At 69.5% G+C, this 49,548-nt stretch carries 48 protein-coding genes and 1 other RNA gene (2 of these 49 running past the window's edge); 25 read left to right on the top strand and 24 right to left on the bottom strand.

Annotation, left to right across the window (positions count from 1 at the left end; translation table 11 throughout):
- The 4 genes from GRI72_RS00725 to GRI72_RS00710 all read left to right on the top strand — a co-directional run.
- Nucleotides 1-1,376, top strand: the 3' portion of a protein-coding gene (locus GRI72_RS00725) for a lipopolysaccharide biosynthesis protein (protein WP_160732029.1). Its footprint begins 136 nt before the window's first position; only the last 1,376 of its 1,512 coding nucleotides appear in the window; its start codon lies beyond the left edge, outside the window; its stop codon occupies nt 1,374-1,376.
- 111 nt (nt 1,377-1,487) lie between these two features.
- Nucleotides 1,488-2,465, top strand: a complete 978-nt coding sequence (locus tag GRI72_RS00720; protein WP_237486653.1) for a retroviral-like aspartic protease family protein — start codon at nt 1,488-1,490, stop codon at nt 2,463-2,465.
- A 56-nt stretch (nt 2,466-2,521) separates the two neighbouring features.
- Nucleotides 2,522-4,339, top strand: a complete 1,818-nt coding sequence (locus GRI72_RS00715; RefSeq protein WP_160732028.1) for an ABCB family ABC transporter ATP-binding protein/permease — start codon at nt 2,522-2,524, stop codon at nt 4,337-4,339.
- A gap of 115 nt (nt 4,340-4,454) precedes the next feature.
- Nucleotides 4,455-5,960: a SulP family inorganic anion transporter gene (locus tag GRI72_RS00710; protein WP_160732027.1), complete on the top strand. Its 1,506-nt coding sequence runs from the start codon at nt 4,455-4,457 to the stop codon at nt 5,958-5,960.
- 31 nt (nt 5,961-5,991) lie between these two features.
- Here GRI72_RS00710 and GRI72_RS00705 read toward each other — a convergent pair whose 3' ends face one another.
- Genes GRI72_RS00705 through GRI72_RS00690 form a run of 4 tightly spaced genes read right to left on the bottom strand, consistent with a single transcriptional unit; the run spans nt 5,992 to nt 8,801 of the window.
- A complete protein-coding gene (locus tag GRI72_RS00705; protein ID WP_237486651.1) occupies nt 5,992-6,366 on the bottom strand; it encodes an ACT domain-containing protein in 375 nt (124 codons plus the stop codon).
- Between the two features lie 29 nt (nt 6,367-6,395).
- Nucleotides 6,396-7,697 carry an ATP-dependent protease ATPase subunit HslU gene (hslU, locus tag GRI72_RS00700; protein WP_160732026.1) on the bottom strand — a complete coding sequence of 434 codons (1,302 nt, stop codon included), beginning with the start codon at nt 7,695-7,697 and terminating at the stop codon, nt 6,396-6,398.
- Between the two features lie 27 nt (nt 7,698-7,724).
- Nucleotides 7,725-8,285, bottom strand: coding sequence for an ATP-dependent protease subunit HslV (gene hslV / locus GRI72_RS00695; protein WP_160732025.1), 561 nt, complete (start codon nt 8,283-8,285; stop codon nt 7,725-7,727).
- A gap of 48 nt (nt 8,286-8,333) precedes the next feature.
- Nucleotides 8,334-8,801: an outer membrane protein assembly factor BamE gene (locus tag GRI72_RS00690; protein ID WP_237486649.1), complete on the bottom strand. Its 468-nt coding sequence runs from the start codon at nt 8,799-8,801 to the stop codon at nt 8,334-8,336.
- Between the two features lie 166 nt (nt 8,802-8,967).
- On the opposite strand from GRI72_RS00690, the gene GRI72_RS00685 reads away from it, so the two are divergent.
- Together GRI72_RS00685 and GRI72_RS00680 are read left to right on the top strand one after the other, a co-directional pair.
- Nucleotides 8,968-9,486 (top strand): ubiquinol-cytochrome C chaperone family protein, encoded by a 519-nt coding sequence (locus GRI72_RS00685; RefSeq protein ID WP_160732024.1) that lies wholly within the window; start codon nt 8,968-8,970, stop codon nt 9,484-9,486.
- Complete coding sequence (locus GRI72_RS00680) at nt 9,483-10,001, top strand: YceD family protein (RefSeq protein WP_160732023.1); 519 nt, start codon at nt 9,483-9,485, stop codon at nt 9,999-10,001. Before GRI72_RS00685 ends, GRI72_RS00680 begins: the two co-directional genes overlap by 4 nt.
- A gap of 27 nt (nt 10,002-10,028) precedes the next feature.
- Here GRI72_RS00680 and ssb read toward each other — a convergent pair whose 3' ends face one another.
- From ssb to GRI72_RS00650, 6 genes are all read right to left on the bottom strand, one after another.
- Complete coding sequence (ssb, locus tag GRI72_RS00675) at nt 10,029-10,592, bottom strand: single-stranded DNA-binding protein (protein WP_160732022.1); 564 nt, start codon at nt 10,590-10,592, stop codon at nt 10,029-10,031.
- A 121-nt stretch (nt 10,593-10,713) separates the two neighbouring features.
- Nucleotides 10,714-11,124: a nuclear transport factor 2 family protein gene (locus GRI72_RS00670; protein WP_160732021.1), complete on the bottom strand. Its 411-nt coding sequence runs from the start codon at nt 11,122-11,124 to the stop codon at nt 10,714-10,716.
- Between the two features lie 131 nt (nt 11,125-11,255).
- Complete coding sequence (gene ndk, locus GRI72_RS00665) at nt 11,256-11,678, bottom strand: nucleoside-diphosphate kinase (protein ID WP_160732020.1); 423 nt, start codon at nt 11,676-11,678, stop codon at nt 11,256-11,258.
- 93 nt (nt 11,679-11,771) lie between these two features.
- Nucleotides 11,772-12,269: a hypothetical protein gene (locus tag GRI72_RS00660; RefSeq protein WP_160732019.1), complete on the bottom strand. Its 498-nt coding sequence runs from the start codon at nt 12,267-12,269 to the stop codon at nt 11,772-11,774.
- A 41-nt stretch (nt 12,270-12,310) separates the two neighbouring features.
- Nucleotides 12,311-12,754, bottom strand: a complete 444-nt coding sequence (locus tag GRI72_RS00655; protein WP_160732018.1) for a DNA polymerase III subunit chi — start codon at nt 12,752-12,754, stop codon at nt 12,311-12,313.
- Nucleotides 12,755-12,764: 10 nt separating this feature from the next.
- Entirely contained in the window at nt 12,765-14,222 is a 1,458-nt protein-coding gene (locus tag GRI72_RS00650) for a leucyl aminopeptidase (protein ID WP_160732017.1), read from the bottom strand.
- A 114-nt stretch (nt 14,223-14,336) separates the two neighbouring features.
- Here GRI72_RS00650 and GRI72_RS00645 point away from each other — a divergent pair, with 114 nt between their 5' ends.
- The 4 genes from GRI72_RS00645 to rsmA all read left to right on the top strand — a co-directional run bounded on the left by GRI72_RS00645 (nt 14,337) and on the right by rsmA (nt 20,053).
- Nucleotides 14,337-16,727, top strand: a complete 2,391-nt coding sequence (locus GRI72_RS00645; protein WP_237486647.1) for an LPS-assembly protein LptD — start codon at nt 14,337-14,339, stop codon at nt 16,725-16,727.
- A gap of 130 nt (nt 16,728-16,857) precedes the next feature.
- A complete protein-coding gene (locus GRI72_RS00640; RefSeq protein ID WP_160732016.1) occupies nt 16,858-18,186 on the top strand; it encodes a peptidylprolyl isomerase in 1,329 nt (442 codons plus the stop codon).
- Nucleotides 18,183-19,208: a 4-hydroxythreonine-4-phosphate dehydrogenase PdxA gene (gene pdxA, locus GRI72_RS00635; protein WP_160732015.1), complete on the top strand. Its 1,026-nt coding sequence runs from the start codon at nt 18,183-18,185 to the stop codon at nt 19,206-19,208. Before GRI72_RS00640 ends, pdxA begins: the two co-directional genes overlap by 4 nt.
- Entirely contained in the window at nt 19,205-20,053 is an 849-nt protein-coding gene (rsmA, locus tag GRI72_RS00630) for a 16S rRNA (adenine(1518)-N(6)/adenine(1519)-N(6))-dimethyltransferase RsmA (RefSeq protein ID WP_160732014.1), read from the top strand. Before pdxA ends, rsmA begins: the two co-directional genes overlap by 4 nt.
- Nucleotides 20,054-20,101: 48 nt before the next feature.
- On the opposite strand, the gene GRI72_RS00625 is transcribed toward rsmA, so the two are convergent.
- Both GRI72_RS00625 and GRI72_RS00620 read right to left on the bottom strand, forming a co-directional pair.
- Nucleotides 20,102-20,983, bottom strand: a complete 882-nt coding sequence (locus GRI72_RS00625) for an OmpA family protein (RefSeq protein WP_160732013.1) — start codon at nt 20,981-20,983, stop codon at nt 20,102-20,104.
- Between the two features lie 246 nt (nt 20,984-21,229).
- The gene (locus GRI72_RS00620) at nt 21,230-23,329 is read right to left on the bottom strand and encodes a malate synthase G (protein WP_160732012.1); all 2,100 of its coding nucleotides are present in this window, start codon (nt 23,327-23,329) and stop codon (nt 21,230-21,232) included.
- A 226-nt stretch (nt 23,330-23,555) separates the two neighbouring features.
- Between GRI72_RS00620 and GRI72_RS00615 the strand changes: the two genes are divergently transcribed.
- The 4 genes from GRI72_RS00615 (at nt 23,556) to GRI72_RS00600 (ending at nt 27,445) form a co-directional block, all read left to right on the top strand.
- Nucleotides 23,556-24,764 (top strand): hydrolase, encoded by a 1,209-nt coding sequence (locus tag GRI72_RS00615; protein ID WP_160732011.1) that lies wholly within the window; start codon nt 23,556-23,558, stop codon nt 24,762-24,764.
- Nucleotides 24,761-25,777, top strand: a complete 1,017-nt coding sequence (locus tag GRI72_RS00610; RefSeq protein WP_160732010.1) for an arginine N-succinyltransferase — start codon at nt 24,761-24,763, stop codon at nt 25,775-25,777. The genes GRI72_RS00615 and GRI72_RS00610 overlap by 4 nt, the downstream gene beginning before the upstream one ends.
- Before the next feature lie 22 nt (nt 25,778-25,799).
- Entirely contained in the window at nt 25,800-27,050 is a 1,251-nt protein-coding gene (locus tag GRI72_RS00605) for an N-succinylarginine dihydrolase (RefSeq protein ID WP_160732009.1), read from the top strand.
- Nucleotides 27,051-27,202: 152 nt separating this feature from the next.
- On the top strand, nt 27,203-27,445 hold the full coding sequence (locus GRI72_RS00600) for a hypothetical protein (RefSeq protein WP_160732008.1): 243 nt from the start codon (nt 27,203-27,205) through the stop codon (nt 27,443-27,445).
- A 146-nt stretch (nt 27,446-27,591) separates the two neighbouring features.
- Here the strand turns inward: GRI72_RS00600 and ssrA are convergent.
- Together ssrA and mscL are read right to left on the bottom strand one after the other, a co-directional pair.
- Nucleotides 27,592-27,938, bottom strand: a transfer-messenger RNA (tmRNA) gene (gene ssrA, locus GRI72_RS00595).
- A gap of 75 nt (nt 27,939-28,013) precedes the next feature.
- Nucleotides 28,014-28,451 (bottom strand): large conductance mechanosensitive channel protein MscL, encoded by a 438-nt coding sequence (gene mscL, locus GRI72_RS00590; RefSeq protein ID WP_160732580.1) that lies wholly within the window; start codon nt 28,449-28,451, stop codon nt 28,014-28,016.
- 166 nt (nt 28,452-28,617) lie between these two features.
- Between mscL and GRI72_RS00585 the strand changes: the two genes are divergently transcribed.
- The 5 genes from GRI72_RS00585 to GRI72_RS00565 are packed head-to-tail and all read left to right on the top strand — an operon-like array spanning nt 28,618 to nt 32,177.
- On the top strand, nt 28,618-29,298 hold the full coding sequence (locus GRI72_RS00585; RefSeq protein WP_160732007.1) for a LemA family protein: 681 nt from the start codon (nt 28,618-28,620) through the stop codon (nt 29,296-29,298).
- Between the two features lie 11 nt (nt 29,299-29,309).
- Nucleotides 29,310-30,176, top strand: a complete 867-nt coding sequence (locus GRI72_RS00580; protein ID WP_337191100.1) for a TPM domain-containing protein — start codon at nt 29,310-29,312, stop codon at nt 30,174-30,176.
- A gap of 3 nt (nt 30,177-30,179) precedes the next feature.
- On the top strand, nt 30,180-30,854 hold the full coding sequence (locus GRI72_RS00575) for a TPM domain-containing protein (RefSeq protein WP_160732006.1): 675 nt from the start codon (nt 30,180-30,182) through the stop codon (nt 30,852-30,854).
- Nucleotides 30,854-31,393, top strand: coding sequence for an NUDIX hydrolase (locus GRI72_RS00570; RefSeq protein ID WP_160732005.1), 540 nt, complete (start codon nt 30,854-30,856; stop codon nt 31,391-31,393). Before GRI72_RS00575 ends, GRI72_RS00570 begins: the two co-directional genes overlap by 1 nt.
- Nucleotide 31,394: 1 nt before the next feature.
- A complete protein-coding gene (locus GRI72_RS00565) occupies nt 31,395-32,177 on the top strand; it encodes an SDR family oxidoreductase (RefSeq protein ID WP_160732004.1) in 783 nt (260 codons plus the stop codon).
- A 21-nt stretch (nt 32,178-32,198) separates the two neighbouring features.
- Here GRI72_RS00565 and GRI72_RS00560 read toward each other — a convergent pair whose 3' ends face one another.
- Entirely contained in the window at nt 32,199-32,420 is a 222-nt protein-coding gene (locus GRI72_RS00560) for a PspC domain-containing protein (RefSeq protein WP_251104211.1), read from the bottom strand.
- Entirely contained in the window at nt 32,417-32,536 is a 120-nt protein-coding gene (locus tag GRI72_RS14515) for a recombination protein F (RefSeq protein ID WP_202388870.1), read from the bottom strand. The genes GRI72_RS00560 and GRI72_RS14515 overlap by 4 nt, the downstream gene beginning before the upstream one ends.
- Nucleotides 32,537-32,764: 228 nt before the next feature.
- Between GRI72_RS14515 and recF the strand changes: the two genes are divergently transcribed.
- Complete coding sequence (gene recF / locus GRI72_RS00555; protein ID WP_160732003.1) at nt 32,765-33,847, top strand: DNA replication/repair protein RecF; 1,083 nt, start codon at nt 32,765-32,767, stop codon at nt 33,845-33,847.
- 25 nt (nt 33,848-33,872) lie between these two features.
- Here the strand turns inward: recF and GRI72_RS00550 are convergent, their stop codons facing one another.
- Nucleotides 33,873-34,574, bottom strand: a complete 702-nt coding sequence (locus GRI72_RS00550) for an arylesterase (protein WP_160732002.1) — start codon at nt 34,572-34,574, stop codon at nt 33,873-33,875.
- A gap of 47 nt (nt 34,575-34,621) precedes the next feature.
- Here GRI72_RS00550 and GRI72_RS00545 point away from each other — a divergent pair, with 47 nt between their 5' ends.
- Nucleotides 34,622-35,311, top strand: a complete 690-nt coding sequence (locus GRI72_RS00545; protein ID WP_160732001.1) for an ABC transporter ATP-binding protein — start codon at nt 34,622-34,624, stop codon at nt 35,309-35,311.
- The gene (locus GRI72_RS00540; protein WP_160732000.1) at nt 35,304-37,823 is read left to right on the top strand and encodes an FtsX-like permease family protein; all 2,520 of its coding nucleotides are present in this window, start codon (nt 35,304-35,306) and stop codon (nt 37,821-37,823) included. Before GRI72_RS00545 ends, GRI72_RS00540 begins: the two co-directional genes overlap by 8 nt.
- A 103-nt stretch (nt 37,824-37,926) precedes the next feature.
- Here the strand turns inward: GRI72_RS00540 and GRI72_RS00535 are convergent, their stop codons facing one another.
- Entirely contained in the window at nt 37,927-40,551 is a 2,625-nt protein-coding gene (locus tag GRI72_RS00535; RefSeq protein WP_160731999.1) for a TonB-dependent receptor, read from the bottom strand.
- Nucleotides 40,552-40,792: 241 nt separating this feature from the next.
- Nucleotides 40,793-41,248 (bottom strand): DUF805 domain-containing protein, encoded by a 456-nt coding sequence (locus GRI72_RS00530; RefSeq protein WP_160731998.1) that lies wholly within the window; start codon nt 41,246-41,248, stop codon nt 40,793-40,795.
- 204 nt (nt 41,249-41,452) lie between these two features.
- Between GRI72_RS00530 and typA the strand changes: the two genes are divergently transcribed.
- Nucleotides 41,453-43,288 carry a translational GTPase TypA gene (gene typA, locus GRI72_RS00525; RefSeq protein ID WP_160731997.1) on the top strand — a complete coding sequence of 612 codons (1,836 nt, stop codon included), beginning with the start codon at nt 41,453-41,455 and terminating at the stop codon, nt 43,286-43,288.
- A 24-nt stretch (nt 43,289-43,312) separates the two neighbouring features.
- Here typA and GRI72_RS00520 read toward each other — a convergent pair whose 3' ends face one another.
- On the bottom strand, nt 43,313-44,077 hold the full coding sequence (locus tag GRI72_RS00520) for a ZIP family metal transporter (RefSeq protein WP_160731996.1): 765 nt from the start codon (nt 44,075-44,077) through the stop codon (nt 43,313-43,315).
- Between the two features lie 218 nt (nt 44,078-44,295).
- Between GRI72_RS00520 and putP the strand changes: the two genes are divergently transcribed.
- Nucleotides 44,296-45,771, top strand: coding sequence for a sodium/proline symporter PutP (putP, locus tag GRI72_RS00515; RefSeq protein ID WP_160731995.1), 1,476 nt, complete (start codon nt 44,296-44,298; stop codon nt 45,769-45,771).
- Between the two features lie 63 nt (nt 45,772-45,834).
- Nucleotides 45,835-46,509 (top strand): extensin family protein, encoded by a 675-nt coding sequence (locus GRI72_RS00510; RefSeq protein ID WP_160731994.1) that lies wholly within the window; start codon nt 45,835-45,837, stop codon nt 46,507-46,509.
- 4 nt (nt 46,510-46,513) lie between these two features.
- Here the strand turns inward: GRI72_RS00510 and GRI72_RS00505 are convergent, their stop codons facing one another.
- From GRI72_RS00505 to GRI72_RS00490, 4 genes are all read right to left on the bottom strand, one after another.
- Nucleotides 46,514-47,113 (bottom strand): response regulator transcription factor, encoded by a 600-nt coding sequence (locus GRI72_RS00505; RefSeq protein WP_160731993.1) that lies wholly within the window; start codon nt 47,111-47,113, stop codon nt 46,514-46,516.
- A 155-nt stretch (nt 47,114-47,268) separates the two neighbouring features.
- Nucleotides 47,269-48,021 carry a proteasome-type protease gene (locus GRI72_RS00500; protein WP_160731992.1) on the bottom strand — a complete coding sequence of 251 codons (753 nt, stop codon included), beginning with the start codon at nt 48,019-48,021 and terminating at the stop codon, nt 47,269-47,271.
- Nucleotides 48,021-48,836 (bottom strand): transglutaminase family protein, encoded by an 816-nt coding sequence (locus GRI72_RS00495; protein ID WP_160731991.1) that lies wholly within the window; start codon nt 48,834-48,836, stop codon nt 48,021-48,023. The genes GRI72_RS00500 and GRI72_RS00495 overlap by 1 nt, the downstream gene beginning before the upstream one ends.
- A gap of 3 nt (nt 48,837-48,839) precedes the next feature.
- Nucleotides 48,840-49,548 carry the 3' portion of an alpha-E domain-containing protein gene (locus GRI72_RS00490; RefSeq protein ID WP_160731990.1) on the bottom strand. The gene runs 236 nt beyond the window's last position, so 709 of the gene's 945 nt are visible here — the last part of the coding sequence; its start codon lies off the right edge, out of view; the stop codon is at nt 48,840-48,842.

The following is a 49,548-nucleotide window of genomic DNA, read 5'->3' as shown; positions in this document are numbered from 1 at the left end:
ACGGCCTGTTCGCCATGGCGCAGACCGTCATCACCGCGCTCGCCTTCCTCAATGGGCAGAGCTTCGCCACTTCGCTGATCCAGGCGGACAAGGTGGACGAGCGCCGGATCGGCCAGGTCTTCGCCCTGCTGCTGATGCTGAACGGCGGGCTGGCCGCGGTCCAGTTCCTCATGGCCCCGCTCGCCGCCGACTATTACGACGAGCCGCTGATTGCCGACATGCTGCGCATACAGGCGCTCATCTTCCTGACGATTCCCTTCTCCGCCCTGCCGCAGGAACTGCTGGCGCGGCGAATCGAGTTTCGCAGCCAGGGCCTGGTCAACCTGGTCTGCGCCGTCGTCGGCGCGACCACCGCGCTTACCCTGGCCTGGTACGGTTTCGGCGTCTGGGCGCTGGTCTATGCCCCGATCGCCATGTTCACGACCCGCGCGATCGGCCTGACCCTGGCCGCGCGTATCCTCGTCAGGCCGGTCTTCGACCTGCGCGGCGCGGGCGACCTGATCTCTTTCGGCGGGGCGCTGACGCTGTGCCAGCTGTTCTGGATCGTGCAGAGCCAGAGCGACATCGTGATCGCCGGCCGCGCGCTGGAGACCCACGATCTCGGTCTTTATTCCGAGGCGCTGTTCCTGACCCTGATCGTCACCGGCCGGTTCCTGCCCCCGATCAACGAGGTCGCCTTCCCCGCCTATGCCGAACTGCACAAGGCCGGGCGCGCGCTCGCCCCCTATTTCCTGCGCAACGCGCGGATGGTCCTGCTGGTCGTCGCGCCCGTATATGTCGGCCTGTCGCTCACCGCGGAGTCGGCGATCCTCACCCTGTTCGGCAGCAAGTGGGCCGAAATGGCGCCATTCGTATCGGGCCTCGCGCTGGCCATGCCGTTCTTCGCGCTGCAGATCATCTGTTCGCCCACGACCAATGCCATCGGGCGCCCGCGCATATATCTGACTACCGCCTTCTGCGGCGCGCTGATCTTCCCCGCGCTGTTCCTGGCCGGGATCCGTTTCGGGCCGCTCGGCCTCGTCTATGCCTGGTGGATCGCGGCGCCGATGCTGCTCGCGGTCACCCTGGCGCTGACCCTGCCCGCGATCGGCGCGCGCCTGCGCGACCTCGTGGCGGCGATCGCCCCGGTCGCTGCGGCCTGCGGCGTGATGGCCGCGGTGGTGATCGCGGCATCGCCGCTCGCCGCCGATTGGTACCCGGTCGCGCAGCTGGCATTGCTCGGCTTCGTCGGCGCGGCTGCCTATGCGCTCGTGCTCTGGTTCGTCTGGCCCCATGTCGTGCGCGACGCTTGGGCCATGTTGCGCCAGCGCCCCGCGCCGGGGGAGGAGCAGCCCGCCGCGGCCGAGCCGGCCGTCGCCGGTTCGCCGAACGGCTGATCGCGCGCGCCCCGGCCCGCGCCCGCCATCGGCGGTGCCGTGAGCAGGCGGGCGCGATTAGGCCGCTCACCCCGTCTATGGTATATTGCCCCACTTCGTGGGGAGAATGCGATGCCGTTCCCGATGCTGCCCGCGGCCGCGCTGCTGCAGATCGCCGCGCCCGAGCCGATCCAGACCCCGCCGCCGATCGCGGAGCCCGACACGGCGGAGACTTCCGCCGCCCTGCTCGACCGGATCGCGGCCGCCGGGGGCGAGACGATCGAAAGCCGCACCGACTATTATCAGCGCATGACCGTGCCGGTCACGATCGAGGGCCAGGGGCCGTTCCGGTTCATGATCGACACCGGCGCGCAGGCGACCGTGGTGACCCACGGGCTGAAGACCCGGCTCGGCCTGCCTTCGCTGGGCAGCGCCACCGTCGTTGGGATGGCCAGCGCGCGCGAGGTCGAACTGGTCGAGCTGAACGGGCTGGAATTCGCCGCGCGGACATTCGACGACAGCCATGCCCCCCTGCTGGAGGCGCGGCATGTCGGCGCGGACGGGATCCTGGGGCTCGACAGCCTGCAGGACCTGCGCGTCCTGATCGATTTCCGCGAGAACACGATCGCGGTCGACGATGCCGAGGCGCTGGGCGGCAATCGCGGTTACGAGATCATCGTCCGCGCGCGGCGCAAGCTGGGCCGGCTGATCATCGCCAATGCCCGGATCGACGGGATCCGCACCGCGGTGATCATCGACACCGGCGCGCAGGGCAACCTCGGCAACCTGGCCCTACAGAAGCGGCTGCGCGCGAGGAAGCGCGACCAAGTCCGCACGACCGACGTTCACGGGGCGGAACTGGTGGGCAAGCTCGACTTCGTCGAATCGCTCAGGATCGACAAGTTCCAGCTGGCCAATGTCCCGGTCGCCTTTGCCGACGGGCCCGCTTTCGCCGCGCTGGGGCTGGCCGACCGGCCGGCGCTGGTCCTGGGAATGCGCGACCTGCGCCTGTTCGACCGCGTGGCAATCGATTTCGAGGCGCGGACCGTGCTGTTCGACGTGCCGCGCGGGGTGGCCACCCGCTCGCGTTACCAGCACGGCCGATTCTAGGCCGCCGGCCCGCCCCGCCATTGCGCTGTCGCGGGGGGATGGCCACATAGCGCGCGATGCCGCGCGACACCCCTTCCCCGGCCACCGGGCCCGCCGATGGCTGGGCGACCATTCGCCGCTTCCTTCCCTATCTATGGCCCCGGGACAACCCGGCGCTGCGGCGGCGGATCGTCGGCGCGCTGGTGCTGGTCCTGCTGGCCAAGGGGACGACGCTGGCCCTTCCCTATGCCTACAAGCGGGCGGTCGATGCGATGACCACGCCGGCGAACGAGGTCGCGATGGTCGCGATCGCCTTCGTCCTCGCCTATGCCGCCGGCCGCTTTGCCAGCGTCGTGTTCGACAACTTGCGCAACGTGGCCTTCGAACGCGTCGGCCAGGAGGCGACTCGCCACCTGGCGGAGGATACTTTCGCCCGGCTGCATCGCCTTTCGCTGCGTTTCCACCTCTCGCGCCGCACGGGCGAAGTCACCAAGACGGTCGAGCGCGGGACCAAGAGCATCGATTCGATGCTCTATTTCCTGCTGTTCAATATCGCCCCGACCGTGATCGAGCTGATCGCGGTGGCGGTGATCTTCTACCTCAATTTCGGCTGGGGCCTCGTCCTCGCGACGGCGCTGACCGTTGCCGCCTATGTCGCGGTGACCCGCTGGATCACCGAGTGGCGCGCGCGCCTGCGCAAGGAGATGAACGATCTCGACGGCCAGGCCCTGTCGCGCGCGGTCGATTCGCTGCTGAACTACGAAACGGTGAAATACTTCGGGGCCGAGGGGCGCGAGCGCGAGCGCTACGGGCAGGCGGCGCGGGCCTATGCCGAGGCGGCGATCCGCAGCGAGAACTCGCTCGGCCTGCTCAACGTCTCGCAGGCACTGATCACCAACCTGCTGATGGGCGGGGCCATGGCCTATACCGTCTGGGGCTGGAGCCAGGGCGAACTGACCACGGGCGACCTCGTCTTCGTCAATACCTACCTCGCCCAGCTCTTCCGCCCGCTCGACCTGCTCGGCTGGGTCTACCGCACCGTGCGCCAGGGGCTGATCGACATGGCGGCGATGTTCGAACTGATCGACACCCCGGCCGAAGTGGAGGACGCGCCCGGCGCGCCCGCCCTCGTCGTGCGCCGGCCCGGCGTCGCGTTCGAGAACGTCGTCTTCGGCTACGAGCCGGGGCGGACGATCCTCCAGGGGCTGAGCTTCGCGGTGCCGGCCGGGGCGCACGTGGCGATCGTCGGGCCTTCGGGCGCGGGCAAGTCCACGATCGCGCGTCTTCTCTTCCGGTTCTACGATCCCCGGTCCGGCCGGGTGACGATCGACGGGCAGGACATCGCGCAAGTGACACAGGCCAGCCTGCGCGCCGCAATCGGGATCGTCCCGCAGGACAGCGTGCTGTTCAACGACACGATCGGGTACAACATCGGCTATGGCCGCGCCGAAGCGACGCCCGAGGCGATCGAGGCGGCCGCGCGCGGTGCCGCGATCTGGCCGTTCATCGAAAGGCTGCCGGCGGGCCTCGACACCGAAGTCGGCGAACGCGGCCTGAAGCTTTCCGGCGGCGAGAAGCAGCGGGTCGCCATCGCGCGCACGCTGGTGAAGGACCCGCCGATCCTGCTGCTGGACGAGGCGACGAGCGCGCTCGATTCGCGCACCGAGCAGGATATCCTCGCCACCCTGCACCGCGTGAGCCGCGACCGCACGACGATCTCGATTGCCCACCGCCTCTCGACCATCGCCGGCGCGGACGAGATCCTCGTCATGGACCAGGGACGCCTGGCGGAGCGCGGCAGCCATCCCGCGCTCCTGCGTGCAGGCGGGCTCTATGCGGAAATGTGGCGGCGCCAGCAGGCGGAAAAGGCGGCACCGGCGGGCCAATCCGGCTGAGGCCGGGGCGCGTTGCGGGGCAAGCGCCGGGTTGCACCGCGCGCCACTATCGGTCAGGGGCCTTGCTGCATCGCAGCATCGCCGCCCCCGCGCGGCCAGTTACGGACCCATGCCAATGATTTCCACCGCCGCGCTCAAGCGCGATTGGTTCGCCCAGCCGCGCGCAGACATTCTCGCCGGGATCGTCGTCGCCCTCGCCCTTATTCCCGAGGCGATCGGCTTCTCGATCATCGCCGGGGTCGATCCGCGCGTCGGTCTCTACGCCTCGGTCGCGATTGCCATGGTGATCGCCTTCACCGGCGGGCGTCCCGGCATGATCTCGGCCGCGACCGCGGCTGTGGCCGTGGTGGTCGTACCGCTGGTGCGCGATCACGGGGTGGAATACCTGTTCGCCGCGACGATCCTGATGGGCATCTTCCAGGGCATCGCCGCGCTCCTGCGGCTCGACCTGCTGATGCAGTTCGTCTCGCGCTCGGTCATCACCGGCTTCGTCAATGCGCTGGCGATCCTGATCTTCATGGCGCAGCTGCCGCAGCTCGACCCCACTGCCGATGGTATCGGCTGGATGACCTACGCCATGGTCGCCGCCGCGCTGGCGATGATCTACCTGATCCCCAAGGTCACCACCGCGGTACCCAGCCCGCTGATCGCGATCATCGTGCTCACCGCGCTGTCGATCTGGCTTGGCGCGCCGGTCAACACGGTGTCCGACATGGGCGAACTGCCCGAGGGGCTGCCCTATTTCGCGCTGCCCGACGTTCCGCTGACCTGGGAAACGCTGGCGATCATCGCGCCCTATTCGGCGACGATGGCGGCGGTCGGCCTGCTCGAATCGCTGCTCACCGCACAGATCGTCGACGACATGACGCATACCGGAAGCAACAAGCGCCGCGAGAGCGGCGGCCAGGGCGTGGCCAACATCGTCGCCGCATTCTTCGGCGGCATGGGCGGCTGCGCGATGATCGGCCAGTCGGTCATCAACGTCACCAGCGGCGGCCGTGGCCGGTTGTCGACCTTCACCGCGGGCCTGGCGCTGCTGATCCTGCTGGCCGTGCTGGGCGATCTCGTCGGCCAGGTGCCGATGCCGGCGCTGGTCGCGATCATGATCATGGTCTCGATCGGGACGTTCAGCTGGAACTCGATCCCCAATATCGGAAAGCACCCGTGGCAGAGCTCGGTCGTGATGCTGGCGACCGTGGCGGTCGTCGTCGCCACGCACAATCTCGCGCTGGGCGTGCTGGCTGGCGTGATCCTGTCGGGCGTGTTCTTCACCCACAAGGTGATGACGATGTTCGAGGTCGTACGCGAACGCGACGGCGAAACCGCGGTCTATCGCGCCAAGGGCCAGATCTTCTATGCCAGCGTCGAGCGCTTCGAGGCCGCGCTCGGCCCCGAGAGCCTGCAGCCCGATCCCGCCGACCACGTGATCATCGACGTGTCGAAAGCGCATTTCTGGGACATCAGCGCGGTCGGCGCGCTCGACAAGGTCGTGGAGCGGATGCGCCGCAACGGCCGCAGCGTGAAAGTTGTCGGCCTCAACCGCGCGAGCGCCGACCTGGTCGACAAGTTCGCGCTGACCGACAAGACCGGCGTGGAGATAGGCCTCGCGCCGCATCCTTGAGGAAATAGCCGCAGGAACGCCGTCCCAGCCGCTACTTCAGCGACGCCGCCAGTTTGCGCAGCACATCGATTGCCTCGTCGGCGCGATTGGAAGGCACGAAGGCATGATCGTGGTGGAACGCCGCGACCATGTTGCAGGCTATGCCCGCTTCGGCCAGCGCACCCGACACGGCGGCGGTCAGGCCGACGCCTTCGAGGTCGGAATGCACCATCAGCGCGATGCGCGCGAAGTCAGGGCCTTCGATGCCCAGCTCTTCGGCCAGGGCGGCGGGGACGATCGCGGTTACGCCCTCATCCTCGCGGAAGGTGCCGATGGCCGTGCCGAGCAGTTGCGGGGCGGTGTCCGGGCTGACGAGAACGAAGCGCCAGATGCGCGGGTCGAGCCGGGGCTGCATGGCGGCGATCATCGCGCGGCCATCGCGTACCCGGCCCGCCATCACAGGATATATTTGCTGAGGTCCGCGTCGCCGGCGAGGTCTTCCAGCCGTTCGCGGACATAGGCGGCATCGATCGTCACGGTTTCACCGCCGTGTTCCTCCGCCTCGAAGCTCAGTTCCTCCAGCAGCTTTTCCATCACCGTCTGCAGGCGCCGCGCGCCGATGTTCTCGACACTCTCGTTCACTTGCGCGGCGATGCGAGCGATTTCCTGCACCGCGTCCTCGCCCAGTTCGAGCGTGACCTGCTCGGTCCCCAGCAGCGCCTTGTACTGCGCGACGAGGTTGGCCCGCGTTTCGCTGAGGATGCGAACGAAGTCCTCCTCGGTCAGCGCGCGCAGCTCGACGCGGATCGGCAGGCGGCCCTGCAATTCGGGCAGCATGTCGGACGGCTTGGCGACGTGGAACGCGCCCGATGCGATGAACAGGACATGGTCGGTCTTCATCGGCCCGTACTTGGTCGAGACCGTCGTCCCTTCGATCAGGGGCAGGAGATCGCGCTGCACGCCTTCGCGGCTGACCGATCCGCCGCGCACGTCGCTGACCGCGATCTTGTCGATCTCGTCGAGGAACACGATGCCGTTCGTCTCGGCATTTTCCAGCGCGACCCGGGCGACGTCGTCCTGGTCCATCCGGCGTTCGGCTTCCTCCTCGACCAGCTTGTCCCACGCGTCGGGGACCTTGAGCTTGCGCCGCTTGAGGTTCTGCTTGCCCATCGCCTTGCCGAGCATGTCGGACAAGTTGATCATCCCGACATTGCCGCCCATGCCGCCCAGGTCGAACGGCATCTGCGGCGCTTCCTCGACCTCGATCTCGACCTCGACGTCGTTCATTGCGTTCTGGACGATCCGTTCGCGGAACGATTCGCGCGTCGCCTCGCTGGCGTTTTCGCCCACCAGGGCCTTCAGCAGGCGATCCATCGCCGCCTTCGACGCTGCCTCGCGCACGGCCTCGCGCCGGCGATCCTTCTCCAGCCGGATCGCTTCTTCCACCAGGTCGCGTGCGATCTGCTCTACGTCGCGGCCGACATAGCCGACCTCGGTGAACTTGGTCGCCTCGACCTTCACGAACGGGGCATCGGCCAGCCGGGCGAGGCGCCGGCTGATCTCGGTCTTGCCGCAGCCTGTGGGGCCAATCATCAGGATATTCTTGGGCGTCACCTCGTCGCGCAGGTCGGGCGAGAGACGCTGGCGGCGCCAGCGGTTGCGCAGGGCCACGGCCACGGCGCGCTTGGCGTCCTTCTGGCCGATGATGTGCTCGTCCAGCGCGGCGACGATCGCCTTGGGGGTCAGTGCTTCGGTCATGGAATTCAACAATCCGGTCAGGCGGGATCAGACGGTTTCGACCGTCACGTTTCCGTTGGTGAACACGCAGATATCGGCCGCGACGGCCATCGCCTTGCGGGCGATCGCCTCGGCATCGTCTTCATAGGCGTCGAGCGCGCGCGCGGCGGCAAGCGCATAGTTGCCGCCCGAACCGATCGCCGCGATCCCGGCGTCGGGTTCCAGCACGTCGCCATTGCCGGTCAACACCAGCAGGGCATCCTTGTCGGCGACGATCATCAGGGCTTCGAGATTGCGCAGGTACTTGTCGGTGCGCCAGTCCTTGGCCAGTTCCACCGCGGCGCGCATCAGTTGCCCGCTATACTGCTCCAGCTTCTTTTCCAGCCGTTCGAACAGGGTGAAGGCATCGGCCGTGGCGCCGGCGAAACCGGCAACGACCGCGTCGTCCTTGCCGATCCGGCGGACCTTGCGCGCATTGGGCTTCATCACGGTGTTGCCCATGGAGACCTGCCCGTCCCCGGCGATCACCGTCCGGCCGCCTTTCCTGACACCGATGATGGTGGTTCCGTGCCACTGGATCAGGCCGTGGCTCGCCGCGTTGTCGCTCATGCCGGGCGATATGGGGTGGGTGCCGCGCCGGTCAAGCGACGCGCCCGCTCAGGTGCCCGGGCCGCCGCCGCCGACCCCGGCCGCACCGACCTGGCCGATATTGCCGAACAGGTCCTCGAAGAAACCGCGCTCGCGCCCCAGCGTCGGCGTCTCGTCGCCGTCGGGATCGAGGTAGACGACTTTCTCCAGCCCCGACTGTTCGGCCGCCACGACATTGCCGCCGGCATCGAAAGAGACGGCCAGGACCGAGTGTTCGCGGATCGTCGGGCTGACGAAGGGCCGGCGCCCGGTGACGCTGGAGACATAGTACCAGGTCGTCTGGCCGAACTGGCTGGTGAACGTCGGGCGGCCCAGCGTCGCGGCGACCGACTGCTGGTTGTCGATCCCCGGCTGGATCGCGCTGACGAGGACCGGGTCCTGGATATAGCCGCGGTTTTCGCGGATCGCGCTGCACCCGCTCGCCGCCAGCGCCGCCGCCATGACAGCTGCCGCGCCGAGAACCTTGCCTGCCTTCATCGAGAAACCTTCCGAATTCGTCGCCCGCACCTTTGCCAGCCGCGGAGAAACCCTCTATCGGCGCGAGCCTTACGGCGATGCGCGCGCGCTTGCAACTTTGCCGCGCGCAGGCACTGGGCGCGGCGGGTTGAATTGCCGCTGAACATTCGGGCAGGCAGCACGGGCAATGTCATTTCTTGCAGGAATTTTCGGGCGGCGACGCGATCCGCGGGACGATCTCGTCCCCCTCTGGCGCGCCGTGGTCGCGGCCGCGCGACAACCGGAATGGTATGCCGAATGCGGCGTGGCCGACAGCGAGGAAGGCCGCTTCGACATGCTCAGCGCGATCATGGCAGCGGTGATCGTGCGGATGGAGCGCGACGGGCACCTCCATCCGCAGACCGCGCTGCTGACCGAGCTTTTCGTCGAGGATATCGAGGCGCAGCTGCGCCAGCAGGGGATCGGCGATCCGACCCTGGGCAAGCGCATGGGCAAGCTGATGAGCGCGCTGGGCGGCCGGATCGGCGCCTATCGCCCCGGCCTGTCCGCCGGCGACGAGGCGGCCCTGGCGAGCGCGGCGGAGCGGAACGTGACCTTCGCCGGCACCGCGCGCGGCGAATGCGTGGCGCGGCGGCTGGCGGCGTTCCATCGCCGCCTCCAGCAGACCCCCGACGACCGCCTGCTGGCGGGGGAGATCGAGCGATGAGCGAAAGCGAGATGTCCCGCGTCGTGCCGCTGCGCCAGGCTGACGGCCAGTCGATGACGATCGAGGCAAGCGCGCAGGAACGCGCCGCGCTGGCGCGCCGTTTCGCGATCGTTTCGGTCGACAGCCTCTCGGCCGAAGTCGCGCTCGAGCGCGAGGGCAGCGAGGTCGCCGTGTCCGGCCGGCTCGCGGCCGAGATCGTGCAGACCTGCGGCGTTTCGGGGGAGGATTTTCCCGTCCGGATTGAGGAGCCGATCGCGCTGCGTTTCGTCCCCGAGGTCGCCCGCAGCGTCCCCGACGAAGAAATCGAGCTGGAAGAGGCCGAGCTGGACGAGATCGAGTATTCGGGCGACGCCTTCGACCTGGGCGAAGCGATCGCGCAGACGCTCGGCCTTGCGATCGATCCCTATGCCGAGGGGCCCAATGCCGATGCCGCGCGCAGGGAAGCGGGGATCATCTCGGACGAGGCGCCTTCCGGCCCGCTGGCCGACGCGCTGCGCAAGCTGCGCGACGGCTGAGTTTAACGGCCGGGCTCCGGCGCCCCGTCAGAACGGGATATCGTCGTCGAGATCGTCGTAGTTGGCGCCGCCGCGCGATCCCGCGCCGCCCTGGCCCGCGCCGCCCTGGCCCCCGCCGCCTTGGCCGCCACCGCCCGGGCCGCCGCCACCCTGGTTCCAGCCGCCCTCGTTGCCGCCGCCGCCCTGGTTCCAGCCGCCGGCACCGCCGCCGCCACGCTGGCCGCCGCCACCGCCGCCGGGCGCGCCGTCGAGCATCGTCAGCGTGCCGTTGAAGCCGCGCAGGACGACTTCGGTCGAATAGCGATCCTGCCCGTTCTGGTCCTGCCACTTGCGGGTCTGCAACTGGCCTTCGACATAGACCTTGGACCCTTTGCGCAGGTAGTTCTTTGCGACGTTGATCAGCCCTTCGGAAAAGATCGCGACGCTATGCCACTCGGTCCGTTCCTGGCGCTCGCCGGTATTGCGATCCTTCCACTGTTCGCTGGTCGCAATGCGCAAGTTGCACACCGCGCCGCCGTTCTGGAACTCGCGCACTTCGGGATCGGCGCCGAGATTGCCGATCAGCATGACTTTGTTGAGGCTGCCCGCCATTGGAATCGCTTTCCTCTCGATTTCGTGGGCAGGGGCTTAGCCAATGGCTCGGGAGCGCGCCACCCCGGGGCCGCGCCAAACTGAAGATAGTTTTCGCACCGCGCCGCGCGCCGGCGACGGTTCAGCGCAGCTCCGCCCCGCGCGCCGCCTCGGGCATCAGGATGCGGGCGAGCGCGGGCGAATCCTCGCCATAGCTCTGCCAGTGAGTCAGCTTGCCGCCTTCGGCCCGGGCCCGCCAGAGCGTATCGTGCGAGAGCCGTTCCTCGCGCGCGGAGGCCCGCCCTTTGAGTAGGACGTCGCCTTCGTGCATGACGATCTTCATGTCGTGCAGCTTGTAGTCCGGATCCAGTTCGAAGAGGCGGCGCGTCGCGGTCGCGAAATTGCGGCGCCCTTCGATCCATTCGCCCCGGCTGTCGACGTAGCGGACATGCTCGTCCAGCAGGGCATCGACCCTGTCGGCATCGCGCGCATTGAGCGCGTCGACGTAGAGCTTGACCACCTTGACCGGCTCCGGCGTGTTCCATTCGAACATGGTTCGACCTTCCCGCACCGCCCATTTTCGGCCGGATCCCTTAAACGGCCGTCAGGCGATACGGGCGCGACCCTACCACGCCCGGTCGAGTCGCGCCTAATGTCGAGTGCCCGGCCGTGGCCCGGGCGGGGTCAGCCGACGATTTCGTCTTCGTCGAAGAAGAAGTCGATCTCGATCTTCGCGTTCTCGTCGCTGTCGGACCCGTGGACCGAGTTCGCCTCGATGCTTTCGGCGAACGTCTTGCGGATCGTGCCCTCGGCCGCGTCGGCCGGGTTGGTCGCGCCCATGACGTCGCGGTTGCGCTTGACCGCGTCCACGCCTTCGAGAACCTGGACCACGACCGGGCCGCTGGTCATGAACTCGACCAGTTCGCCGAAGAAGGGGCGTTCCTTGTGCACGGCGTAGAAGCCCTCGGCCTGTTCGCGCGTCATGCGGATGCGCTTGGACGCGACGACGCGCAGGCCGGCGTCTTCCAGCATCTTGGTGACCGCGCCGGTCAGGTTGCGGCGGGTGGCGTCGGGCTTGATGATCGAAAAGGTGCGGGTGACCGCCATGGGGTGTTCCTTCGGTGTCTGAAGAGTGCGGGAAACGTGCGGCGGCCCACTAGCCGCGGCTCGCCCCTGCTGCAAGCCCGCTTGGCCGGCGGCTCAGTCGAACGCCTCGCCCACCATCAGCTGGGCGGTGGTCGGCCCGTCGGCGGAAGGCGTGGCGGTAAAGCTGAACGGCGAGCCGTCGGACGCCTTGCCGCCGATCATCCGCATCGAATCGGTCGTCATGTCGAGTGTCAGGTCCACCCCGGCGCCCTCCGCCTGGCGGCGGTAGAAGGCGATCATCGCCTCCGGCGCGGCATCGGCCTCCATCGTCAGCAGGGCGCCTTTCGATCCCGGTTCCTCGAACACCGTGTTGGCCGTGACTTGCGCGCCGGGATAGACGGTGAACCCGTCCGGCAGGTCCACCGGCACGTCCGCGCCCGATCGCATCGTGGCAGTGCCGTCGGCGGTTTCCATCCGCGCCGAAACGCCCTCCCCCGCGGTATCGACCGCATATGTCCCCGATTCGCCGCCCTGCACGCCGGGCGCGGGATCGCTGCCGCAGGCGGGCAGCAGCGGCAGGAACGCGACGATCGCCAGTCTCTTCATGGCCATTCTCCCCGGTCGGGAGGAGCCTAGGCCCCGCGCGGCAAAGATCAACGCCTGCGGACCCACTTGCCCGCCTCCAGCTCGTGGAACTCGCGCGTCACGTCGTCGCGGTCGTCGAACCGGCGCCAGACCTCGCGCGCGGCGGCGCGACCCGCCTCGTCGAAGAACAGGAGAACGCGGTCGAAGTCCTCGGCCTCCGCCCGCCACACCCCGTCGGCCAGCGCGGCCACGCGCGCGCCGTTATCCGCGCGGCAGGCCTGCGACAGCAACACCGGCTGGTGCGCGGCATGGGGCTGGTCCGCGCGGCCATTGGCGAGGAAATCGTCGGGCGCGTGTTCCCACAGCGCGCCGCCGACCCGGCCGAGCAGGTCGGCATCCTCGGCCACGATCAGCAGCCGCTGCCCCTGTCGCATCGCGGCGCGCGCGATCAGCGGCAGGACGCGTTCGACAGGCTGGCCCGGCGCAAGATAGAACCCGACGCGCAAGGCCACCCGGCCCGCCTCAACCTTCGAGCGTGCTGCGCACGAAGCGGTCGATCAGCCGCGCGCCATAGCCGGTTGCGCCCTTGTCCCAGGTCGCGCCGGGCTTGTCCGCCCAGACCATGCCGGCGACGTCGCAGTGCGCCCAGGCCACGCCCTTGTCGATGAAGCGCTGGAGGAACTGCGCCGCCGTGATCGAACCGGCGGGACGCGGGCCGACGTTCTTCATGTCGGCGATCTGGCTGTCGATCAGCTTGTCGTAGGCCGGGTCGAGCGGCATGCGCCACAGCTTGTCGCCGCTGGTCCGGCCCGCGGCCAGCAGGTCCTCGGCGAGACTGTCGTCGTTGGTGAAGACGCCGGCGTGTTCGCTGCCGAGCGAGATCACCATGGCCCCGGTCAGAGTCGCGAAATCGACGATCCGCCGGGGGGAGAATTCCTTCTGCGCCCAGTGCAGCGCGTCGCACAGGACCAGCCGCCCCTCGGCATCGGTATTGATCACCTCGATCGTCTGGCCCGACATCGAGGTGAGGATGTCGCCCGGGCGGATCGCGTTGCCATCGGGCATGTTCTCGACCAGGCCGACGACGCCGACGACATTGGCCTTCGCCTTGCGCCGCGCGATCGCGAGCATTCCGCCGACGACCGCGCCCGCGCCGCCCATGTCCCACTTCATGTCTTCCATGCCCGCGCCGGGCTTGAGCGAGATGCCGCCGGTGTCGAAGGTGACGCCCTTGCCGACGAAGACCGTCGGCGCCTCGTCCCCGCCGCCGTTCCAGCGGATCGCCAGGAGGCGCGACGGCTGGGCCGAGCCCTGCCCGACGCCGAGCAGCGCGCCCATGCCGAGGCGCCCCATCTCGTCCTCGTCCAGCACGATCAGCTCGGCGCCGGTATCGGCGAAGGCCGCCTGGCATTTCTCGACGAAGCTGACCGGATAGACCTTGTTCGGCGGCTCGGTCACCAGTTCGCGGGTGAACTCGACCCCGTCGGCCAGCGCGCTCTCGACCGACCAGGCCGCCTCGCTGCCCTCGGCCGCGCCGACCACGACGATCTTCTCGAGCGAGCGCTTCTGCTCGTCCTTCAGCCGCGTGCGATAGGCATCGTGCCGCCAGGCGCGCAGGCGCAGGCCCAGCAGCACGGCGGCGACGTCCTGCGCGCGAAGCCCGCTGCCCGACAGGTCGAGCGCGAGCGTGCTTTCGCCCGAGGTCAGATAGCGCGCGGCAAGCGCGGCCCCGGCCTTTTCCAGGTTGGCCGTGCGGCCTTCGGCCCCGGGTTCGCCCGCCCCGGCCAGCGCCACGCGCACGACCGTGCCGCCGCGTTCCACGAACCCTTCGAACAGCTCGCCCGCCCGGCCCTTGAAGCGCGCCGAACGCGCCCCTTCGGCGAGCGGCGCCTCGATCCCGTCGGGCAGGCCGTCCTTGTCGGCGACGAGCGCGATCAGCCGGGTTCCGGCCGGGAGACTGGGGGAAAACTCGAAATTCATGAAAACTCCAGGAATTTGCTGTGCGCGCCCGTTCTGGCGCCTGGCTGCACCGGGCCATCGGGGCGAATTGCGATGGCGATTGCGATTAGGCGCGACCGGTGCAATAGGCAAGCCATGCTCCCCGCCGTGCCGACCGCCCCGCAAGCCGAGAAACGCCGCTTGCCGCGGGCTGCGTGGCTGGCGGGCGCGGCGCTGGCCGGGCTCGCCGCGATGCCCGCCGCCCGGGCGCAGGACGGGCCGCCCCCTGCCCCGCCCGCGGGCGGGGAAGCGCAGGATGGGACCCCGGGGGCAGGCCCCGATGCGGCCGCAGACGACCTGCTCCGCACCCCCGCGCCGCCGGCCCCTGCATCGCCCCCGGCCGGGCAGGACGGCCCTGGACCCGACGCGCCGACCGGGCCGAACGAGATCGCGTTCGAGACCGATACCCTGTCCTACGATTCCACCGGCGACGTCGTGACCGCCAGCGGCAATGTCGTGCTGCGCAGCGCCGACCGGTCGGTGCGCGCGGACGAGGTCACGTGGAACCGCGCGACCGGGCAGATCGTCGGCCGCGGCAACGTGCGCTTCGTCGACGAGGAGGGCAATCAGCTCTACACCTCGCGCATCGAGCTGACCGACGAGTTCGAGGCTGGCGCGATGGAAGACCTGCTGCTGGCCCTGCGCGAAGGCGGGCGGCTGGCGGCGGAAGCCGGCGCGCGCGGCGACGACGGCACCGTGATCCTGTCGCGCGCCGCCTATACCGCCTGTGCGGTCGAGGATGCCGCCGGATGCCCGAAGGACCCGAGCTGGCGCGTCACCGCCGACCGGGTGGTCTACGACCCGGCCGACAACCGCGTGCGCTTTACCGGCGCATACCTGGAAATCTTCGGCGCGCGCCTGCTTCCCCTGCCGGGGCTCGCGATCCGCACCGACGGGCGCGCGGTGTCCGGCTTCCTCGTGCCCGACCTGCGGGTTTCCGAATCGAACGGCGTCGAAGTCAGCGGCAGCTATTACTGGCGGGTCGCGGACAACAAGGACCTGACGCTGGGCGCGCATGTCTTTACCGAGGCCCCGCCGATGGCATCGGCGCAGTGGCGGCACCTGACCGGCAGCGGCGCCTACCAGATCACCGGCTACGCCACCCACAGCAGCCGCATATCCGATTTCACCGGCGCCGCCATTTCGGAAAGCGACCCGCGCGGATACCTGTTCGCCAACGGCCGGTTCCAGTTCGACCCGCACTGGAGCCTGACCGGCTCGCTGCGCCTCGCCAGCGACCGCACATTCCTGCGCCGGTACGACATCAGCCGCGACGACCGCTTGCGCTCGACTTTCGACGTGGAGCGGATCGACGACGATTCCTACCTCTCGATCGCCGGCTGGGCGACGCAGACCCTGCGCATCGGCGTGCCGCAGGGCGAAGTGCCGGTGGCCCTGCCGGTGATCGACTATCGCCGCCGCCTGGCCGATCCGGCGGGGCTGGGCGGCACGCTGGAGTTTCAGCTCAACTCGCTAGCGATCATGCGCGACGAGGGCCAGGATACCCGGCGCGCCTTCGCCGGCGCGCGGTGGGACCTGAAACGGATCACCGGGCTGGGCCAGGTCGTGACCCTGACCGGGATGGTGCGCGGCGACGTCTATCACAGCGACGAGAACGCGCTGACCGAAACCGCCGTCTATCGCGGCAACCCGGGCTGGGAAACGCGCGGCATCGCGGTCGCCGCGATCGACGTCGAATGGCCTTTCGTCGGCGAGCTTCTGGACGGCACGCAGGTCTTCACCCCGCGGGTGCAGTTCGCCGCCAGCCCGCCGATCCGCAACCTCGACGTCCCGAACGAGGATTCGCGCGCGATCGACCTCGAGGATTCCAACCTCTTCGCGCTCAACCGCTTTCCCGGGTACGACCGGGTCGAGGACGGGGCGCGGGTCACCTACGGGTTCGACTGGGAACTGCAGGTCCCCGACTGGCGCGTACGCACGACCGTGGGCCAGACCTACCGGTTCGACAAGGATCCGGGCGTCTTCATCGACGGCACCGGCCTCAGCGAACGGGTGTCGGACTTCGTCGGCCGGACCGAAGTGCGCTTTCGCGATTTCCTCAGCTTCACGCACCGCTTCCGGCTCGACAAGGACAACTTCGCCGTGCGCCGGAACGAACTGGACGCCAGCATCGGCAGCAAGCGGACATATGCCGAGATCGGGTACCTGCGGCTCGACCGCGACATTGCCGAGGAGATCGAGGATCTCCAGGACCGCGAGGAACTGCGCCTCGCGACCCGGATCGCCTTCGCGCGCTACTGGTCGATCTTCGGCGCGGGCGTGTTCAACCTGACCGACCGGCAGGAAGACCCGACGCTGACCTCGGACGGCTTCGACCCGGTGCGGACCCGGCTGGGCATCGCCTACGAGGACGACTGCCTCGAACTCGGCGTGACCTGGCGGCGCGACTATACCGACGCCGGCGATGCCCGGCGCGGCGACACGTTCCAGTTCTATTTCGCGCTACGCAACCTCGGCTTCCGCTAGGCCGACCATCGCGATTGGCACTGCGGCGCAAGTGCGCTATCCGGCCGGTCACTCAGCTTCGGTTAAGTCGCCCGTTGCGACAGGCCGGGGCCAATGCAGGCGCCGCAGCGCGCCGTAACGGGATGTACACGTGATCGAATTCAGGTTTTCCAGGTTGCTTGCCGGGCTTGCCGCGCTGACCCTTTCCGGCACGCCGCTCGCGCTCCACGCGCAGACCGCGGCGTCGAGCGCGCTCGACATTCCCGAAGACGCATCGCTGCTGCAGGAAAGCGATCCCAACGTCCGCACGGCCACTGCCGTGGTGAACGGCACGGTCATCACCCGGACCGACATCGAACAGCGGCTGGCCCTGCTGCTCGCCTCCGCCAACCTGCCGCCCGAACAGATGCAGGCGGCGCGGATGCGGATCTTCCGCAACCTGATCGACGAGACGCTGCAGATCCAGGCGGCCGAGGCGCAGGAAATGCCCGTCACCGACCAGGAGGTGGAGGCCCGCTACGTCGATATCGCCCGGCGCAACGGGCAGGAAGCGGCCGGGATGGACGAGGCGCTGCGCGCCATGGGCTCCTCCCCCGCCTCGCTCAAGCGGCAGATCCGGGCCGAGCTGGCCTGGCAGCGGCTGCTGAGCCGGAACGTCGCGCCCTTCGTCAACGTCTCGGCCGAGGAAGTGAAGGAAGTGCTCGCCCGGCTGGAGGCCGATCGGGGCAAGGAAGAATACAGGCTGGGCGAAATCTACCTCGCCGCCACGCCCGCCAACCGCGAGGCGGTGCGCCAGAACGCGCTGCGGATCGTCGAACAGCTGCGCCGCGGCGCCGATTTCTCGGTCTATGCGCGCCAGTTTTCCGAGGCGACGACCGCCGCCAACGGGGGCGACCTCGGCTTCGTGCGGCTGGAAACCCTGCCCGCCGAAATGGCCACCGTCGCGCGCGAGATGCAGCCGGGCCAGCTGGTCGGCCCGTTCGAGATCCCCGGCGGGTTCGAAATCCTCTACCTGATCGACAAGCGCACGATCGGCATGCCCGATCCGCGCAACGCGATCCTCAGCCTGAAGCAGATCTCGATCACGTTCCCCCCGGGGGTGAGCGAGGCCCAGGCCGGCGCGCGGGTCGAACAGTTCACCACCGCCGTGCGCAACTTGAGCCGGTGCGACGATGCGGAGCGCGTCGCGGCAGAGATCGACGCCGAAGTCGTGACCAACAACGGGATGCGGCTGGGCCAGCTGCCCGAACCGCTCCAGCCCGCCCTGCTCGAACTCCAGGTGGGGCAGACGACGCCGCCGTTCGGCTCGATCGAGGAAGGCGTGCGCGTGCTGATGCTGTGCGGCCGCCAGGACCCCCAGGCCGACGGCGGCCCGACGTTCGACCGGATCATGGCGCAGATCGAGGACGACCGCATCGCCAAGCGCGCGCAGAGCTATCTCCGCGACCTGCGCAACGACGCCTACATCGAGTACAATTGACCGGTCCGCGTCCCGGCCCGCTGGCAATCTCGCTGGGCGACCCGGCGGGTATCGGGCCCGAACTGATCGCCGAAGCCTGGCGCCGGCGCGCCGGGGCGGACCTGCCGCCGTTCGCCGTGACCGGCGGGGCCGAGACCCTGCGCGCGGCCGCAGCCTCGCGCGGGATCGCCCTGCCCGTCCAGCCGATCGCCGACCTGGCCGAAGCGCCCGGCGTCTTTGCCCGCGCGCTGCCCGTGCTGGGCGCGGCGGACGGGGACTGGGCGCCCGGCTCGCCCTCTGCCGAAGGGGCGCGGCTGGCGTTCGATTCGCTGGCCGCGGCGACCCGGCTCGCGGCCGAGGGACAGGCCGCGGCGGTTGTGACCGCCCCGGTCGCGAAAGGCTGGCTGGCACGGGTCGGCTTCGACCATCCGGGGCAGACCGAATATGTTGCCGCCGCCTGCGGCTTGGCCCCGGCCGACGCCGTGATGATGCTTGCCGGGCCGAACCTGCGCGCGGTGCCGCTCACCGTGCATGTCCCGCTGTCCGAAGTGCCCCCCAGCCTCTCGCAGGACCTGATCGTGCGCCGCGCGCGGATCGTGGTCGCGGCGCTGGCGCGCGATTTCGGCCTCACGCAGCCGCGGCTGGCCGTGGCGGGCCTCAACCCCCACGCCGGGGAAGAGGGGCGCTTCGGCGACGAGGAAACGACGATCATCGCCCCCGCGGTGGCGCAGCTGCGCGACGAGGGGATCGAGGTCACCGGGCCGCACCCGGCCGATGCCCTGTTCACCCCGCGCGCCCGCGCCCGCTACGACGCGGCGCTGTGCATGTACCACGACCAGGCGCTGATCCCGCTCAAGGCGCTCGATTTCGACGAAGGAGTCAACGTCACGCTGGGCCTGCCGCTGGTACGCACGAGCCCCGACCACGGGACCGCGTTCGACATCGCGGGCAAGGGGCTGGCCGATCCCGGCGCGATGATCGCCGCGATCGCCATGGCCGGCGCCTGCGCCGCCCGGCGCGCGGAGGCCCGGGCCCGGCCATGAGCGTCCCGCCAGCCCCGCCGCCGCCCCCGCCGCCCCTGCCCCCGCTGCGCGAGGTGATCGCGCGCCACGGGCTCAGCGCGTCGAAGGCGCTGGGGCAGAATTTCCTTTTCGACGCGCAGCTGCTGGGCCGGATCGCGGCGATCCCGGGGCCGCTGGACGGCAAGGCCGTGCTGGAGATCGGCCCTGGCCCCGGCGGGCTGACCCGCGCGCTGCTGGCGGCCGGGGCACGCGTCACCGCGATCGAGATGGATCGCCGCTGCCTGCCCGCGCTGGACGAGCTGGCGCAGGCCCACCCCGGCCGCCTTCGCGTGGTCGAAGGCGACGCGATGCGGATCGATCACGACGCGCAAATGGGCGAGCCCTACGCGGTCGTCGCCAACCTGCCCTACAACGTCGGCACCGCGCTGCTGGTGCGCTGGCTGGGCGCGGCGGCCTGGCCCCCGCGCTGGCGCAGCCTGACGCTGATGTTCCAGCAGGAAGTCGCCCAGCGGATCGTCGCCCGGCCGGACAACGCGGCCTACGGGCGGCTGGCGGTGCTGGCGCAGTGGCGCAGCACGGCGCGACTGGCGATGAAGGTCCACCGCAGCGCGTTCACCCCGCCGCCCAAGGTCATGAGCGCGATCGTCCACCTCGAGCCCGCAGCCATGCCGGAAGGGGTATCGCCGCGCGTCCTGGAACGGGTCACCGAGGCCGCCTTCGGCCAGCGGCGCAAGATGCTGCGCCAGAGCCTGAAGGGCCTGCCCGGCGCGATCGAGGCGCTGGACGCGATCGGGATCGATCCCCGGCGCCGGGCCGAGACCCTGGCGGTGGAGGAATTCGTCGCGCTCGCGCGCGTTCTTTCGTGACGCGCGGCAGCCGCGCGGGGCAGGCCTGCGCCCGCCCCGCGCGCCCGGTCACAGGCCGTCCACGCTCTTGCTGACGAGGATGTTCACCGCCACGCGGCGGTTCTGCGCCTTGCCTTCCGGCGTCGAATTGTCGGCCAGGGGATCGGCCTCCGCCATGCCGGTCGGGGTCAGCATCCGGTAAGGCGCCCAGCCGCAGGCCTGCTGCAGGTGGTTGACCACCCGGCTGGCCCGCCGTTCGCTGAGCTGCTGGTTGAATTCCTGGCTGCCGGTCGAATCGGTATAGCCGACCACCAGCATCAGCGCGTTGTCGGTCGCTTCCGCCTGGGCGGCGGTGGCGCACAGGTCCGCCTTGGCCCGTTCCGACAGGCGGGCCTTGCCCACGTCGAAATGAACGTTGGTCGTGCCCTTGATGTTGTACTTGTCGATATCGCCCATGCGGCCGCGCAGGGCCTCGGTCGCGGCGGCCTGCTCGGCGAAGCCCTGGGCCGTGCCGCTGCGGATCATCGAGGCGATGCGCAGGTCCTTCTGCTTCAGCGCAACCTTGCTGGCGATCAGCCCCTCGCCCCATTCGACCGTCTCGACCGAAACGGGCAGTCCGTTGAGCAGGGCATCGGGGCCGAGACTGTCGCGGTCGAGGCCGAGGAAGCCGCCGCGGGCGCGGATCTCGGTCGCCTGGCCGACCGCCACCACCGTGCGCGTCCCGTCTCCGGCGGTGACCTGCACCCGGTCGCCGTCGCGCGCGGAAATGACGCCCTCGATCTCGGGCCCTTCGGGAAGGCCGGCGAGATCGGCCGGAAGCGAGCCGTAGACGGTCGTGACGTATTCGCCCTCCGGCGCGTCCTGCGGCTGCGCGTGGACGGCGCCCGACGCCGATACCGCAAGCATCGCCAGCAGGAAGCGGCCCCTGGGCCTTCTGGAATTCGGATTCATGTACGCTACTCCTTGATCTGCACCGGCCGGCCTGCGCGAGCCCGGCCGTCGAGACCCCCCTTGTTCTTCGGGCGCCGGCAGCGGGCAGCGCATGGTCCGCCCCCGCCGGTGCCGGGGACAGGGCTGTTCAGCCCGGCCTTGCCGGCCGATGAACGCCGCGCATCCGCGGCGCCCGGCACGGGCGGCCCGGGCGCGAGGTGCGATGAACCGTTGCCCTGCCCCCCGGGCACGAAGGCGCGCGAAGGGTCAGCCGCGCTTGGCCACCGCGCGCCAGTGGTGCAGCAGCGGCTCGGTATAGCCGCTCGGCTGCTCGACGCCCTTGAACACGAGGTCGCAGGCCGCGCGGAAGGCGGGGCCGTCCTCGTTCCCCGTCAGCGGGACATAGGCGGGGTCGCCGGCGTTCTGGGCATCGACCTTGGCCGCCATGCGGCGCAGGCTGTCCATCACCTGTTCGCGCGTGCAGACGCCGTGGAGCAACCAGTTGGCCATGTGCTGGCTGGAAATGCGCAGGGTCGCGCGGTCTTCCATCAGGCCGACATCGTGGATGTCGGGCACTTTCGAACAGCCGACCCCCTGGTCGATCCAGCGCACGACATAGCCGAGCAGCCCCTGCGCGTTGTTGTCCAGTTCCTCGCGCACTTCCTCGTCCGACCAGTTCGCGCCGTCGGCGAGCGGGATCGTCAGCAGGGCGTCGAGGCCCGGCGCCCCGCCCAGTTCGCGCTGGACCGCGAAGACATCCTTGCGGTGATAGTGCAGCGCGTGGAGCGTGGCCGCGGTCGGGCTGGGCACCCAGGCGGTGTTGGCCCCGGCTTCCAGGTGGCCGATCTTCTGCTCCATCATGTCGGCCATCATGTCGGGCGCGGCCCACATGCCCTTGCCGATCTGCGCCTTGCCCGAAAGCCCGCAGGCCAGCCCGATCGCGACATTGCGCCTTTCATAGGCATCGAGCCAGGCGCTGGCCTTCATCGCGCCCTTGCGGATCATCGGCCCGGCCTGCATCGAGGTGTGAATCTCGTCCCCCGTGCGGTCGAGGAAGCCGGTGTTGATGAACACGATCCGGTCCTTCACCGCGTGGATGCAGGCCGCCAGGTTGGCGCTGGTGCGCCGTTCCTCGTCCATCACGCCGACCTTGATCGTGTGCCGCCCGAGGCCCAGGAGATCCTCGACCGCGTCGAACAGGTCGTTGGTGAACGTGCACTCCTCCGGCCCGTGCATCTTGGGCTTGACGATATAGATGCTGCCGGTGCGGCTGTTGCCGAAGCGCGTGTGCCCGCCGACGTCGAGCGCGCCGATCGCCGCGGTGAAGACCGCGTCCATGATCCCTTCGGGCATCTCCTCCCCGCCCGGCAGGGCAATGGCCGGGCTGGTCATCAGGTGGCCCACGTTGCGCACGAACAGCAGGCTGCGCCCCGGCAGGCTCCGCTCGTTGCCGTCGGGCGCGGTGAAGGCGACGTCGCCGGCGAGAGCCCGGGTGACGCGCCGCCCGCCCTTCTCGAACGATTCGCTCAGGTCGCCGCGGATCACGCCCAGCCAGTTGCGATAGGCCAGCGCCTTGTCTTCGCCATCGACCGCCGCGACCGAATCCTCGCAGTCGCAGATCGTCGTCAGCGCCGATTCGAGCATCACGTCGGCTATCCCGGCGCGGTCGTCGCGCCCGACCGGGTGGTCGCGGTCGATCACGACCTCGATATGCAGGCCGTTGTTGACGAACAGCGGCCCGCGCCCCGTGCGCCCCGCGTATTGCGCGGGGTCCGCCAGCGCGATCTCGTCCGAAAGGTCGGTCACCTCGCTCCAGCTGCCGGCGGCGAGCGGCACCGCCTGGTCGAGGAACTGCCGCACGCGGGCGATCACCGCCGCACCGCGTTCCGCGTCGTAGCCGCCGGGCCGCGGCGGCGGCGCGTCGAGCGCGTCGGTGCCGTAGAAGGCATCGTAGAGGCTGCCCCAGCGCGCATTGGCCGCGTTGAGCAGGAAACGGGCGTTGAGCACCGGCACGACCAGCTGCGGGCCGGCCATCGTCGCGATCTCCGCATCGACGTCGCGCGTGCCGATGGTGAACGCCCCGGGCTCTTCCACCAGGTAGCCAATGTCGTGCAGGAACGCGCGATAGGCCGCCGCGTCGTGCGGCCGGCCCCGGCGTTCGCGGTGCCAGGCGTCGATCTGCGCCTGCAGTTCCTCGCGTCGTTGCAGGAGCGCGCGGTTGCGCGGCGCGAAGCGTTCGGCAATCGCGGCGAAGCCGCGCCAGAAGGCCCCGGCATCCCGCCCCAGCACGGGCAGGACATCGTCTTCCAGCAATGTCGCAAGCGCAGGGTGGACCTGCAATCCGGCACGTTCGATCTTGTCGCTCATTCGTCCTCACTCGTTACTGGCCGCACGAAAACACTACGTGCGCGATCATGGCAGTATCCCGGGGAGGAGGACAGGAGGCGCTATGGCCAAGCCGGGGGCGGATTGCAACGCCGCGGTGGCGCTGGGGTGGACGGGCGGCCGCGCGCGGCTAGAATCGCACTTATCCAGACCGCGCCGGCCGCTACGGGTTCTGCCGGGCGGAGAATCACGCTAGGCCAGGTTGCGAATGAAACCGGATTTCGACAGCAATGCCGCGCGCGAGGCGATCGATGCCGACGCCATGCTTGCCCAGGTGCAGGCATGGAGCGCGATCAACACCGGCACCGCCAACCTCGACGGGCTGGCACGCCAGGCCGACGCCCTGGCGGAGGCTTTCGCCGAGCTTCCGGGAGAGATCGAACTGGTCGATCCCGCGCCGGTGACCGCGATCGACGCCGCGGGCGCGGAAGTGGAACGGGCCTTCGGGCGGCACCTCGTCCTGCGCGTACGGCCGCAGGCGCCGCGCCGGCTGCTCCTGACCGGGCACATGGACACGGTCTTCCCGGCCGACCACCCGTTCCAGGACCAGCGCTGGCTGGACGAGGAAACGCTGAACGGCCCCGGCCTTGCCGACATGAAGGGCGGCATTGCCGTCATCCTCCACGCGCTGACCGCCTTCGAACGCACGGCCGCGGCGGAGCAGGTCGGCTACGACGTGCTGATCAACTCGGACGAGGAAACCGGCTCGCTCGCCTCCGCGCCGCTGATCGAGGAACTGGCGCGGGGCAAATATGCCGCGCTGACCTACGAACCCTCGGCCCTGCCCGACGGCACGCTGGCCCATGCGCGCGGCGGCAGCGGCAACTATTCGCTGACCGTCGGCGGCCGCTCGGCCCACGCCGGCCGCAACCCGCAGGACGGGCGCAACGCGATCGTCGCCGCGGCGGCGCTGGTCCTGGGGCTGAAGCGGCTCCAGGCCGAGGATTGCCCGGTCAACCCCGCGCGGATCGACGGCGGATCGGCGAACAACGTCGTGCCCGACCACGCGATCGTGCGCTTCAACATCCGCCCGCGCAGCCCCGACGCCGCCGAGCGGTTTGAAAGCGGGCTGGCCGCCCTCGTCGGCGAGGTGCAGCAGGCCCACGAAGTGGCCGTCAGCCGCCATGGCGGCATCACCCGCCCGCCCAAGCCGGTGGACCGGCGGGCGCAGAAGCTGTTCGACCTCGTGCGCGATTGCGGCGCCGCGCTGGGCCAGGACATCGCCTGGCAATCGACCGGCGGCGTGTGCGACGGCAACAATATCGCCGCCACCGGGGTGCCGGTGGTGGACACGATGGGCGTGCGCGGGGGCGCCATCCATTCGCCCGACGAGTTCCTGATCGTACCCTCACTGGCGGAACGGGCCGCGCTGAGCGCGCTCGTCCTGCACAGGCTTGCCACTGGAGATCACGTTTGACTTTCGCCCTGCGCGCCGCGCGCGCCGACGACCTTGAGCCGATCTACGAAATGGCCAAGCTGACCGGCGGCGGCTTCACCAACCTGCCTCCCGACCGCGACGCCCTCTCGGCCAAGCTCGCCCGGGCCGAGGCCGCCTTCGCCCGCAAGGACGACGAGCTGGGCGACGACCAGTTCGTGCTGGTGCTGGAAGACACCGCCGGCGGCGCGGTGCGCGGCACCTGCCAGCTGTTCAGCCAGGTCGGCCAGCAATGGCCGTTCTATTCCTATCGCCTGACCACGCTGACCCAGCATTCGCAGGAACTGAACCGGACCGTGCGGGCCGAACTGCTGAGCCTCGTCACCGACCTGGAGGGATGCAGCGAAGTCGGCGGGCTGTTCCTCCACCCGGGGGAGCGGGCCGGCGGGCTCGGCCTGCTGCTCGCGCGCAGCCGTTACCTGTTCATCGCCATGCACCGGCGGCGCTTCGCCGACCGGGTCCTGGCCGAGCTGCGCGGGATCATCGACGATCGCGGCGGGTCGCCGTTCTGGAACGGGGTCGCCGGGCGGTTCTTCGGCATGAGCTTCCAGGAAGCGGACTATTTCAACGCGATCAACGGCAACCAGTTCATCGCCGACCTGATGCCCAAGCACCCGGTCTATGTCGCCATGCTCGACGACGATGCGCGCAGCGTGATCGGCCTGCCGCATCCGTCGGGGCGGGCGGCGATGAAGATGCTGGAGAAGGAAGGCTTCGCCTACGAAGGCTACGTCGACATCTTCGACGGCGGGCCGACGATGACGGCGCGCACCGACCAGGTGAAAAGCGTCGCCGCCGCGCATCCGCACGCGGTCGAACGGTGCGATCTCGACTACGGCGAACGCGCGATCCTGGCGACCGGGGAACTGGAGGGCTTCCGCGCCGCCTACGGAATGCGCGAGATCACGCCCGAAGGCACGCTGGCGATCGACGAGGCCGCCGCCGCGGCGCTGCAGGTATCGCCGGGCGACGAGGTCTGGAGCGTTCCGCGATGAGCCGAACGCAGGGGCGCCCCGCATGGCACTGACCGAGATCAACTTCGACGGCATCGTCGGGCCCAGCCACAACTACGCCGGGCTGAGCCTGGGCAATATCGCCAGCGCGAGCCACAAGGGCGATCCGTCCTATCCGCGCGCCGCGGCGCTGCAGGGGCTGGCCAAGATGCGCGGCAATCTCGCGCGCGGGCTGGCCCAGGGCTTCCTCCTTCCCCTCCCCCGCCCGAACGGCGCGCTGCTGGAGCGGCTGGCGGTGGACGAGACGGCCGATCGCGCGCTCCTGGCGGCGGCCTGGTCGGCCAGTTCGATGTGGACCGCCAACGCGGCCACCGTCAGCCCCGCGCCCGACACGGCGGACGGGCGCTGCCACCTGACCCCGGCCAACCTCGCGACGATGCTCCACCGCGCGCAGGAGTGGCGCGACACGCGCCGCCAGCTGGAAATCGCCTTCGCCGACCGCGCGCATTTCGCGGTCCACGACGCGGTGCCGGCCAGCTTCGGCGACGAGGGCGCGGCCAACCACATGCGCTTTTGCGAAGGCCATGGCGCCCCCGGGGTCGAGGTGTTCGTCTATGGCCGCCCGGGCGGCCGCTTCCCCGCGCGCCAGCACGAACAGGCGAGCCTGGCGGTCGCGCGCCTCCACCGGCTCGACCCGCAGCGGACCGTCTTCATCGAGCAGAATCCCGAGGCGATCGAGGCCGGGGCTTTCCACAACGACGTGGTCGCCGTCGCCAACGAGCGGGTCCTGTTCTGCCACGAGAAAGCCTTCGCCGACCAGGCCGGCGCCTGCGACGCGATCCGCCGCCGCTTCCCGGCTCTGGAAGTGGTCGAGGTGCCCGCGGCCGAAGTCTCGCTGGCCGAGGCGATCCGGACATACCTGTTCAACGCCCAGCTCGTGACCCTGCCCGAAGGCGAAATGGCGCTCGTCGTGCCCGAGGAATGCCGCGAAAGCGCCGCCGTCTGGGGCTGGTGCGAACGGATGCTGGCCGGCAACGGGCCGATCCGCCAGGTGATCCCGGTGGACGTGCGCCAGTCGATGGCCAATGGCGGCGGCCCTGCCTGCCTGCGCCTGCGCGTGGTGGCCGACCCGGCGACGATCGACCCGCGTTTCCTGCTCGACGAAGCGCGCGCCGACCTGATCGAGCGCACGATCGCCGCCGCCTGGCCCGAACAGATCGACCCGGCGGACATCGGCTCCGCCACCCTCGCCCAGCAGGTTCGCGCGGCGCGCGCGGCCCTGCTCGACGCGCTCGATCTTGCGGAGCTTCCCTGAACGGCACAGCCTGGCAAGGCGGACTGGACGGCCCGGGCGCGTGCGATAGAAACTGGCAGGCCGGTTAACCCTTGGCCCGCGCGGCAACCGGGGGCCGGGAACGCGATCGGCGCGGCCGGCGTTAACGGTCGTGACAAGTCCAGAGGAATTCGATGCTTCGCAAGTTGGCCCGGCTGTTCGTGATCAAGACCCGGTTCGAGGCCTACGTGATCATCTATGCCCTCGCGCTCGGCGCGACGGCGCGCGGCTCGGCCTATCTCGCGCAATATCCGGGCTGGGGGGGCAAGGCCCTGTTCCTCGCCTGCACCGGCGCGGTCTTCCTGGCCGGGGCCAAGATCCTCGACGCCCTGCGGTACGAGCGCGAGCGGCGCGAGGCGGCGCAGCGGACCCGCTGACGGGCAGCCCCTGACAGCGCGCAGCCGTCTACGCACCGCGGCGCACCACTCGGGCAGCCGCGAAAGCGACATGCCGGAACCGGCAAAAGAGATGGCAGGAAAGGGGAAAGGATGGGGGATTCTGTTGCTAGGCTCCCCCGGGCCCCCGGTATCCGTTCTGTTGACCGGTCGGTCCAACCGCGCTCTTAGCTTTGTAAATTCAGGCCGCTAGGCCGTCACATTACGCAGCGAGAGCAAGTGCTTCGTTGTCGTTGGCACTTATGAGTTTTGAGCCTTTAACGGGTTACTCAGCCCGGGCGAAAACAGTGTCTTTCAACACACGTCGATCCTGGTTCGGCCCCGTCAGCAAGCGCCTGCTGGCAGGCGTTTCCTGGTGGAGCCGCCGGGTACTGCCCCCGGGTCCGTTGTGCCTATTGCACACCGCACTTTATCGCCATAGCCGACCGAAGCCGGCACGTCCCTATATAGGCAGGCCGACGTGAATGTGAAGTGAGCGTATCGCTCCCCCGCGCCGGGCCACTGCACACCGCCCGGACCACCCGGCCTCGTGCCGGGCGCGGGAGGGCGGTCAGCCGCGTTTCTTCAACTCGTCGCGGATTTCCTTGAGCAGGTCCAGCTCGGTCGGCCCGGTGGGCTTTTCCTCGGGCGGCTTCTTCTCGAACTCGGCCATCACGCGGTTGGCGTAGCGGACCAGCAGGAAGATGATGAAAGCCAGGATCACGAAATTGATCGCCGCCGTCACCAGCGCGCCATAGCCGATCATCGCCGCGCCCGCCTCTTTCAGCGCGGCGTAGTCGCTGGTCGATCCTTCGTACCCCTCGGGCGTGGACAGGAGGATGAAATAGCTGGAGAAGTCCACGCCGCCGAAGATCCAGCCGACCAGCGGCATGATCACGTCTTCGGTCAGCGAGGTCACGATCGTGCCGAAGGCACCGGCAATGATCACGGCCACGGCAAGGTCGATCACGTTGCCCTTTGCAATGAAAGCCTTGAATTCCGTGAGCATGGACAAGCTGCCTCCTCGAACGATTGGTCCCGTCCGCGGTCTGTGCCAGCTTGGCGCGGTCCTGCCAAGCCCGCCGGCCCCGCTTGAAAAGCCCCGGCGGTGTGCTATCTGCGCAATACAGATTGCCGCGGCGCACGGTGCGCCCGCGCAAGGGGAGCTTTACTCGATGAACTGGAAATCCGTCCGGCGTTTTTCACTCGTTGCCCTCGCCTCGCTCGGCCTGGCGGCCTGCGGGATCAACTCGGTCCCCGCGGCCGAAGAAAACGCCAAGGCCAAGTGGGCCGACGTCCAGGCCGCGTTCCAGGAACGCGCGAACCTGATCCCCAACCTGGAACAGATCGTCCTGTCTTCCGCCGAGCAGGAACGCGAGACGTTCAACCAGGTGATCGAGGCGCGCGCCTCGGCCACCCGGCCCGAGATTCAGGTGGACGGTGCCGACCTGAGCAACCCGGAAGCCATGGCCCAGTACCAGCAGGCGCAGAGCCAGCTCGGCAGCGCGCTCAGCCGCTTGCTCGTATCGGTCGAACGCTATCCCGAACTGCGCAGCCAGGAAAACTTCGGCCGTTTCATGACCCAGATCGAAGGGCAGGAAAACCGCATCCGCGTGGCCATCCGCGATTACAACGAGGCGGTGCGCCAGTATAACACCACGATCCGCACGTTCCCCGACACGATCGGCGCCAACCTGATCCACGGGGCGGAACCGATGGTTCCGTACGAGGCGGTGAGCGAAGGCGCCGAAGTCGCGCCGACGCTGAACATGCGCGCCGGCGGCAACGGTGCCGCCGCGGGTGCCGGGGCGAACGACAACGCCGCCGACCAGCCCGCCGCCGCGGCCGCCAACTGAACACCGGCCAAGTGACCGGCCCGCAACCGAACGCCCTGCCCGCGCGCGGTGGGGCCTCGCCCGCGCTGCGCGGGGCGCTGTGCCTGCTGCTGACCCTGGCCGGTGCGCTCGCGCTCGCGCTGCCCGCCGGCGCGCAGGATTTCCCCGAGCGCGGGACCGCGCCGGTCGTCGATGCGGCCAATATCATCGACCCCGCGACCGAGGCGGAGCTGACCGAGGCGCTCGACGCCTTCGAACAGCGCACCCAGCGCCAGTTTGCCATCGCCACGATCCCCGATCTGCAGGGATACGACATCGCCGACTACGGCTATCGCCTCGGGCGCGAATGGGGCCTGGGCGACGCGGAGAACAACGACGGCATCATCCTGATCGTGGCCCCCAACGAACGGCGGATGCGGATCGAGATCGGCTATGGCCTCGAAGGGGTGATCCCCGATGGCCTGGCGTTCGAGTACATCGAGGAAATGAAGCCGTTCTTCCGCGACGGCGACTACTCGGCCGGCATCGCGCTCGGCGCGCAGCGGATCATGGACCAGCTGGAACTGCCCCCGGAAGAGGCCGCGCGGGTCGCCGCCGAGGCGGAGCAGTCGCGCGAGAGCGAGGGCGGCTTTCCCTTCGGCGCACTGATCTGGCTCGCCTTCGTGTTCATGTTCTTCGTCCTGCCGATGCTGGGCGGCGGCCGGCGCCGGCGCTATCGCCGCGGCATGGGCGGTGTCGTGGGGGACATCGTGCTGTGGGAAGCGGGCAAGGCGATCGCGCGCGGCCTGTCCGACGACGGCTGGGGCGGCGGCGGTTTCGGCGGCGGGGGCGGCGGCTTCGGCGGTTTTTCCGGCGGCGGCGGCAGTTTCGGGGGCGGCGGCGCCTCGGGGGGATGGTAGGCGATGGGATATCTTGACGCCGATGGACATCGCACCGTCACCGACGCGGTCGCGGCGGCCGAGCTGGAAACCTCCGGCGAGATCGTGACCGTGATCGGCGACCGGTCGGACGATTACAACGACATTGCCCTGCTCTGGGCCATCGCCGCCGCCTTTACCGCGATGAGCGTGCTGGCCCTGTTTCCCGAGGTCTTCCTCGGCCTGATCGACGCGCTGATGGGCGGGTGGACGCACGAGTGGACCCCGGGCGAGCTGTTCGGCATCGCGACCGCAGTCGGCCTGGCGAAATTCGCCGCGGTCTGGGCGATCCAGCTGTGGCAGCCGCTCAAGTTCGCGCTCGTCCCCGGCCCGGTGAAGAGCGCGCGGGTCCACGCCAAGGCGGTCAAGCTGTTCAAGGTCGGCGCCGAACGGCGCACCCACGGGCGGACCGGGGTGCTGATCTACCTCTCGATGCGCGAACACCGCGCGGAAATCGTCGCCGACCAGCCGATCGCGGAAAAGGTCCCGGCCGATGTCTGGGGCGAGGCGATGGCCGACATGCTGGCCGAAATCCGCAAGGGCTGCGTCGCCGAAGGCATGGCCGCCGGGGTGCGCGACGTCGGCAGGGTCCTGTCGGGCCACTTCCCCCGCGCCGAAGACGACCGGAACGAACTGCCCGACCGGCTGATCGAGGTCTGATGACCGCCGACCGGGACGCGACTGAAGAGATCGTCTGGCAGGGCAAGTACATCGTCGCGCGCAAGCGCGGCCGGTGGGAATACGTCTCGCGCGCGCGGGGGATCCGCGCGGCGGTGATCCTCGCGATCGAGGACGGGCACGTCCTGCTGGTCGAGCAGTATCGCGTCCCCCTCGGCCGGGTGTGCCTCGAACTGCCGGCCGGGCTGGTCGGCGACGACGCCGGGTGCGAGGACGAGGCGGTCGAGACGGCCGCGATCCGCGAGCTGGAAGAGGAAACCGGCTACCGCGCCGCGCGGGTGGAGGAACTGGGCGAATTCCACTCCTCGCCCGGGATGGTCAGCGAGAGCTTCACGCTCCTGCGCGCGCACGGCCTGCGCCGCACCGGCCCGGGCGGCGGCACCGATGGCGAGGATATCACCGTCCACCGGGTGCCGCTGGCCGAAGTGGCCGCGTTCGTCGCCGCGCGCCGCGCGCTGGGCCACGCGGTGGACGTTCGTATCGCCCTCTTGCTGACGGGCGCAATCCTGGGGGAGAGCTGACATGGCGGGAAGATGTGCGGGCAAGCTGGCGCTGGTCACGGGCGCGGCGCAGGGGCTGGGCGCAGCCCATGCCCGGCGGCTGGCGGAAGAAGGCGCGCGGGTGCTGTGCACCGATATCAACGGCGAAGGCGCCGCGGCCACGGCGGAGGCGATCGTGCGCGAGATGGGCGCGGGGGCCGCGTTTTCCTGCGCCCACGACGTGACCGATCCCGACCAGTGGGACCGCGCCCTCGCCACCGCGCGCAGCGAGCTGGGGGGCCTCAACGTCCTGGTCAACAACGCCGGGATCGGCGTCGGCGGCAATATCGAGAGCTGCGATTTCGAGGACTGGCGGCGCTGCTTCGCGGTGAACGTCGATTCGATCTTCCACGGTTGCCAGAAGGCCCTGCCGCTGATGCGCGACCATGCGCCGGGTTCGATCGTGAACATTTCCAGCATCGCCGGCCTGATCGCGAGCGACACGATACCGGCCTACAACGCCAGCAAGGCGGCGGTGTGGATGCTGACCAAGTCGATCGCGTTGCACTGCGCGAAGAGCAGCATGGGCATTCGCTGCAATTCGATCCACCCGACCTTCGTCGACACGCCGATCCTCGATGGAACGGCGCGCCAGCACGATCTGGACAAGGATGTCCTGCTGGAGAAGCTGGCGCGGCAGATCCCGCTCAGGTTCGTCGGCGAGCCGGGCGATATCGCCAATGCCGTGGTTTACCTGGCGAGCGAGGAAAGCCGGTTCATGACGGGGGCCGAGATCAAGCTGGACGGCGGTATCTCGGCGATGTGACGGGCCCCGCCGGGAGGCCCGTCAATCGGCGATCAGCGCGATCGCGAGGTAGACCAGGATCAGCGATCCGAACCCGACCAGCGTGCCGACGGCGAAGCCGATGCGGACCAGGTTGGCGTCGATCCCGAAGTGGTTGGCGATCCCGCCGCAGACCCCGAACAGCTTGGCATTGGCCTTGTCGAGGCGGAAGCTGCTGTCGGGCGTCACGGCGGGCTTTTCCTGCTGGCGGTCGAGCCGGCTCACACCAGGATACCCGCGGGGCTGGCCGGAACGATCGCGGCGGCGAAGAAGACGGCCGACACGGCGAGGGCCGAAACGGCGGCGAAGACGCGGTTGCTCATGTCGTTGAACGTTTGCATGGTGATATTTCCCTTCCTTGATCTGTGTCCGTGAGCCAATCCCGCGAACGCTGCCTGCTTTGCACGGGGCGTGCCAGTTTCGAAAAACGGCGGAAATCCGCCATTTCTTCGTCGGCTCGCCAGGTTCACGCGATATTCATTCCCGCTATTTGGGAAATGACGCCAACTTTCGGCATCGCCTGAATCCGGTGGTCTTGCAAACACCGTCTCGCTATCGCCGCGATCTCGATGGCGCTCGATCTCATCTCCCTTTCCGACTTCCGCAATCACGCGCACAGCGAGCTGTCGGGAACCGCGCATTTCAACCTGCTCACCGGAGAGAACGGGGCGGGCAAGACCAATGTTCTCGAAGCGCTTTCGCTGCTGGCCCCCGGCCGCGGCCTGCGCCGCGCCCCGCTGGCGGAACTGGCGCGGGGCGAGGGGAGCGGCGGCTTCGCGATCGGGGCCTCGCTCCGCGACGGATCGGGCGAGCCGGTGCGGCTGGGCACTTTCGTGCGCGCCGATCGGCCGAACCGCCGGCTGGTCCAGGTCAACGGTGCGGAAGCGAGCGCGGCGAGCCTGGCCGAGTGGCTGGCGATCGGCTGGCTCACGCCGGCGATGGATCGTCTCTTCACCGACAGCGCCGGCGGGCGGCGGCGTTTCGTCGATCGCCTGGCGCTCGCGCTGGAACCCGCCCATGCCCGCCACGCCGCGCGCTACGAGGCCGCGCTGCGCGAACGCAACCGCCTGCTGGCGGACGATGCGCCGCCCGATCCGGTCTGGCTGGACGGGGTCGAGCGGCAACTGGCCGAGCACGGCAGCGCCCTCGCCCAGGCGCGCGGGCGCACGATCGCGGCGATCGCGCGGGCCCTGGCCGGATTCCCCGACGAACCTTTCGCCCGCCCCGCCCTCGCCCATGCGGCCGGCGGCCCGACCGGCGAAAGCGATCTCGCCGCCGCGCTGCGCGATAGCCGCCGCCGCGACCGCCAGGCCGGGCGGACCCTCGTCGGCCCGCATCGCGACGACCTGGACGTGGTCATGGCGGGCAAGGGTGCCCCGGCCACGATCTGTTCGACCGGCGAACAGAAGGCGATGCTGATCGCGATCACGCTGGCCCATGCCGAGCTGGCGGCGCGCGGACGACCGGGCCTGCTCCTGCTCGACGAAGTCGCCGCGCACCTCGACCCCTTGCGGCGCGAGGCGCTGTTCGAGCGGCTGCGCGCGGGCGGAGCGCAAGTCTGGCTGACCGGGACGGAGCCGGCCCCGTTCGCCGCGATCGCCGGCGAAGCCGCCATGTGGACGGTCGAGGGCGGCACGGTGACCCGCCGCTAGGACGGCCGCACGGCTACCGGGCCGGCTACAGTTCCGGCTCTGGCTCTGGCAGGGCCGCGACAACCTGGTCGGCGGTCGCCGCCACCAGCGCCTCGATCCCCTCGGCCGTGGGATGGATGCGGTCGTCCTGGATCAACTCCGGCCGGTCGTAGACCGGCTCGAGGAAGAACGGCACCAGCTCGGCCCCGTATTCCTCCGCCAGCGCGGGATAGAGCGCGTCGAACGCGGCCTGGTACTCCGGCCCGTAGTTCGGCGGCGCGCGCATGCCCATCAGCAGGACGGGGATGTCCCGATCGCGCAGGATCTCCAGCATCCGGGCGAGGTTCGCCCGGGTTTCCTGCGGCTGCAACTGGCGCAGCAGGTCGTTGCCGCCCAGTTCCAGGATCACCAGGTCGGGCGCGCGTTCCTGCGCGTCGAGCGTGAAGGCGAGCCGCTGCAGACCCGCCGCGGTCGTGTCGCCCGAGACCCCAGCATTGGCGACGCGGGCATCGATCCCCCGGGCGCGCAAGGCGTTCTCCAGCCGCGCGGGATAGCTTTCGTCCGCGTCGAGGTTGTAGCCGGCGAACAGGCTGTTCCCGAACGCCAGAATGCGCCGTTCCGGCCCGGTCACCGGGGCGGCTTCCTGCGCGGCTTCTTCCCGCGGCGCACCGTCGCGCCGCGGCGGCTCGCCGCTGCCGCAACCGGCCAGCAGGGCGGCGAGAAGGATCGACGAAAGGGCGAGACGCATCGGCAAGGCTCCTTGTTCCTCGCCCCTGCCTATGCCATCGCCACGGCGTGACAAGCCCTCCTCTCGCCATTTCGGCACGCAACCTCACCCTCACCCTCGGCCAGTCCGGCGCCCCGGTCGAGATCCTGCGCGGGATCGACCTAGATATCCGGGGCGGCGAAGTCGTCGCGCTGCTCGGCCCGTCGGGCTCGGGCAAAAGCTCGCTGATGGCCGTCCTCTCGGGCCTCGAACGCGCGAGCGGCGGCACGTTGCAGGTCGCCGGGCAGGATTTCGCCACGATGGACGAGGATTCGCTCGCGCTCGCGCGGCGCGGCCACATCGGGATCGTGCTCCAGGCCTTCCATCTCCTGCCGACGATGACCGCGCTCGAGAACGTCGCCACCCCGATGGAACTGGCCGGCGAAAGCGACGTCAGGGCCCGCGCCCGAGCCGAGCTGGAGGCGGTCGGCCTCGGCCACCGGCTCGACCACTATCCGCAGCAGCTTTCGGGCGGGGAACAGCAACGCGTGGCGATCGCGCGCGCCACCGCGCCGCGCCCGCGGCTGATCTTCGCCGACGAGCCGACCGGCAACCTCGACCTCGCGACCGGACACGGCATCATCGACCTGCTTTTCGCCCGTCGCGCCGATACCGGGGCGACCCTGCTGGTGATCACCCACGACCCGGAACTGGCCGAGCGGTGCGAGCGCGTCGTCACGATCGAGGACGGCCGGATCGCGAGCGACACCGGTGGCTGACTCGCTACCCCTCTCCGCGGCCTGGCGGATTGCCCGGCGCGATCTCAACGCGCGGTTCAGGGGCCTGCGCCTGCTGCTGGTCTGCCTGTTCCTGGGCACCGGCGCGCTGGCCGCGATCGGCACGCTGACCGGCGCGATCGAGCGCGAGCTGGCCGATCGCGGGCAGGTCCTGCTCGGGGGCGACCTGGAGGTCGAGGTCTGGCAGCGCGACCTCCTCCCCGAAGAGAAGACCGCGCTCGCCGAATATGGCCGGATCTCGGGCGGGACGCGGCTCCAGGCAATGGCCAGCGCGGGTGGGAACGCCGCGCCGGTGGAACTGAAGGCGGTGGACGAGGCCTGGCCGCTCTACGGCCGCCTGACCCTGGAGGGCGGGCGCACGGCCGGGGCCCCGGCACCGGGCGAGGCCTGGCTGGCGCAGGGCGCGCTCGACCGCCTGGGCATCGCGGTGGGCGACAGGTTTCGCGTCGGCACCGTGGAACTGGTCGCCGCCGGGGTGATCGCGGATGAGCCCGATCGCCTGTCCGAAGGGTTCCAGCTGGGCCCGACGGTCATCGTGGCCGAGGACCTGCCGCGCGCCGCCGGCCTGCTGGCCCCGGGGGCCATGTACCAGTCGAAGTATCGGGTCGCCTTTTCGCCCGACCGCGATCCGGAAGCGGTGGAGGAGGCGCTGGAGGCGCGCTTCCCCGAGGCCGGCTTCGATTTCCGCACCCGCGATCGCGCCTCGCCCGGGGCCGACCGCTTCGTCGGGCGGATGGGCGAATTTCTCACCCTCGTCGGCCTCGCCGCGCTGGTGATCGCCGGGATCGGCATCGGCGGCGGGGTCACATCGTACCTCGACGCGCGCCGCGCGAGCATCGCGACGCTGAAGGTGCTCGGCGCGACCAGCCGTGACATCGCCCGCATCTACGCGCTCCAGGTAGGCGCGGCGGCCGTGGTCGGCAGCGGGCTGGGCCTTCTCGCCGGCCTGCTGGTCACGCCGCTCCTCTCGGCCGCCTTGCAGGATCTCCTGCCGGTGCGCGGCGGCTTCGTCCTCGCACCGGGCGCGCTCCTGCTCGCCGCCGGGTACGGGCTGCTGGTGGCGCTGGTATTCGCGGCCCCGCCGCTGCTGCGCGCCCGGCGGTTCCCCGCGATGGCGCTGATGCGCGCGCGCGTGGCGCCCCTGGCCCACGACACCGCCGCCCTGCGCTGGGTCGCGGCCGGCCTCGCGGGGATCGTCGCGCTCGTCCTCCTGACCTCGCGCGATCCGCTGCTCGCGGCGATGTTCCTCGCCGGCGCGGCCGCCACGCTGGGCGCCCTGGCCCTGCTCGGGCGAGCGATAGCGCGGCTCGCCGCGCGCCTGCCGCGCCCCGCCAGCCCGCTGCTGCGCAACGCCATTGCCAACCTGCACCGGCCCGGTTCGTCCACCGGCGCGCTCGTCACCGCGCTCGGCTTCGGCCTCTCGGCTTTCGTCCTGCTCGCCGGGATACAGACCGCGATCGGCGGCAATATCGATCGGCGCGTGCCGCAGCAGGCGCCCGACTACTTCGTGCTCGACATTCCGCGCGACCGCGCGGCGCAGTTCGAAACGCTGGTCGAAAGCGAGCATCCGGGCGCGGCGATCCGCATGGTCCCGGCGCTGCGCGGCTCCGTCCTCGCCTATGGTCCGCGCGATTCGATGATCCGCGTGGCGGACCTGGAGGAAATCCCCGACGGGGCGTGGGGCCTTCGGGGCGAGCGCGGGCTGACATATGCCGACCGGGTGCCGCCGGGCAACACGCTGGTCGAAGGCGAATGGTGGGGGCCGATGTGGGCCGGCGAACCGCTGGTTTCGGTGGACGAGGAACTGGCCGAGGCCGCCGGGATCGCCGTGGGCGACTATATCACCGTCGGCGTGCTGGGGGTGGAGCGCACCGCGCGCGTGGCCAACCTGCGCCGGATCGACTGGGAAAGCATGGGCTTCAACTATGTCTTCGTGTTCAGCCCTAACGTGCTGCAGGACGCGCCGCACAATCTCGCCGCGACGATAGAGCTGCCGCCCGGCGCGCCTGCTGCCGCCCTGCTGCAACGGCTGGTGCGCGCATTCCCCTCCAGCTCGGTGATCGAGGTCGGGCAGGTGCTGTCGCAGGCGCGCACGATCCTGGGCCAGGTCGGCATCGCCACCTTCGCCGCCGCCTCGGTCGCGGTGCTCGCGGGGCTGGCCGTGCTGATCGGCGCGATTGCCGCGGCGCGCGCGGCGCGGACATACGACACCGTGATCCTGCGCGTTCTGGGCGCCAGCCGGCGGCAGGTCCTGGCCATGCAGCTGGTCGAATACGGGCTGCTGGCGCTGGCATTGGCCATCGTCGCCTTCGCGCTCGGCTCGGCGCTGGCCTGGCTGGTCGTGACCCGCCTGTTCGAATTCGACTGGCTCCCCGACTGGGGGGCCATGCTCGCCGTTCTCGGGGCCGGCGTCGTGGTCGTGATCGCCTTCGCCCTGGCCGGTTCGCTACCGCTGCTGCGGGCGAAGCCGGCGCGGGCCCTGCGCGCGCTCTAGCGCTTCCCCGCCCCGGCAGACGGAACCTGCACACAGGAAAGGGGCCGCCCGGCACAGGCGGCCCCTTCGTCTATCTTCGTCCGGCCCCGTCGGGCGGGCGGTGTCAGAACTTGAACCGCACCGTGCCGCCGTAAGTGCGCGGCTGGTTGGGATAGCCCGAGACCGTCCCCGCCTGCGCGACGCCGTCGAAGATCTGCGTCATGTAACGCTGGTTCGTGAGGTTGCGGACGAAGCCGCTGATTTCCAGCCCCATGTCCAGCGCCAGCGTGAGCGAGGCGTTGACCTGGTTCACTTCGCGCCGGAACAGGCGCGCCATGGCGATGCCCGCTTCGTTGCTGCCGAAGCCGGTCAGGCCGTCGGTGATCTGCGTATTGCTCTCGTGGTAATAGTCGAGCCGGCCGATCAGGGCATTGCCCGACACGCCGAATTCGTGCGTGTAAGTGGCCGACGTGGCGAGCGTCCATTCCGGGATCCCGGCCGGGCGCGCGCCCGACAGGTCGCCCAGGGTCGAGTTCGGGAAGCTGTCGTACTTCGGATCGAGGTAGGTCAGCGCGAACGTGAACACCAGCGGATCGGCCGGCTGGATCACCGAATCGAACTCGAACCCGCGGGTGGACTGTTCGCCCGCGTTGGCCAGCGCGAACCCCGTGCCGGTGAAGACGTTCGACTGGAAGCCTTCCAGCGTCTGGTCGAACAGCGCCATGTTGAAGCGCAGGCCGGGGAAATCGCCCTTGAGGCCGATTTCGTAGACTTCCGCCTCTTCCGGCCCGGCAAAGCGCGTGCCGGTGGTGAGGTTCGGCACGGCCAGGCCCGCATCGCGGATCGGCGACGACGGCGCGAGGATCGTGCTGCCATAGGGCCCGGGCGTGTAATCGGCGGGCAGCGGGCGGCTGTCGCGCGAGAGGTTGACCGAAGACGCCTTGAAGCCCGTCGCATAAGTGACATAGGCGTTCAGCCGGTCGGTCACGTCGAACGCGGCGCGCAGCGTGTAGCTGAAATCGTCGTCGCGCGTGCGGCCCGGCTCGACCGCGTTGGGCACGTCGAGGAACGGCGGCAGGAACTGCAGCGGCTGCAGCGCCAGCAGCGGATTCGTCGCCGGGTTGCTCGCCCCGGCGGCAATCGCCTGGAACGCGGCCGGATTGGCCTGCTGGAAGGCGGCAATCGTCGCGCCGTCCACGCTGCCCGGCGGCACGCCCAGCGCGTTCGCGATCTGCCCCACGATCACCACGTCCACCAGGTTCACGTTCGCCAGCGGATCGAGCGAATCCTGCTCGAGCGTGAAATCCTTCTTGTCCTTGGTGTAATTGAACCCGGCGGTCAGCGTCAGGCCGTCGAACGGCTCGAAATCGACCGTGCCGAAGATCGACCAGGCCTCGTTATCGAGCGTGAAATACTCGCGGGTGGAGGGGCCTTCGGCGAAGATCGAACCCTGCGCGAAGCCGAGCTGGCTTTCGACGAAGCCGAGCGTGCCGGGCGTTCCGCTTCCGGCCAGGAGATCGAAGAACGGCCGCGCGTCGGGCCCGTTGCTGAGGCCGCTGTGCTGTTCGACCTGTTCGTTGAAATAGAACGCGCCGAGCAGGAAGTTCACCGGCCCGTCGAAATCGGACGCGATGCGGAATTCCTGGGTGAAGGTGTCGTAGGCCTGGTCGCGCATTTCGCTGACCACGTCGGCGCTGGAGAAATCGACGTCCTGCTGGCTCAGCGAACGCAGCTCGCGGTAAGCGGTGATCGAGGTCAGCGTCAGCGCGCCAAGCTCGAGATCGGCCTGGAGCGAGCCGCCGTAGTTCTCGATCTCGTTGACCGGCAGGGTGTTGAGATAAGTCCGATCGGAAAACAGGTTCTCCGGATCGATCTGCCCGCCCACCGCGAACAGCAGCGGCACCGTCGGCCCGGCCACGACATTGCCGGCGAAGCAACACAGCTCGTCGATCTTGGCATAGTCGCCGATCGCGCGGATGCGCAGCGGGCCGCCGTTTTCGAACAGCAGCTGCCCGCGCACCGAGTAGCGGTCGCGCTCGTTGATCTTCTCGTCGAGGTTGACGACATCGACATAGCCGTCGCGCTTGTTCAGGCTGCCGTCGAGCGAGAAGGCGATGCTGTCGCTGATCGGGCCGGTGATGTCGCCCTTCAGCACGATCTGGTCGAAATTGCCGTAAGTCGCGCTGACCGATCCGCCGAAGTCGAACTGCGGCGCGCGCGTCACGACCGAGATGACACCGGCGGAGGCGTTCTTGCCGAACAGCGTCGACTGCGGCCCGCGCAGGACCTCGACCCGCGAGACGTTGGCGATATCGGCGATCTGCCCGGCCGAGCGCGAGCGGAAGACGCCGTCGATGAACACGCCGACCGACGGTTCGATACCCGCGTTGTTCGCGCCGTTGCCGAAACCACGGATGATGAAGGTCGTGTTGGCCGAGCTTTGCAGCTGGCTGACGCGCAGCGAAGGCGCCACCGTCTGCAGGTCGATCAGGTCGCGGATCTCCGCCCGCTCCAGCGTTTCGCCGGACGTGACGCTGACCGAAACCGGGGTTTCCTGGAGGGTCATCTCGCGCTTCGTCGCGGTCACCACGATCGGTTCGCCGGCGGACATCGGGGCGGCAACCTCGCCCGTTTCCCCGGCCGGGTCGGCTGCCGTTTCCGGTGCCTCCTGCGCGAACGCCGAAACCGGCAGGGCAACGCCGGCCACACCTGCAAACAGGGCCGAGCGAACGGAAGCTGAAAAGCGCATCGAGTTTCCTCTCCAAAAAACCATTATCGGCGCGAGCTCGTGAAGGGGGGCCCCGCCTGGCTCCCGCGAATAGGTTCTCTTTCCGAACCTCTCAAGCGCGCCGTGGCGCCCTTCCCCATCCGGGAACGGGTGATGTGCCTTTCGAGTCACAGGTGCCGTTACGGCAAGGCGAGGGGGCGGCAGGCAGGCCGCGCGAACCGCCGCGAATCCTCGCGGCAGGGCAGGCCGCGCTCTCCCGAAGCTAGGCGAAAACCTCCGGCGTTGCGGGCCCCTTGGGATCCTCTCCGAACCGATTCGGCCCCGGGGTGCCGGGCAGCAGCATCAGCACGAGGTAGGCTATGCTGGCGAGGATGCCGATGAGCGGAATCGCGCCCGCGACGATGAAGCCCAGAAACCACCAGCCCGACATGTCCCGATCGTGCAAGCGGCGTACATTGACCGCGATATTCGGGATCAACGTTGCCAGCCACCACAGCGGCAGGAGCAGGCCGATGCCGGACAACAGCCCGCCATAGACGGTCATCGCCCCCGCGCCATCGTCGAAAGTCGAGAGGTCAGGCCTGCCGAACCCGAAGACCAGCGCCGTGATGGCCGCGAGCACGATCGCATTGAGCAACGCGAACATCCAGTATTCCAGGCGCCGCGAGCGGCCCGAGAAATCGAAGTAGCGCTTCAGCGGCAAGATCATCCAGTTCATCGACAAGTCCCCCATCCGTGAAAGTGGCCCCGTTCGGCCCTTCCCGACCGCGCGAGGGAACCACGAGCCTCCGCCGCCAGCAACGCGAATTGTCATCGGGCGGGCCGCCCCCGCTTGCCCCCGGCCTCGTGCTCGTCTACGGCGCGCGCGTTTATTGCGCTGCACCATCGTCGCGCGCCAGCACCGAACCGAAAGCTCCGAAAGATGTCCGAACGTCTCCGCAACGTGGCGATTATCGCCCACGTCGATCATGGCAAGACCACCCTTGTCGACCAGCTCTTCCGCCAGTCCGGCACGTTCCGCGACAACCAGCGGGTCGACGAGCGGGCGATGGATTCCAACGACCTGGAAAAGGAACGCGGAATCACGATCCTGGCCAAGTGCACCTCGGTCGAATGGTCGGGCGGCGACGGGGAAGCGACCCGGATCAACATCGTCGATACCCCGGGTCACGCCGACTTCGGCGCCGAGGTGGAACGCATCCTGTCGATGGTCGATGGGGTGATCCTGCTGGTCGATTCGGCCGAAGGCGCGATGCCGCAGACCAAGTTCGTCACCGGCAAGGCGCTGGCGCTGGGCCTGAGGCCGATCGTCGTCGTGAACAAGATCGACCGCCCCGACGGCCGCCCGCAGGAGGTGCTGGACGAAGTGTTCGACCTGTTCGTCAGCCTCGACGCCAACGACGAACAGCTCGACTTTCCCGTCCTCTACGCCTCGGGCCGCGACGGCTACGCGAGCGAGGACCAGGCCGCGCGCGAGGGCACGCTGGAACCGCTGTTCGAGCGGATCGTGAACCACGTGCCGGCGCCGGGCCTCGACGACAGCGGGCCGTTCACCTTCCTCGCCACCCTGCTCGATCGCGACAACTTCATGGGCCGCGTGCTGACGGGGCGCGTCCAGTCGGGCACGGTGAACGTCAACGACCCGATCCACGCGCTCGACGCCGACGGCAACGTGATCGAGACCGGCCGCGCGACCAAGCTGCTCGCCTTCCGCGGGCTCGACCGCGTGCCGGTGGACAGCGCGCGGGCCGGCGATATCGTGGCGCTGGCCGGGCTGGAGAAGGCGACCGTCGCCAATACCTTGGCCGATCCCGCGGTGAAGGAACCGATCGCCGCGCAGCCGATCGACCCGCCGACGCTGGCCATGCGCTTCGCCGTCAACGACAGCCCGCTGGCCGGGCGCGAGGGCAGCAAGGTCACCAGCCGCATGATCCGCGACCGCCTGCTGCGCGAAGCGGAAACCAATGTCGCGATCCGCGTGACCGAGAGCGACGACAAGGACAGTTTCGAGGTTGCCGGCCGCGGCGAACTGCAGCTGGGCGTGCTGATCGAGACGATGCGGCGCGAGGGCTTCGAACTGGGCATCAGCCGCCCGCGCGTGCTGTTCCGCGAGGAAGGCGGCCAGCGCCAGGAGCCCTACGAAACGGTCGTGATCGACGTCGACGACGAACACTCCGGCACGGTCGTCGAGAAGATGCAGCGGCGCAAGGCCGACCTGACCGAGATGCGGCCGAGCGGCCAGGGCAAGACGCGCATCACCTTCTCCGCGCCGAGCCGCGGGCTGATCGGCTACCACGGCGAATTCCTGTCGGACACGCGCGGAACGGGGATCATGAACCGCCTGTTCGAGAAGTACGACGTCTACAAGGGGCCGATCGAAGGCCGGATCAACGGCGTGCTCATCTCCAACTGCGCGGGCGAGGCGGTCGGCTACGCGCTGAACGCGCTGGAGGAGCGCGGCGAGCTGTTCATTGCGCCCCAGGCCAAGGTCTACGAAGGGATGATCATCGGCGAGAATGCCAAGCCGGAGGATCTCGAGGTCAACCCGCTCAAGTCCAAGCAGCTCACCAATTTCCGCTCGACCGGGAAGGACGACGCGATCCGGCTGAGCCCGCCGCGCAGGATGAGCCTGGAACAGGCGATCGCCTATATCGACGACGACGAGATGGTCGAGGTCACCCCGCAGTCGATCCGCCTGCGCAAAGCGATCCTCGACCCGCACGAGCGCAAGAAGGCGAAACGGCGCGCGGAGGCCTGACGCCGGGCCGGCACATGGCGGCGATCACGTCGCCATGTGCAGTTCCCCCAGCGCCAGCGCGGCATAGAGCGCCGCGCCGCCGAAGAACGGCAGGAAGTAGCTCTGGCGTTCTTCCGGCAGCTCTTCCTTGAGCACGACCAGCACGATCGCACCCCCGACGAAGGCGAACAGCCCGCCGATCGCCAGCGGGGCGAGCGTCAGGACGACGCCCGTGGCCCAGCCAGCCAGGGTCGCGAGCGCGAGCGCCCAGCGCCCCCGCCGGTCGTAAAGCTCCACGTGGTGGCGCCGCACGCCGTAATCGGCGGTGACGAAATGCAGCATCATCGCCACGAAGTAGAGGGCCAGCCCGGCGAGGCTGTCGTCCTCGCGGTGGTTGAGGAGATAGGCGATGACGAAGATCAGCAGGCCGCTGGCGGCGATGTGCAGGCGGAACATCGCCTTCTCGGGCCGGTCGCGCCCTTCCTCCTCCCGCCGTGCGTCGCGCGAGGTGACGATGGCCCGCTCCATCCCGTAGAACAGGATCATCCCGGCCAGCGCCAGCGTGTAGACCACCGCCTCGGCCAGCGGCGCGGCGAGGCCCGTCGCCCGTTCGAACGTCGCGGCATGGGCGCCGATCTCGGGCATGATGTGCAGGAAGACGTAACCGACGGCGACCCCGCCGGCGAAACTCAGCCAGCGGCTGCGCGGGACCGCGTCGAGAAACCGCAGGTGGCCGACGAACAGGTGCACCGCGCAAAAGCCCAGGGCCATGGCGAACGAGACGGCGGCGAGAACGGGATCGCTGGTCATCGCGCGCCCCTTGTGGACCTTTCGCGACCGGATCGGCAACCGTCCGGCCCGCCCCCTTTTTGCCCGGGCGACCGGAATTGCTCGAACACGCCATATTGTTTCGGATACCGCCGGCGCCGCCTAACATTCCGACTGCGCCGGCCGGAGGGCGCTCGATCGGTCGCGAATTTCCCACTGCCGGTAGCCATCGCCGCGCTTGCTTGTTACCCCCCTGCCCCATGCAGACAGGGACCCTCGTATCACTCGCCGCCTATTTCATCCTGATGCTCGGCATCGGGCTCTATGCGTGGCGCAAGTCGACCGACACATCGGAAGCCTATCTCCTCGGCGGCCGGCAGCTCCACCCGGCCGTCGCCGCGCTCAGCGCCGGCGCATCGGACATGTCGGGCTGGCTCCTGCTCGGCCTGCCCGGCGCGCTCTATGCCGCCGGCCTGGTCGAGGCATGGATCGGCATCGGCCTGTTCGTCGGCGCCCTCGTGAACTGGATCGTCGTCGCGCCGCGGCTGCGCAAGCAGACCGTGCAATATGGCAATGCCCTGACGATCCCCGAATTCCTGGCCAACCGCTTCCCCGACCAGGCGACCGCGCTGCGGGTCGTCTCGGCGATCATCATCGTCGTCTTCTTCACCGTCTATACCGCCGCGGGCCTCGTCGGCGGGGGCAAGCTGTTCGTGACCAGCTTCGCCGGCCTGTTCGGCGATACGGGGATGAGCGATTACATGTTCGGCATCCTGCTGACCGCCGGGGTCGTGCTCGCCTATACGATGGTCGGCGGGTTCCTGGCCGTCAGCCTGACCGACTTCGTCCAGGGCTGCATCATGGTCGTCGCGCTGGTCATCATGCCGCTGGTCGTCATGTTCGGCCCGGGCGGCAGCGCCGGCGAATCGCTGACGCAGGTCCAGCCCGGCTTCCTCGACATCGGTTACGGCCTCACCTTCCTCGGCTTCCTCTCGGCGGTCACCTGGGGGCTCGGCTATTTCGGGCAGCCGCACATCATCGTGCGCTTCATGGCCGTGCGCAGCCTCAAGGACGTGGCAGTCGCGCGCAACATCGGCATGGGCTGGATGTTCGTGTGCCTGATCGGCGCGATCGGCGTCGGCCTGGCCGGCCGCGCCTATGTCGCGCGCAACGGGCTGGCCGTGGAGGACCCGGAGACGATCTTCATCGTCCTTGCCAACCTGCTGTTCCACCCGCTCGTGACCGGCTTCCTCCTCGCCGCCCTGCTCGCCGCGATCATGAGCACGATCAGTTCGCAGCTGCTCGTCTCGTCGAGTTCGCTGACCGAGGATTTCTATCGCCTGTTCCTGCGCAAGAAGGCGAGCGAGCGCGAGATCGTGAACGTCGGCCGGGCTGCCGTCCTGCTGGTCGCGCTGGCAGCAATGGTCATCGCCTCCGACCCCGAAAGCAAGGTCCTGGGCCTGGTGTCCAATGCCTGGGCGGGCTTCGGCGCAGCCTTCGGCCCGCTGATCATCCTGTCGCTGACCTGGAACCGGATGACCGGCGCGGGCGCGGTCGCCGGGCTGGTGGTCGGCGCCGGGGTCGTGGGCCTGTGGATCGCGATGGGCTGGAATGCCGGCTTCCTCGGCGGCGAAGGCATCTACGAGATCATTCCCGGCTTCATCGCCGCCTGGCTGGCGATCTGGGGCGTCAGCCTGGCGACGGCCCCGCCGCAGCGGGCCGTGCCGGCCGAGTAACCTGCCGCGCCCTCGGCGCCGCGGAAAGGCACCATTAACCGGGGCGCCTGCAAGAAGGGCGCGATGTTGCGCGCGCTCGCCTCAGCTCTCGCCATTCTGGCGCTGGCCGGGTGCCAGCTCCTGCCCGAAGGCGACCGCGGCCGCGGCCCCCGTCCCCCGGCCGAAAGCGGGGGCGGGGCGGTTTCCAACAACGCGCTGGCCCGCCAGTGCCTGGCCGAGCTGGGCGCGACGGGCGCAGCCTTCACCCCCCTGCCCGACCGCTACGCCGGACCGGGCTGCTCGCTGCTCAACACGGTCGAGCTGAGCCGCCTCGCGGGGGACCGGGGGAGTTTCTCGATCAGCAACCTCGGCCCGGTCGCCTGCCCCACGGCCCAGGCCTTCGCCGCATGGGCGCGCTACGGCGTCGATCGCGCCGCGCGCGTCTATCTCGGCAGCCCGGTGGTGCGGATCGAGACGATGGGCAGCTATGCCTGCCGCAACGTCGCCGGGAGCGGGCGGCGATCCGCCCATGCCACGGCCGAGGCGATCGATATCGGGGCCTTCCACCTCGCCGACGGACGCCGGATCAGCGTGCTGCACGACTGGGACGGCGGCACCGCTGCCGAACGCGAGTTCCTGCGCGTCGTGCAGCGCAGCGCCTGCAAGCGGTTCCGCACCGTCCTGGGGCCCGAATACAACGCCGCGCACCGCGATCACTTCCATCTTGAACGGGGCGGCGACGGCGGCTTCTGCCGCTGAGCGGTCAGCCGTCGGCGTCGAGGCGGATGCGAACCGCCTCGGCCGGGTGGCGCGCGCCGAGCTTGGCCATCATGTTGGCGCGGTGGATCTCGACCGTGCGCGGGCTGATGCGCAGCGTCTGCGCGATCGCCTTGTTGCTCTGCCCGCGCGTGAGCCAGTCGAGCACCTCGCGCTCGCGCCGGGTCAGCGTGCCCACCCGCTTGCGCGCCTCGATCAGGCGGCGCTGCGCCGCCAGGTGCTCGCCCGCCTCGTCGCCGAGCCGGCCCAGCAACTCGTGGAAGCTGTTCTCGCTCGCCGGCAGGGCCAGGAAATCGAGCGCCCCGGCGCGGATCGCGCGGACGACCTGCCCCACGTCCGGCTCCGGCGCGGTGGCGATCACCGGCAGACCGATCGCCTTGTTCCGCAAGACCGCGATCGCGCCGCCGATGTTTCCGGCCCCGTCGCAGCGGACCAGCGCGAGGCCGCCGGCCGGGCAGTATTCGCCCAGTTCGCCGAGCGAGGCATAGACTTCCGCGTGGTGCCCCGCCGCCAGCGCCAGCCGCGCGATTGCCGCGCGCTGGCGCACGTCCGGCTCCACGACATGGAAAGTCTCCGCCCCGTCCATGGATGCAAGGGATGGCGGGAAGTCGGCGCAAGGGCAGGCGGGACTATCTCCATTGTGCAGGTTTTTCGTCCCTCGCCCTGCATCGACCGACCCGCCGCCACCCGCCTGCGCCGGGCCGCCCCCCGGCCGCGGCGATGGCTCCGGAACGGAGGCAGCTAGTCGCCGTCGGGGGCGTAGAAGCTGTAATCGGGCAGCGAGTGGAAGGCTTCGCGCAAGGCATCGCCCCAGCGCGACGATATCGCCTGGAAATAGGCGTCGTCATGGGTGATCCGGCGCGTATGCGTCGCCTCGAACCCGTCGCGCGCGATGACCATGAGGTCGAGCGGCAGCCCGACCGAGAGGTTGGCCTTGAGCGTCGAATCGAACGACACGGTCAGCAGCTTCACCGCGTCCTCGAAGCTCATCTCGCGGTCGTAGCCGCGGATCAGGATCGGCCGCCCGTACTTGGTTTCCCCGATCTGGAAGAACGGCGTGTCGAAGCTCGCCTCGATGAAATTGCCTTCGGGGTAGATCAGGAACAGGCGCGGCTCCATTCCCTTGATCTGCCCGGCGAGGATGATCGAGGCGGTGAACCGCCCCCGCCCGCGGTCGCCATTGGCGAGCTGGCGCTCCTCGATCGTCGAGCGCAGGAGATGGCCGATCTCGGTCGCGACCTGGAACATGCTCGGCGCCTCGAGCAGGGAATTGCGCCGTTCGCTCGGCGCCTTGGTCCGCTCTTCCAGCTGGCTGATCACGGCCTGGGTCGTGGCGAGATTGCCCGCGGTCATCACCGCCAGCATCCGTTCCCCGGGGACGCGCCAGTGGAACATCTTGCGAAAGACCGAGATATTGTCGACGCCCGAATTGGTCCGGGTGTCGCTCATCAGGACGAGGCCCTTGTCGAGCACCATGCCGACGCAATAGGTCATTACTGGTCCACCTGCTGTTGTTCCACCGCGACATCGACGTGGAGGTCCTCGCTGGCAACGCCGAAACTGATCCCGGTGACGGGCGCCGCGTCGCGATAGTCGAGGCCCGTCGCGACCCGCACATAGCGCGGATCGGGGCTGATGCCGTTGGAAATGTCGAACCCGACCCAGCCCAGCCCCTCCACGTGCGCCTCTGCCCAGGCGTGGGTCGCCTCCTGATCGACCCGGTCGTTCATCATCAGGTAGCCGCTGACATAGCGCGCCGGGATCTTCGCCGCGCGCGCGGCGCCGATGAAGATATGGGCGTGGTCCTGGCAGACCCCGCGCCCGGCGGCGGCCGCTTCCTCCGCCGTCGTGCCGACCCCGGTGGCCCCGGTGCGATATTCGACCCGGTCGCGTATGCGCTGCAGCAGGGCGTGCAGGAAATCGAGCCGCGCCCCCGGTGCGCAATCGAGGTCGCCCACCAGGCCCTGCACCGCATCGCCGGGACGGGTCAGCCGCGTCTGGGCGAGAAAGCTCCACAGCGGCAAGTGGCCCGAGTGCCTGCCGATCACCCCGGCGTTGTCCTGCGTGTCGACGGTGCCCGAACAGCTGACGACGACTTCGCGCGCGCCCTGTTCCACCGCGACCAGCGTGACGGTGTTGAAATGCTGATCGTCGTATTCGAGCTGCGGCACCGCGTTCTCGTAAGTCATCGACCAGCCGAGAATATCCTGCCCCTGGGTCGCCTTCGGTGTCAGGCGCAGCCGCTGCAGCGCGTGAACCACCGGCTCGGCAAAGGCATATCGGGTCGTATGGCGGATCGAAAGGCGCATCGGTCAGCTCAGGAACCGGTAGTCTTCGGCAATGGCGCGCGCGATCGCATGGTTCGCCTCCATGAATTCCAGCAGGAACTCGTGCAGCCCCTGTTCGAAGATCCCCTCGATCGTCAGCTCGCCCAGCCGCGTCGCCTGGGCGCGCATCTGGGCATTGCTGTCCCCCTCGCGGCCATGCATGCGCGCCAGTGCCGCCAGCTCCTCGCGCAGGGCGGAGTGGCAGAACGCGAGGCTGCGCGGGAAGCGATCGTCGAGCACCAGGAACTCGACGATCTGGCGCGCCTCGATCCGCCCGGCGTTGAGCCAGCGGAAGGCCCGGTCGCCCGATACCGACCGCAGGACCTGGTCCCACTGCCCGGTGTCGAGGCTGGTCCCGACGTAGGAAAGCGAGGGCAGGAGCAGGTAGTATTTCATGTCGAGGATACGCGCGACGCAATCGGCACGCTCCACGAAAGTGCCTGCGCGCGCGAAATGGAACCCCTCGTTCCGCAGCATCGAGCCGGTGATCGCGCCGTGGACCGCGGTGCCCGCGCGGCGGATGATCTGGACCGCCTCGCCCACGCTGCTCTGCGCCACCGGCCGCGCGAGCAGGCGGGAGATCTCCATCCAGCTTTCGTTGATCGCTTCCCACAGCTCGCCGCTGATCGCATTGCGCACCGCCCGCGCGTTGGTCCGCGCCGCGCCGATCATCGCCAGCACGCTGGAGGCATTG

It is taken from the genome of Pelagerythrobacter marinus (genome assembly GCF_009827515.1).
Classification (GTDB): Bacteria; Pseudomonadota; Alphaproteobacteria; order Sphingomonadales; family Sphingomonadaceae; genus Pelagerythrobacter; species Pelagerythrobacter marinus.
This window is presented reverse-complemented; position numbering and strand designations above follow the sequence as displayed.

What these genes read in the sequence shown, in the direction of transcription:
- GRI72_RS00720 (WP_237486653.1), top strand. Translation starts at nt 1,488, where the DNA reads ATGCCGTTCCCGATGCTGCCCGCGGCCGCGCTGCTGCAGATCGCCGCG.
- GRI72_RS00715 (WP_160732028.1), top strand. Translation starts at nt 2,522, where the DNA reads ATGCCGCGCGACACCCCTTCCCCGGCCACCGGGCCCGCCGATGGCTGG.
- GRI72_RS00710 (WP_160732027.1), top strand. Translation starts at nt 4,455, where the DNA reads ATGATTTCCACCGCCGCGCTCAAGCGCGATTGGTTCGCCCAGCCGCGC.
- GRI72_RS00705 (WP_237486651.1), bottom strand. Translation starts at nt 6,366, where the DNA reads ATGATCGCCGCCATGCAGCCCCGGCTCGACCCGCGCATCTGGCGCTTC.
- hslU (WP_160732026.1), bottom strand. Translation starts at nt 7,697, where the DNA reads ATGACCGAAGCACTGACCCCCAAGGCGATCGTCGCCGCGCTGGACGAG.
- hslV (WP_160732025.1), bottom strand. Translation starts at nt 8,285, where the DNA reads ATGAGCGACAACGCGGCGAGCCACGGCCTGATCCAGTGGCACGGAACC.
- GRI72_RS00690 (WP_237486649.1), bottom strand. Translation starts at nt 8,801, where the DNA reads ATGAAGGCAGGCAAGGTTCTCGGCGCGGCAGCTGTCATGGCGGCGGCG.
- GRI72_RS00685 (WP_160732024.1), top strand. Translation starts at nt 8,968, where the DNA reads ATGTCATTTCTTGCAGGAATTTTCGGGCGGCGACGCGATCCGCGGGAC.
- GRI72_RS00680 (WP_160732023.1), top strand. Translation starts at nt 9,483, where the DNA reads ATGAGCGAAAGCGAGATGTCCCGCGTCGTGCCGCTGCGCCAGGCTGAC.
- ssb (WP_160732022.1), bottom strand. Translation starts at nt 10,592, where the DNA reads ATGGCGGGCAGCCTCAACAAAGTCATGCTGATCGGCAATCTCGGCGCC.
- GRI72_RS00670 (WP_160732021.1), bottom strand. Translation starts at nt 11,124, where the DNA reads ATGTTCGAATGGAACACGCCGGAGCCGGTCAAGGTGGTCAAGCTCTAC.
- ndk (WP_160732020.1), bottom strand. Translation starts at nt 11,678, where the DNA reads ATGGCGGTCACCCGCACCTTTTCGATCATCAAGCCCGACGCCACCCGC.
- GRI72_RS00660 (WP_160732019.1), bottom strand. Translation starts at nt 12,269, where the DNA reads ATGGCCATGAAGAGACTGGCGATCGTCGCGTTCCTGCCGCTGCTGCCC.
- GRI72_RS00650 (WP_160732017.1), bottom strand. Translation starts at nt 14,222, where the DNA reads ATGAATTTCGAGTTTTCCCCCAGTCTCCCGGCCGGAACCCGGCTGATC.
- GRI72_RS00645 (WP_237486647.1), top strand. Translation starts at nt 14,337, where the DNA reads ATGCTCCCCGCCGTGCCGACCGCCCCGCAAGCCGAGAAACGCCGCTTG.
- rsmA (WP_160732014.1), top strand. Translation starts at nt 19,205, where the DNA reads ATGAGCGTCCCGCCAGCCCCGCCGCCGCCCCCGCCGCCCCTGCCCCCG.
- GRI72_RS00625 (WP_160732013.1), bottom strand. Translation starts at nt 20,983, where the DNA reads ATGAATCCGAATTCCAGAAGGCCCAGGGGCCGCTTCCTGCTGGCGATG.
- GRI72_RS00620 (WP_160732012.1), bottom strand. Translation starts at nt 23,329, where the DNA reads ATGAGCGACAAGATCGAACGTGCCGGATTGCAGGTCCACCCTGCGCTT.
- GRI72_RS00615 (WP_160732011.1), top strand. Translation starts at nt 23,556, where the DNA reads ATGAAACCGGATTTCGACAGCAATGCCGCGCGCGAGGCGATCGATGCC.
- GRI72_RS00605 (WP_160732009.1), top strand. Translation starts at nt 25,800, where the DNA reads ATGGCACTGACCGAGATCAACTTCGACGGCATCGTCGGGCCCAGCCAC.
- GRI72_RS00600 (WP_160732008.1), top strand. Translation starts at nt 27,203, where the DNA reads ATGCTTCGCAAGTTGGCCCGGCTGTTCGTGATCAAGACCCGGTTCGAG.
- mscL (WP_160732580.1), bottom strand. Translation starts at nt 28,451, where the DNA reads ATGCTCACGGAATTCAAGGCTTTCATTGCAAAGGGCAACGTGATCGAC.
- GRI72_RS00585 (WP_160732007.1), top strand. Translation starts at nt 28,618, where the DNA reads ATGAACTGGAAATCCGTCCGGCGTTTTTCACTCGTTGCCCTCGCCTCG.
- GRI72_RS00575 (WP_160732006.1), top strand. Translation starts at nt 30,180, where the DNA reads ATGGGATATCTTGACGCCGATGGACATCGCACCGTCACCGACGCGGTC.
- GRI72_RS00570 (WP_160732005.1), top strand. Translation starts at nt 30,854, where the DNA reads ATGACCGCCGACCGGGACGCGACTGAAGAGATCGTCTGGCAGGGCAAG.
- GRI72_RS00565 (WP_160732004.1), top strand. Translation starts at nt 31,395, where the DNA reads ATGGCGGGAAGATGTGCGGGCAAGCTGGCGCTGGTCACGGGCGCGGCG.
- GRI72_RS14515 (WP_202388870.1), bottom strand. Translation starts at nt 32,536, where the DNA reads ATGCAAACGTTCAACGACATGAGCAACCGCGTCTTCGCCGCCGTTTCG.
- recF (WP_160732003.1), top strand. Translation starts at nt 32,765, where the DNA reads ATGGCGCTCGATCTCATCTCCCTTTCCGACTTCCGCAATCACGCGCAC.
- GRI72_RS00550 (WP_160732002.1), bottom strand. Translation starts at nt 34,574, where the DNA reads ATGCGTCTCGCCCTTTCGTCGATCCTTCTCGCCGCCCTGCTGGCCGGT.
- GRI72_RS00535 (WP_160731999.1), bottom strand. Translation starts at nt 40,551, where the DNA reads ATGCGCTTTTCAGCTTCCGTTCGCTCGGCCCTGTTTGCAGGTGTGGCC.
- GRI72_RS00530 (WP_160731998.1), bottom strand. Translation starts at nt 41,248, where the DNA reads ATGAACTGGATGATCTTGCCGCTGAAGCGCTACTTCGATTTCTCGGGC.
- typA (WP_160731997.1), top strand. Translation starts at nt 41,453, where the DNA reads ATGTCCGAACGTCTCCGCAACGTGGCGATTATCGCCCACGTCGATCAT.
- GRI72_RS00520 (WP_160731996.1), bottom strand. Translation starts at nt 44,077, where the DNA reads ATGACCAGCGATCCCGTTCTCGCCGCCGTCTCGTTCGCCATGGCCCTG.
- putP (WP_160731995.1), top strand. Translation starts at nt 44,296, where the DNA reads ATGCAGACAGGGACCCTCGTATCACTCGCCGCCTATTTCATCCTGATG.
- GRI72_RS00510 (WP_160731994.1), top strand. Translation starts at nt 45,835, where the DNA reads ATGTTGCGCGCGCTCGCCTCAGCTCTCGCCATTCTGGCGCTGGCCGGG.
- GRI72_RS00505 (WP_160731993.1), bottom strand. Translation starts at nt 47,113, where the DNA reads ATGGACGGGGCGGAGACTTTCCATGTCGTGGAGCCGGACGTGCGCCAG.
- GRI72_RS00500 (WP_160731992.1), bottom strand. Translation starts at nt 48,021, where the DNA reads ATGACCTATTGCGTCGGCATGGTGCTCGACAAGGGCCTCGTCCTGATG.
- GRI72_RS00495 (WP_160731991.1), bottom strand. Translation starts at nt 48,836, where the DNA reads ATGCGCCTTTCGATCCGCCATACGACCCGATATGCCTTTGCCGAGCCG.